This is a genomic window from Colwellia sp. MB02u-14, from assembly GCF_014076915.1.
Taxonomy (GTDB): domain Bacteria; phylum Pseudomonadota; class Gammaproteobacteria; order Enterobacterales; family Alteromonadaceae; genus Colwellia_A.
Genome location: NZ_JACGUX010000085.1, coordinates 115,344 through 173,014, shown reverse-complemented (window position 1 = coordinate 173,014; position 57,671 = coordinate 115,344). Strand labels below are relative to the sequence as shown.

The window sequence follows — 57,671 nt, the reverse complement described above, 5'->3', positions numbered from 1 at the left end:
ACTACTATAGTATACATTAATTTAACACCATATAAATGAATGAAAAACTTTCACTGGCTATTTATATCGCTGAGTAAATAGGCTAATTTTTTAATATTAGCATTCGACAATTGCCGATAATCAAAATAGGGACAGACAATTAAATTTTTAGCTTTATCAATAGCAAATTGCTCATCTAGCCAAGTGAAACTAGCGTTTAGTTGATTTGTCGCTAACAAATGTTTGGCGTAAGTTTTTCCACAAATAATATGCAGAGTTTGCTTAGTGGTTGATAACTGAGGCGGAGAAAATAATAAAGCCGTTTGAGAGCCTTGCTGCAGCAAAAATCGCTCTCGATATTTTTGCCAAGTTGGCGCAAGCGTTGAGTAAGCGAATTTTTCTTTATCGAGTGCGTAAAGCAACTTCGCATAAACATTGAAAACTTTCCGCCAACCATTGCCGCAAGCTTGATTAACCATCTCTATTTCGCCCAAGGTTAGCGGCGATAGACAAGATAATTGCTCATATTCAAGCATACTCGGTTTATTGCCAATATAAACGGCGATGCTAAAGTTTGAGCAACCTAAACCAATATTGCTCACGTGATATTACAGTACTGCTGTCTATTCATCAGGTAAGGCATTATCTAAGGTTTTTAAAGAACGTAAAAATAAACCTAGCCCACCGATGGCTAATATAAGTATTACGATTAAATCAAAAGAAATCATGGACTTAAAGGTAAACCTTATTGAAGATATGACCCCAAAGATTAATCCTGATATCGAGCCAATAGCTAACACCCAACCTAAAATATTTTTACTGTTATAAAAAATAAGCCCAACACCAAATATGAAAGGGATCATTATCATGCCACTAGTTACATTATAGTTGCCACCCATAGTTGAAAAAGCATACAGGCGAACGCCCATGCCAAAAGTAGATGTTACTGTGATCGAATTTAGTAGCATATAAAAACCACTACACATCATAATGATGCCAATAAAAAAGTGACTTAAGCCACCCGAAGTTCCACCTGCTCCTTTCATGGGTATTCCTTATTATCTTTGTTATTTCTCAGCTGAGTAGGGCTCTTCAGCAAGAAGATAAGCTCTTAAATCGGCTTTGTTTGGTTGCTGATATAGCCACTCTCTGAGGGCTTTAACTTTCGCATAATTTTCTTCACCAAATTTATCTTGGTATATTTCTGCAAAGTTTTCTTTCGTACTATTAATACGAATGTTGCGTTGCCAATGTGCGGTTAGTACCCTATTTAAGGAGCCCGCTAAATTTTCTTTTTTGAGTAATTCCCATTCACCTTTATCTAACCAAACACCACCGACATTGACACTGTAGTCAATACGGTGATTTGTTGAGGCAGATAGTCGAAATTTACGCATAATAGTGCCTGTTACTGGGCATAACATGGCTTGTTTCGTTTCAACAACTTCACATTGAATATTGTTATCAAAAGAAAACTGTGGATTACGTTCTTTGCAAGCGACATAATCTTCAATTAAGATCCAATGCCCACCACAATTCGAACAAGTATGTGCTCTAAAAAGCCCTTCGATAAAACTAGGGGTTAACTCACCCTGCTTACAACTAGTACATTTCATTATTATGTCCCTGTTAAATGTTATCTTTGTAAAATTTACGTAAACCATCATATAATCATTGATTGATATAAGTCACGAGTAAAATGAATAAAATCAGGATACTGTAGGCTTTTATTTTTATGATTTTATGTAAACAATATGCTAATTTGTTTTATTTGAATTTTATAAAAACTGTATTTATTGACATATTATGTCACGGGTGTATGGTACATATAAAGAATAAATACCACAATGATTAGCCGGTGTTCGCTATGTGCTTTAAGGATAAACAATGGAACAGCTACTAGAAGTCGCTTCAAAATTTCCCACCGTAATACATTCGACACTGCTAGGTGTCGTGGTTGTTTATTGGCTTATTGGCATGTTAGGTCTGGTCGATTTAGGATTAGCTGGAGATGCAGACCTTGACGTAGAGGTAGACACCGAACTTGATACTTCTGTTGGCGGCCTGACCGGTTTTATGCTGACTTTTGGTTTAACGGGGGTGCCGTTCACCTTAGTTTTTAGCATTATTATCCTTATTTGCTGGCTAATCAGCTTTTACCTGCAATTATATATTCTAGCTTGGCTACCTGATGGTTGGTTATATTATCTGTTTGGCGTTGTTAGTAGCTTTATTGTCTTTCTAATTTCCCTGCCATTAACTGCAATTGTTATTCGCCCCTTAAAAGGAATGTTTAAAAGTGTTGAAACCTCCAAGAGTATTCAGCTGGTCGGTAAAAGTGCGACGATTGCAACGCAAACGGTTAGTGAAACCTTTGGTCAAGTACGAATATATAATAAGGGCGCAGAAATTTTACTTGATGTACGCTGTGACCCAGAACACCGCTTAAAAAAGGGTGACAATGTGCTACTGATAGAATATTTAAAAGAAAAGCATATCTATATTGTCGCGCCGTATGACGAATAAATCATAATCACATTATAAGAGACTTGGTCACGCAGTTGTGACCATTGCATTTACATAAAAGGAAAAAAAACATGGTAATGGAACCACTTTATCTAGCGATTGGCATTGGCGTACTTTTAGTCTTTTCACTATTAATTATGATGGCTAAATTTTATCATAAAGTAGAGCAGGGCCAGGCATTAATCATTAATAAGCTCGGCGCTGAACCAGAAATAAGTACTAATGGCGGTATGGTTATTCCTATTATCCATAAAAAAGAAATTATGGATATTTCTACTAAGCGAATGATGTTAGAACGAAAAGGGCGATCTGGGCTTATTTGCCAAGATAACATTCGTGCTGATATTACTATTACCTTTTATATCCGGGTTAATGAAACCAAAGAAGATATTCTACGTGTGGCAAAACAAGTTGGTTGTGAGCGCTCTTCTTTCCCTGAAACCCTACAAGAACTTTTTGAAGCGAAGTTTTCTGAAGCACTTAAAACTGTTGGTAAACAATTAAACTTTACTGATCTTTTTACTCAACGAGATATTTTTCGTGACAAGATTAAAGAAGTTATTGGCCAAGATTTATCAGGTTACGTACTTGAAGATGTCGCGATTGATTTTCTTGAACAAACATCGATTAACGATTTAGATCCTAATAATATTATGGATGCTGAAGGTATTAGGCGCATTACCGAGTTAACCGCCCAACAAAGTGTTGAAACCAATGACTTGAAACGCCAAGAAGAAATACGCATTAAACGACAAGATATTGATGCTAAAGAAAAAGGTTTAGAACTTGATCGCCAATTAGCCGATGCCCAAGCTAAACAGACGCGAGAAATTTCTACTGTAGAAGCTCGAGAAGAAGCGGAAACAGCTAAAATTGTGCAAGAAGAGTTTTGTAAGTCTGAACAGGCAAGAATAGCGACTGAACAGACAGTCGCTGTAGCTGAAGAAAATAAGCAGCGTGAAGCTGATATCGCGCAACAAAATCGTTTTAGAGCCGTGGCTATCGAAGAAGAAAAAGTGAAACGTGCCCGTCAAGTCGAAGAAATAGATCGTGAAAAAGAAGTTGAAACACTACGAATCGATAAAGAAAAAGCCCTAGAAATAGAGCGTAAAAATATTGCTGAAGTACAGCGTGAACGCATCATGGTTGAAAAAGGCGTCGCTGAAGAAGAAGAGCTTATTAAAGATTTACGTGTGGTTTCAGAAGCGAACCGCCAAAAAGATGAATTGGTTATCAAAGCCAAAGGTGAGGCTGAGCAAGCATTGGTTAAAGATATTGAATCAGCTAAAGCGCAAGAACAAGCGGCTGAGCATATCGCAAGAAAAATGCAAACCATTGCCGATGCTGAATTGAAAGCGGCGAGTAAACAGGCAGAGTCGAAGAAGATATTGGCTGAGGGTAATCAAGCAGAAGCTGCATCGCAAGGGCTTGCTGAGGCTCAAATCACCTTGGCGCAAGCTGATGCACACGAAAGACAAGGCGAGGCTGAAGCTAAAACACTCGAACTTAAATTGACCGCTGAAGCTAAAGGTATACAAGAAAAAGCCTTAGCAGAAGCGACGGGTTTACGTGAAAAACAAGATGTACTTAACGCTATGTCTGAACAAGCCAGAGAGTTTGAAACCTTTGGTTTACGTTTAAATCAAGAGCGTGAATTAACCTTAGCGAAACTAGAAAATAGTGTTGCGTTAGCTGAGAAGCAAGCGGGTGTATTAGCAACGGCATTAAGTGAAGCCAATATTAATATTATGGGCGGCGATGGCGAGTTCTTGCGTCAGTTTATGAACTCTATCACGGTTGGTAAGTCTATCGATGGCTTAGTTAATGAAAGTGAAACAGTAAAAACCTTGTTTAAAGATCACTTAAATGGCGACCGTAATATTATGGACGATTTAGGTGGGGTGCTCGCTGGTGCTGCACAAACGAGTGAAACCATGAAAAATTTCAATATGTCTAAGTTATTATCAACATTAAATAATGCCGACGACACTCAAAAAGGCGCATTGGCTAGTTTGTTAAACTTAGCGAACAAAAACTCGTCAGACGAAAAATAGTCATCAAGTATTAATTAAGCAATGCACAGTGTTTCATTCAAGGATAACTGTGCATTAGCTCATGGAGTCTCATATGTCAGATAAGGATAGCGTCACTAATCAGGCTGTTGCGGAAGGGGGTTCATATGAACTTATTCAGCGCAGATTGTCAGCCTTAGGCAGTGATCTTAATGCACAAATTAAGCAGCTAAATGACAAGCGCATTGTTACGTTTGGCTCCACCGAGATGAAAGTTGATGCTCGTGTGCGGGTTAGAACTGAGCATAATTGTGTTGCTAGAGATATTGCCGCCATCGGAGATACCTTACTTTTTGGCTACAACGTCTTTCTCGGTTTAAAGCGCAATATTACCGTCTCAGATGTTTTTAGTTTGCATCAAATAAAAGGTGATAAAGATGACATTGAGATTATTGATCTTCCGGTACAAGATAGTTTTCTTGACGATGCTGAGTTTGTCCGTGATTTTGATGAGTTATACACCTATTACAAAAAAACATTTCTAGCTCATGTTTATCGACAAGGCAGTAAAGTATTTGCCATCTTTCGAATTGGTGAACGCCTTGATGATATTAGAGTCTTTCGTTGGGGTATCGACGCCGATCACCAAGTTAGCTATATCGATAATCGTGGTGAAAGAGATATAAAGCAGCCAGAAAATTTTGACTTTGAATGGCATAAAGTATCTCGAGAGCAACAAGAGCAAGGTAAACACCCACATTATAATTTATATGACATTTTGTTTGTCGAAGCTATTGGTGGCTCAATTACTTTAAAAGTTGAGAATAATACCACCGCAGGTCAAGGTATATATTCTGAGCCAGTCGAAGATGAACATCAGTCTATAGATGACGCTGAAATCCATTATGCCAGAGTTGGTGAGCTTATTTTATTGAAAATAAAGCCGTATCGTGAAACTGACACTCGCCATTTGATTTTTAATGCTAAAACTCAGCAAGTGATCAGGCAAGATGCTATTGCTCATGCTTGTATTCAGTTACCAGAAGACCACGGTATTATTTTTCCTGGTGGATACTATTTGCAAAATGGTGAACACAAAAGCTTTGAAGATAATGCCGAAGATTTACAGTTGCACCGAGTGGTAAAGTCGCCAAACGGTGAAGACTTTCTCTATATATTTTATGAACCAAATGAAGGGCAGTACGCTTTGTTTGGTTATAATTTAATTACGAGAACATTGCAAAACCCTATTTATGGTCATGGGCAAAGTTTATACAACAACGGCAGAGCCGTGGTTTTTAATGCCGAGTCCGAGCCATCACGTGTTCATGCCATGCAAATATGGCAAACGCCTTTTTGTAGTGAAGAGTTTGCTAGTAATCAACCGGTTGATAATAGCTTCTTTGGCAAAATAGGTAATCCTGAACTGGTCCGCGGTATTTCTGATTTATACAGTGTCGCTAAATTGATCTCGGTGCAAACACCAAGTGCGCAGCATTTTAATGACTTAGTGAAAGAGTCTAAGCAAATTTTTGATAAATATCATTGGCTCAATGATAAAGAGCTGGGGTTGCTGCATGATCTTATCAAGCAAATCGCGATCACTTCTGAATTGGTTATAGATGAATTTGAAAAAGTCACCAGCATTAAAGAAAACTCTGATCGGGCCTTAATTCAAGCAAAAGAAAAGCTAGCCGAGCTAGTAACACAAGTTCAAATTTCGGGTTTTGAGCAGGCCTCACAATTCGTTGATTGCTTATCGGCGTTAGCTCAATTTAAAGGTGAATTGATTTCTCATAAAGACTTACGTTATATCGATGTTGACGCAATTAATGCCATGGAAGCTCACTTAGATACGTTAACGAAAGAACTTAGCCAAGCAACCGCTGACTTTCTCCAACAAGACGATGCTTTAACGCCTTATCAAAAGACCATAGTTGCATTAGAAAAGGCGATAGAAAAAAGTGAATCGGTTAGCTCATTAAAGCCGATTCGCACCGAAATTGAAGAGCTTGTGCAAGGATTAGAATTACTTAACCGCACAATGTTGTCACTAAACATTGAAGATAGCCGACAAAGAACACGTATTCTGGAAGATATTTCAGCAGTTTTTAGTCAAATAAACCGCGTTAAAGCTAATGCTGATTTGGTGGCTAAAAGTGTCGGTAGTGAAGAGGCACGAGCAGAATTTGGTGCTCGATTTAAACTGTTAAGCCAAAGTGTTACCAGTGCTTTAAATGCGAGTGATTCACCGCAAGCATGTGATGAGCAACTTTCTCAAATTCTAATTCAGTTAGAAGACTTAGAAAGTCAGTTTAGTGATTATGATGAATTTTATAATGAAATCATCACTAAAAGAGATGAAATATACGATAACTTTGAACAACATAAACAGCAGCTGATGGATGCACAGCAGCGTCGTTGTTTGAATTTGATGACGGCAGCCGAGCGCATTATTGAAGGTGTGATCAGACGGAGTCAATCGTTTAGTGAGCAAGACAAATTAAACAGCTATTTTGCTGGCGATCCTATGGTTGCCAAGCTTAGGCAACTAATTTCACAGCTTAGAGAGCTTGATGACAATGTTAGAGCTGATGACATTGACGCTCAATTAAAAAATGCTAAAGAGCAAGGCATAAGAGCACTGAGAGATAAAACGGATATTTACTCTGCTGACGGTAGTTTAGTTAAAATAGGCGACCACCAATTTTCAGTGAATCGTCAAAAATTAGAACTGACCTTATTACCTCGTGATGGTGACATGGTCTTGCATATCAGTGGTAGTGAATACTTTGAAACGCTACCCGCTGAATTATTTGTTGGTACTAAATACCTCTGGCAGCAAGCGCTGGTCTCTGAATCTGACAAGGTCTACCGAGGAGAGTATTTAGCGGCAACACTATTATTTGAGGCTGAATTTGCTGGCCAAGCGCAACTTGAGTGTTTAAAAGCGGCGGTAAAAAACAATGAATTAGGTGAGGTGGTTAGAAAAGCGGCTGAGCCACGTTATCAAGAAGGTTATGATAAGGGCGTGCATGATGCCGATGCGGCATTAATTCTAAAGCAATTACTTGCTTTAAGAGAATCTATTGGCTTGTTAGCTTATCCGGTCTTGGAAAGAAGACTCGCGCTACTTTTTTTCACCACAGAATTAGCTGATAACAGTAGAAAAGATTTATTACAGCGCAGTCATAATCTCTATATCATGGAAGAAACTTTTGGTGATAGTCAATTACGTCATCAGCTTATTAAAGAATTGGCTACGCTATTAGATAGCTATATTGAAAGTCAGCCTTGGCTGAAATGTGACACGTTATTGTCAGCAACCTACCTATTAAAAGAGTTAGCTTTAGCCGAACAGAAATTTGTTATTAAAGAAAGTAGCGTTGAGTTAGCTAATCAACTGGAGAGTCAGTTAAAGCATAAGAGCTTAGAAAAACAACTCAATGGCGCATTATTGGGTTGTTCGACACTAGAGCAAAAATATCAACTTTACTGGGCGTGGTTGCAGGCTTTTTCTTCGCACCAGAGTATGAATATCCATCAAGATATTATTGATGAAGCCGCAATTTTTATGCTGATGCAAGAGCAATGTGAATTCTATACTTCATTGGCTGACACCGAAGGTGTTGTTGATGGTTTATTGGGGCAGCATGGGCAAATATCGGACAGAAAAATTGCGATAAATTATCAAGAATTTATCACTCGACTTCGCCAATTTAAAAATGAACATGAACCGGCATTCAAAGGTTTTCATATTCAAAAGCAAAAGGTATTAGCGGCACAACGTAAACGCTTACGCTTAGAAGAGTTTAAACCAAGAGCGCTGTCTTCGTTTGTACGTAATAAATTAATTAATGATGTTTATTTCCCGATTATTGGTATTAATTTAGCTAAACAAATTGGCGCAGCTGGTAATAATAAACGTTCTGATTTAATGGGATTATTACTGCTTATTTCTCCCCCAGGTTATGGTAAAACAACGCTTATTGAATACGTTGCCAGTAAGCTAGGTATGACCTTTGTTAAAATAAACTGTCCGTCGATAGGACACGAACAGTTGTCACTAGATCCCGCTCAGGCAAACAACTCAACAGCTAAAAATGAAGTTGAAAAGATTAACTTAGCCTTCGAAATGGGTAACAATGTTATGTTGTACCTTGATGATATTCAGCATACTAATCCTGAGTTTTTACAAAAGTTTATTTCCTTATGTGATGGCTCAAGAAAAGTGGAGGGTGTTTGGAATGGTGACAGTAAAACCTATGATATGCGCGGCAAAAAATTTGCAGTTGTCATGGCTGGTAATCCTTATACCGAATCAGGAGAAGCATTTAGCATTCCTGATATGTTGGCTAACCGAGCCGATATTTATAACTTAGGTGATACCTTAAGTGGTCGAGAAGAAGAGTTCTCTTTAAGCTTTATTGAAAATAGCTTAACCAGTAATCGCTATATCGCACCACTAGCGACCCGAGATATGGACGACCTCTATAACTTGGTTAAAATTGCCGATGGCCAACAAGTTGCCACAACTGAGCTAAAGCATAATTACTCGCAAGCAGAGGTCAATGAAATAGTTGCGGTTATTAAACGTATTCGTAAAATTCAAGCGACGGTATTAAAAGCCAATCAACAGTACATTGCCTCTGCCGCCCAAGACGATAAGTACCGCACTGAGCCTTCGTTCAAGTTACAAGGAAGCTATCGCAATATGAATAAGATGGCGGAAAAAGTAGTACCGGTTATGACCGAAGAGGAAGTCGAGCAGCTTATCGCCGATCATTATCGTGGTGAAGCGCAAACACTCACCATAGGCGCTGAAGAAAATTTACTTAAATTAGCCGAGCTGCGCAACAATCAAACCAGTGAAGAAAAAGTGCGTTGGCAACAAATTAAGGCAGATTTTGTTCGTTATCAAAGCTTGGGTGATAGTGATAACCCGATTGCGGCTGTTGCTAGCCAAATATCGTTATTGCAAAAAGGGCTCAATCAAATAGGAGAAGCTTTGTTAGAGCCTAAATCTGCAGCGTTAGATAGCTTGAATGAAACGCTTGCCAGTCTTAAACTGCAAGTGAATATTGAAAAACCAGATGATTCAGCATTAGCTGAAACTTTGGCGTTATTTAGTGAAAATATGGCGTCTTTTTTAACGCCGCTGGTTAACGCGTTACAAAGTAATAAAAATGTCGATTTGGCGATGATCGATACTTTAAAAACATTGAACCTGACTACTGAAAAATCAGTAAAAAGTTCTGAGACCCATATTCAAAAAATTAGTCGAGAACTCGCTTCAGGAAAACAAAATAGCGATGAGCTTTCTGCGGACGAGTACTAGCTAACATCGGCTATGCTAAACGAGAAAATAGTTGCCAGTAGTAAAGATAAACCAGGAAGATGCCTTGTTACCTTTAGACAAACCACAACATATTGGTTTGTTGTTAGCGATGCGTCTTTGGGAGTTACCTCAGTGTAAAGCACTGCGCAGAAATTAATATTTATTGCCAAACCGAGAACACATAACGTTATACTCCCTATAAACGTATAACTGCATGCTAATGGAAGATGTTTAAAGTTATTAGCCCTTTTAATATGATACTAAAATTGTGTTTTAAAAAATATTATCTCGCTTCTTTTCAGAAATGAATAAAGCGTCAATAATTAACGTTCAACATAAAAAATGATGGAGCGCAGCTATGAATGAAAAAATTGCAGCACTTAAGTCAGACCTAGCGCTACTTAAAGAACAATTTAGTAAAAAAATTACTGATGCAGAAATTCGTTTAAAAAATATGATTGAACAAGACAGCCTAGATACTTCGGTTGAACGTGGCTATAAAATTCAAGCTTCTTTTGAAGAGCCAGCAGATTCTTTAGCTAATGGTGAATGTGTAATTTTACTGCATGGGCTTGCACGTTCGGCTAACTCCATGAAAGCTATTGAAAAACGACTATTGACAGAAGGTTATTTTGTGATAAATATCAACTACCCTTCTAGAGATTATTCGATAGAAGAGTTGGCTGAAAAAGTGATTTCTAAAGCGCTATTAATTTGTGAAAGTCGTCAAGTTAACTTTGTTACCCATTCAATGGGCGGTATATTAGTTCGCCAATATTTAAGTATGCACAAAATACCTAATTTAAATAAAGTCGTGATGCTGGGTCCACCAAACAAAGGCAGTGAAGTTGTTGATAAACTAAAAAATACACCTGGTTTTAGTTTCATCAATGGTGATGCGGGTATGCAATTAGGTACCGGCGAATTTAGTATCCCTAGTAATCTTGGCAATGCTAATTTTGATTTGGGTGTTATTGCCGGTAATCAAAGTATTAATTGGATATTATCAACACTTATTCCTGATAAAGATGATGGTAAAGTTTCGGTTGCTAGTACCAAACTTGATGGTATGAATGATCACATTGAAATGGAAACAACCCATCCGTTTATGATGAAAAATGAAAAAGTGATTGAGCAAGTTATTCATTATTTAAAATCAGGTAGTTTTCAAAAATAATTATCCCAGAAAGCTTGCCTTTAATAACGACCTGTATATACTCACAGTAACAACTGTGTAAATTTACAGGCTCCCTATGCTAAATGAAATCAGCGAATTACGCCCTCTAACGAACCGACAACAACAAGTTTTTGATCTGATCAAAGACAAAATAAGCGATACGGGTATGCCACCAACACGTGCTGAAATAGCCAAGTTTTTTGGCTTTAAATCAGCAAATGCAGCAGAGGAACATTTAAAAGCTTTGGCTAAAAAAGGCTATATAGAAATGTTGCCAGGTACTTCTCGCGGCATTCGTTTGACTGAGAAGTTAATGGAAGAAGCCGGTTTACCTTTAATCGGCAGAGTGGCTGCAGGTGAACCTATTTTAGCTGCAGAGCATGTTGAAGATCATTACAAAGTTGATGGTAATTTGTTCCACCCAGCCGCTGATTACTTATTGAGAGTTAATGGCGAAAGCATGAAAAATATCGGCATACTTGATGGTGACTTGTTAGCTGTTCATCAAACGACCGATGTACAGAATGGCCAAGTAATTGTTGCTCGTGTCGAAGAAAATGTTACGGTTAAACGTTATAAACGAGAAGGTAACATCGTTTACTTACATGCTGAAAATGATGACTTCTCTCCTATAAAAGTCGATTTGTCTGATCAAGAGTTTAATATTGAAGGGTTGGCTGTTGGCGTTATTCGCTCGGCAGACTGGATGTAATTAAGTTAACCTATCCTATCCAATAAACTTGGTGGTAACTAAGTCAATTTATCTAACAAATATAGTATTAATTACGTCAAACTGCTCGGCAAACTTTAGTGTATAAAATAGGCTAAAGTTTGCTTTTCTAACCTTTCGTATTCTTTTCATGCAAACCTTTCTCTTTACTAAGAATAATTTTCATTCTAAAGCCCATTCAAACAACTTTATCTTTCTCTGATTAAAAAACAACCAAGATCAATTTTTGCAATATGCGTATTTATACTCAGCTGTTTATTTTTAATACTACGGCTACAGCCCTTTGTTATTAGGCTTTTATCTGTATTAGAGTTGATACTCTATTGTTTTTATTGGTTTTTATTTTAAAATAGCTCGATTTTTAAATTGACCCAGATCAACTTTTAAGTAATTCTAGTTTGGAATGTGTACAAATATAAATATAAGACGATGTTGTTGACGCTAACTGGTTGATAACAAAATTGCTAAGAAAATAATAAAAATCCGTACTAAAGGATGTGTTTTGTCCTAGGTATCAAGTTTTAAACTTTTATAGGGTGAAGGAGATGTCGTGTGAAAAGACGTAACCTAGGTTGGCTGTTGTTGGGGAGTGTTCTTTCCAGTTCAGCTTGGGCAGATATGCAATTAAATCTGACCAAGGGTGTAACAGAAGTAAGTAGAGATGTTTACGATCTACATATGCTCGCAATGTATATATGTGTAGCAATCGGTGTGGTTGTTTTTGGTGCTATGTTTTGGTCAATGGTTTTCCACCGAAAATCCAAAGGGGCTAAATCAGCAGATTTTCATGAAAGTACAAAAGTAGAGATTCTCTGGACAGCAATTCCCATTGTCATTCTTATCGCTATGGCTGTACCAGCAACGAAAACACTGATCGAAATGGAAAATAACGACGATTCTGACGTTACCATTCAGATCACAGGTTCTCAGTGGAAGTGGCATTATAAATATTTTGATCAAGATATTGAGTTCTACTCCGTTTTATCTACGCCAAGACCACAGTATGAAACACAAGAAGGTAAACACCTTAGTGTTGATGCCGGCGACAAAGTCAAAGGTGAAAATTATTTACTCGAGGTTGATAAACACCTTGTCATTCCAGTTAATAAGAAAGTACGATTTTTAATCACTTCTGACGATGTTATTCATGCTTGGTGGGTACCTGCTTTTGCAGTAAAGCAAGATGCTAACCCAGGATTTATTAATGAAGCATGGACAAAAGTTGACGAGCCTGGGATATACCGAGGTCAGTGTGCTGAGCTTTGTGGTAAAGATCACGGTTTTATGCCTATTGTTGTCGAAGTAAAGTCTGAAGCTGATTATGCTCTTTGGCTCGATGAGCAACACGAAATTAATGCGCAAGCTGCTGCTGCTGAGAAAGCGTCTCTTAACGCTTCCGCATCAATGGATGAACTGATGACTTTGGGTGAAACTACCTATGTTGCCTACTGTGCTGCCTGTCATCAAGTTTCTGGTGCTGGTCTACCTCCAGCATTTCCTGCACTTAAAGGAAGCTCTGTTGCTACGGGTAGTATTGCTGCGCATATTGATATTGTACTCAATGGTAAAGCGGGTTCAGGTATGCAAGCTTATGATAAGCAGTTAAGTATGAAGCAAATTGCTGCAGTTGTGACCTATGAGCGTAATGCTTGGGGTAACAATACCGGCGATGCCGTACAAGCCGCTGATGTTAAAAGTTTTGCTAATGATTCAGGCAATGACACAGAAACACCGGTAAAAGTCGCTGAAGTGGTTGTTGAAGAAGCCCCAGCAGAAGATCTCACTAGAGTGTATAGCGAAGATGAATTGATGGTTATGGGTGAGCAAGTTTACATGAAAGCTTGTGCTGCTTGTCATCAAGTTTCTGGTGTGGGTTTACCTCCGGCATTTCCTGCACTAAAAGATAGTGTAATTGCACTGGGTGACATTGCTGTGCATATAGACATGGTTATTAATGGCAGTAAGAAAAACCCTGCTATGGCTGCTTTTGGTAGCCAGTTAACTAAAACCGAAATAGCGGCTGTTGTTACTTATGAGCGTAATGCTTGGGGCAATAACACCGGTGATTTAGTACAACCTGCAGCCGTTGATGCTGCTAGTGCGAAGTAGGGGGATATAAAATGACTACAGACGTTATAGAACAAGAATCGCACGACGATCATCATGATGACCATAAAATGAAAGGCATCAAACGTTGGTTGTACACGACAAATCATAAAGATATAGGTACGTTATATCTATGGTTTGCTTTTATTATGCTATTAACCGGCGGTGCTTTAGCCATGGTTATTCGAGCCGAGTTATTCCAACCCGGTTTGCAAATAGTGGAGCCTGATTTTTTCAATCAGCTAACTACTGTACATGGTTTGATCATGGTGTTTGGTGCAATTATGCCGGCCTTTACGGGGTTTGCAAACTGGATGATACCTATGATGATTGGTGCTCCAGATATGGCTTTACCACGTATGAATAATTGGAGCTTCTGGATTCTACCTTTTGCTTTTGGGATTCTTTTGTCTACATTCTTTATGGAGTCAGGTGCGCCTAACTTTGGTTGGACATTCTACGCACCACTTTCTACAACCTATTCAAATGGTAGTACGGCATTTTTTGTTTTTGCTGTTCATATTATGGGTATCTCATCAATAATGGGCGCGATTAATATCGTTGTTACCATTATGAACATGCGTGCGCCGGGTATGACTTACATGAAAATGCCATTGTTTGTTTGGACATTTTTTATTACCGCCTATTTATTAATCGCCGTAATGCCTGTCCTCGCGGGTGTGGTAACCATGTTGTTAACTGATACGTATTTTGGCACAAGTTTCTTTGATGCTGCAGGTGGCGGTGACCCGGTATTATTCCAGCACCTTTTCTGGTTCTTCGGGCATCCTGAAGTTTACATCATGATATTGCCAGCTTTTGGTATTGTCTCTACTATTATTCCAGCTTTTGCTCGTAAGAAATTATTCGGCTACAGCTCAATGGTTTATGCAACGGCATCCATCGCCTTATTGTCATTTCTTGTCTGGGCACATCATATGTTCACAACAGGTATGCCGTTATTTGGTGAACTGTTCTTCATGTATTGCACAATGTTAATTGCCGTACCTACGGGTGTTAAAGTGTTCAACTGGGTCGCAACTATGTGGCGTGGTTCAATGAGCTTTGAAACACCGATGCTATTTTCTATCGCATTTGTCATCTTATTTACTATAGGCGGATTCTCTGGTTTGATGTTGGCATTAACACCTGTTGATTTCCAATACCATGATACCTACTTTGTTGTTGCCCATTTTCATTATGTGTTGGTCACAGGTTCATTATTCTCGATTTATGCGGGTGCATACTTCTGGTTGCCAAAATGGACAGGTCATATGTATAACGAGTCGTTAGCTAAATGGCATTTTTGGTGTTCGCTGATTTCAGTTAATTTACTATTCTTCCCTATGCACTTTTTAGGATTAGCGGGCATGCCTCGTCGTATCCCAGATTATGCGTTGCAGTTTGCTGATTTCAATAAGTGGGTCAGTATTGGTGGTTTTGCCTTTGGCCTTTCGCAACTAATATTCTTAGCGGTAGTCATTAAGTGTATTAGAGGTGGAGAGAAAGCAGCGGCTAAGCCTTGGGATGGCGCTGAAGGTTTAGAGTGGACTGTTGCAAGTCCTGCTCCGTACCATACATTTTCAACACCACCAAAAATTGATTAAGTTAATAAAATATGAATAAAGGTGACGAATTGCAAAATTTAAATAACAAAGATAGCGCTGCTATAACAAAAAACAATCAAGTGATAAAAAAGCTGGTTATGATTGTTTTTGGTATGTTTGCTTTTGGTTTTGCACTTGTCCCTTTATATGATGTGTTTTGTGATATTACTGGTTTGAATGGAAAAACGTCAACCACTGCCGCCGCTGTCTATAATGTTGATCAGATTGACACAAAAAGAATTGTAACGGTGCAGTTTATTAGTCGAACCGCCCAAGGTATACCTTGGCAGTTTGAACCTATGGTCCGTGAAATAAAAGTTCATCCCGGTGAAATGAAACTTGTTAAATTTTATGCAAAAAATGAATCCACCCGCGATATTATTGGCCAAGCAGTTCCGTCAGTATCGCCCGGTTTAGCGGCGGCGTATTTTCAAAAAATTGAATGTTTTTGTTTTACGCAGCAACCGCTACAAGCGAATGAAGAGGTAGAGATGGCGTTACAGTTTTATGTTGACCCAGAATTACCTGAAGATATTTCAACGCTAACGTTGTCGTACACTTTGTATGACGTGACTGGAAAAGTGGAATCGTAGCAATTTATACTGTTCACTTAGCGTGTAACAGTATTTGTTTAGGGGAATAATAATGACAACAAAAGAATATGAAAGTTATTACGTACCATCACAAAGTCATTGGCCAATTGTTGGCGCAGTGGCACTGTTTTTAATTGCTATTGGCGCCGGAAACTATGTTTCTACGTTAAAGAGTGGTGAAGGTGGCATTGGCGGTTATATATTGCTTGCCGGCGTTTGTTTAGTTATATACATGCTCTATGGTTGGTTCAGTAATGTTATAAACGAATCGATGGCGGGTAAGTATAGCCATCAAATGGATAACTCATTTCGTCAAGGGATGAGCTGGTTTATCTTTTCTGAAGTGATGTTTTTTGCAGCATTCTTTGGTGCCTTATTTTATGCCCGCACGTTATCGGTACCTTGGTTGGGCGGTGCAGATAATAATGCCATGACCGGTGCTGTTTTATGGCCTGAGTTTGTCGCAAGTTGGCCGTTATTAGTCACACCAGATGGAACCGAAACAACGCAAATGGGCTGGTATGGCCTACCATTAATTAATACTATTTTGTTATTAACTTCTTCAATTACTGCACATTTAGCACACTCAGCCTTAGAAAAAGATAATCGTAAAATGCTGAAAATATGGTTAGGTTTTACCATATTGTTAGGTGTTGTCTTTTTATTCTTGCAAGTTGTCGAGTACATGCACGGCTATTCAGAAGAAATGAAATTGTACTTAACCAGTGGTATCTATGGTTCAACTTTCTACTTACTGACCGGCTTTCATGGTATGCACGTTACCTTAGGTACCATCATGCTAATTGTGGTGTTTTTAAGAGTGTTGAAAGGCCACTTTACCCCAACCAATGCTTTTGCTTTTGAAGCGACAAGCTGGTATTGGCATTTTGTTGATGTGGTTTGGGTGATACTGTTTGTTTTTGTTTATATTGTATAAACAATTACTTATATAAAAGTTTAAAAAATAGTGTAGGTGGAGCTAGCTTCACCTACCTTTTATTTTTAAGCGAGTCGATTAGAACGGTCGTGGGTGTGGCGTAATAACGCCTGTTAAAATAGCGACTAACATAAGTATAATAATGAAGGCTGAAATCATCACGCGTCGGCCAATAAATTTTGACATTGACGGTTTACTCGGGTCATTTTTGTTTAAGACAAAAAGTGCCTGAAACAGGCTAAATACCATGAAGACTAAGCAGCCAATAATAATTATTTTTATCGCAAATGCCATTTAAAAATTTCCTATGTTGTTATGTTCGCTTTAAGCATATTTAAGGAATTAATTGTTTGAAAAATTTTATATCAAACATTCGCCTACCTTGGTTGATATTTACCCTACTTGTTTTTTCCGGATTAGTAAAACTCGGATTATGGCAAAGTGATCGTGCTTTACAAAAAGAGCAACGCATCGAAACCATTACACAATTGAGTCAAACACAAGCTTTGTCTCTTTCTCAAGTACTTTCAGAAAAAAATGAAATTAATGATCTACCGATCACTATGTTTGGGGAGTTTGATAATAATACTATTTTTTTATTAGACAACCAAACGAATAAAGGACAATTAGGTTATCGTGTTTATCAAGTGTTTAAGAGTGACGAGCAGGCGGTCTTAGTTAATTTAGGTTGGGTAGTAGGTTCTATAAATCGTCAAGAAATTCCCGATGTTCAGGCTATTATTGGAAAGTATCAATTATCAGGTCACGTACGCAAAATCGAGCAAGGCATAATGTTAATGGAACAAGTCTTGGTCAAAGGTAAGTGGCCATTGCGTGTTCAGCAGATAGAATTAGATAAATTTTCAACATTAATTTCACGTCAACTCTTGCCCTTTGTCGTCTACTTAGATAAAACAGAGAGTGTGGGTTATGAAAAAAATTGGCAACCAATTGTTATGCCGCCTGAAAAACATCGTGCTTATGCCTTTCAATGGTTTAGTTTAGCGATAGCATGGTTATTGTTGATGATATGGGCGTCAATTAAATTGGGTAGAAATAGTGAATAAGCGTTAAATCACTAATAAAAAAAATAATAAGGTGTAAGTGTATGAATGATGTATCACAGAAAAAATCTCGTCGTAGTATGGTCATGGTGCTGGGCGCTTTTATCCTCCCTATTGTGTTAGCAAAACTCGCCTTAACTCAAAATTGGCTTGATTATGGTGTAACGAACAAGGGCACTTTAGTTGAGAATGAACTGACTTTGGAAAAGTTAGGCTTGAGTCAAACCGCTTTACAAAAAACTTGGTCAATTATTTATAGCTTGCCACAGCATTGTGATGATCACTGTGAACAAACGTTACTCAGTGTTAATAACTCTTACATAGCCTTGGGTAGAGAAATGCCCAGAGTAAAGCGCGTCGCACTTTCTCCTAATCCACTCTCACCTCAGCAAACGCAAAGGTTAACTGAAAACAGTTGGGTGATTATTCCTACTCCAAGCCTAGTTGATGACTTTTTATCAGATACAAAAGTCTTAGTTGTTGACCCTTTAGGTAATGTGGTTTTATCTCATAAACCACCGACAAATGATGATGCTCAAGCAATGTTTGGTAAAGAAATTTTAGCAGATATGAAGAAATTACTTAAGTATTCAAGGGTGGGTTAAGATGAAAAATCGTGTAAATCATCGTGTTCGTACTTTAGTCTTAATTAGTATTCTATTAGCACTAATCGTGGTTAGCTTAGGTGCTTATACACGCTTAACGCATGCGGGTTTAGGCTGTCCAGATTGGCCAGGTTGTTATGGATTAATTGATGTACCAGCAACCGCAGAACAAATTATTAAAGCAGAGCAAGCATTCCCAGAAAGAAAAGTTGAAGCGCAAAAAGCATGGAATGAAATGATCCATCGCTATTTTGCAGGGGCACTAGGTTTATTAATTTTAGCCATTGCGTTTATGTCTTATAAAAGACGTGAGCAAGGTACGCCCTTAAGACTGCCGATATTAATACTGGTGGTAGTTATTTTTCAGGCGGCTTTAGGTATGTGGACAGTTACCATGAAACTTATGCCTATAGTCGTTATGGGGCATTTGTTGGGTGGTTTTACGACGCTGAGTTTACTGTTTTTATTATATTTACGTTTGTCTGACTTTCGAGTGCAGGGGGGCGATTTTGCGATTAAAAAATATGGAAGATATGGCTTAATTGGTATTGTCTTACTTACCGTTCAAATAGGTCTAGGTGGGTGGACATCGTCAAACTATGCTGCCTTGGTTTGTACTGAATTACCAATTTGTCAGTCAGGCTGGCAAGAGCAACTGACCTTCGAAGATTCATTTGATTTGATCCCACCAGAAAAAGACAGTTACGAATTTGGTCATTTATCTCATGCTTCACGTGTAACGATTCATGTTGTTCATCGATTGGGAGCCATTGTAGTTGGGCTTTATCTTTTTTGGTTAGCGTTAATGGTGTTTCGAAAATCTCAATCTGCATTTTTTAAGAATGCAGCTATTAGCTTAGCGTTTATTCTTACTTGCCAAATATTATTGGGTATTAGCAATATCTGGTTCTCATTACCGTTAGCAGTTGCGGTGAGTCATAACGTGGTAGCAGCATGTCTAATGTTGTCTTTGATCACGTTAACCTACAGTTTACGACGGAAATTATAAGGAATACTTATGAGTGAATCAGTATCAACACAAAGTCCCAACGGGCCAGTGACTACACCTGAAGTTATAGAGACTAAAACCGCTATTTGGCGAGATTATTATGAAATCACTAAACCTCGTGTAGTGGCACTCTTAGTGTTAACCGCTTTGGTGGGTATGTGTCTTTCTGTACCGGGTACCATTCCATGGCAAGTGCTTATTCCTTCAATGGTGGGTATTGGATTTTTATCATCAGCCGCCGCGGCAATAAATCACATCGTTGATGAACGAATTGACAGTATTATGGGGCGAACTTATAACCGCCCCGTCGCTACTGGACGTTTAACGCCAAGAAAAGCGACTTTGTTTGCTATGTTTTTAGCGGTCAGTGGTTTTGCCATTTTGTATAGCTTAGTTAATCCCTTAACGGCATGGCTTACTTTTGCAGGTTTGGTGGGTTACAGTTTTGTTTATACTATGTATTTGAAACGTGCTACACCTCAAAATATCACGATTGGTGGCTTAGCAGGTGCAATTCCTCCACTTTTGGGTTGGACAGCAATGACGAACGAAATACACCCTAATGCTTTACTATTAGTGTTATTGATTTTTACTTGGACACCTCCTCATTTTTGGGCATTAGCAATACACCGTAAAGACGAATATGCAAAAGTTAATATCCCAATGCTACCGGTGACCCACGGAGTAAACTTTACTAAGACACAAATTTTACTCTATACCGTATTACTTTTTGTTGTTGGCTTGTTACCTTATTTAGTGGGAATGAGTAATTGGTTATATTTAATTGGCGCGGTAACATTGAATCTGATGTTTTTTGCTTACGCTTGGAAACTTAAGTTTAATGCTAATGAAAATACTGCCATGGACACGTTTAAGTTTTCAATTGTTCATTTGATGGGGTTGTTTATTATTTTATTACTTGACCATTATTTATTACCAATAAGCTAATACTTACGGATACTCTTATTTATGAACAAGTTGTTGTATGTCATTGTTGCGATTGCCGCGGGTGCGGTAGGTTTTTTTGTCTTTCAAAAAGCGACAGTATTACCACAGCCCGAACATGCTTTATATTATCAGCAGGTTCGGGAAGTTAAGCCGTTTCAATTAACCGATCACCATAACCAAGCCTTTACCAAAGAACAATTAGCCAATAAATGGTCTTGGGTATTTCTGGGGTATACTTCTTGCCCTGATGTTTGTCCGACTACATTACAAGAACTAAACTTTGTTTATGACGATTTAAAAGCGATCAGTGAAGATACACAAATTTTATTGGTTTCGGTTGATCCTAGTCGAGATACGCCAGAAAAATTAGCTCAGTATATCGCTTACTTTAATGAGGAGTTTATTGCGCTTACGGCTGACCATGGTGTGTTATTTCCGTTTGCTCGTAACCTTGGCATGATGTACGCGATTAACGAGCCTAAAGCCAACAATAATGGTTACTTGGTCGATCACAGTGCTTCTTTAGTGTTAATTAATCCAAAGGGAGATATAGCGGCTATTTTCAAGCCAAGACAGGCTTTAGGCGTATTACCTACGATTGATGGTGAAAAATTAGTCAGTGATTTTGCAAAAATTGTAAAGTTAGCGGAATAAATGCAGCTTGTCACCATAACCATACTTCAGTGTGACAAGCTTACTTAACGATATTGTATTCGTTACAGCGGATACCACTCCATACCTTCTTTTAAGACAAACCAAGGCTTTGAATACCAATAATAACGCCCTGGCTCACTAATGCTTGGTGCAGTGCAATTACAGCGTACACGGCCTATGGGTAGCGGGGCACTATAATTAATGGTGAAGCTGTTTTCTTCTCGCCATTCTATTTCTTGTCGGCCTAAACCAGAAATATAACAGTTTAACTGGGCTGGAAGAAAATCATCAACAATAACATCAAACGTCACTGATTTTGATTGGTTATATTCTACAATTGTTTTTGCATTTTCATCACTTAACGTCATTGTGAATGGTAAAGATTTTAATTTATCACGTAGGCTGGTAATTTTATCATAAGGTTTTGATGCAGGAAAACGGGGTACGCTGGTTAAGTCTGTTGCTAGGCCAACCGCCCCAGACTGCTGTGAAAAGGCAATAAAATTGTTCTGCGTTATCCACTTTTGTACTGCGGGTGTATATTCACCGTAGGGATAAGCATAATAACGCCAGCTCTGGCCGGTTTTCTCTTTAATAATACTTTCAGCCGTTAATAAAAGATCGGTATGCTTAAGTAACCACTGTTGTTCAGTTAACCCAGCACTAATACGTGCCATAGAATCATGTTCCATACCATGGTTGGCAATAATAACCCCTTGGTCAGCCATCAACTTAAGTTGTGCCCAACTAAGGTAGTTATTCGAACCACGTTCAACGATTGCTGGGTTAATAAAAATAGTAAAAGGATAATTAAATTTGTCGAGAATGGGCTTACCATTGAGTAGAATATCAAGATAAGCATCATCAAATGTTATTGCCACTGTTTTGTCAGTAATAGGTTGCTGTTTCTTGATAGAATTCATTAAATCTGAAAGCGCGATAACGTTGAAGTTATTATCAGCTAAATACTGCATATGTATTTCAAATTGTTGGGGGGAAATACTGGTACTTGACGGTGTTTTGTCACTAACATGATGATACTGTAAAATTACAGCAGCAAAGCTAGAAAAGTGTAAGCAAGATAGCAATAGTGCAGGTAATAAAAATTTCATGAGTGAAGCCCTTGTTTAGTCAGTCATAAAAATAGCGCGTTTTGCTTTCTTTTTATAGTAAATTTTCAGGTAATTTTTATATGGAATACTTTTTTGAACGTTAATACTATCAACCACCATAAACAGCTATTCCTCATCGCCTTACCGATGATCTTTTCAAATATCACCATACCTCTTCTAGGCTTAGTTGATACTGCTGTTTTAGGACATTTAGACCAAGCCTATTACCTAGGTGGCAGTACAGTCGGGGCAATGATTATTACCTTTGTTACTTGGTTGTGTGGTTTTTTACGTATGTCGACTACAGGTCTTACCGCTCAGGCATTAGGTGAAGAAAACGCACAAAAAAGTTTATTGGTTCTGCTACGAGGTTTGTTAGTGGCTTGCTTAATTGGTGGTGCACTGATTTTGTTACAGTCTTTTTATCTTGATCTAAGCTTGGGTTTAGCCGGAGGATCTGAACAAATACAATTTTATGCTAAGCAATATTGTGATATCCGTATTTGGGGTTTACCTGCTGCGTTATCAAATCTTGTTATATTAGGATGGTTGTTGGGCAATCATAAAGCTAAGGCTGTAATGTGGATATTGATCGTCACTAACTTAATTAACTTGTCGCTAGATCTATTGTTTGTCTTAGTGTTTGATTGGCAAGTGCAAGGGGTGGCGTCAGCAACGTTAATCGCTGAATATTCAGGTGTTATTATAGGGTTGGCTTATATTATTTTTGCGAAACAAACAGGTAATCTACAACCCCTAAAAAGTATATTAATAGAAATGGTGGGAAAATTTACAGATATCAGAGATCATTTATTTGAGAAGTCAGCGCTGATCAATTACTTTCAACTTAATCGAGATATTCTTATTCGAACACTGTGCTTAGAGATTTGTTTTGTCTTTATTACTTTTCAAGGGGCTAGGTTAGGGGATGATGTTATTGCAACTAATGCCATTTTAATGAACTTTGTTTTGTTAATCTCATTTGGATTAGACGGCATTGCCAATGCAGCAGAAGTGTTAGTGGGTAAAGCACAAGGGCAAAAGAATCTTAAACAGCGTAATTTTGTCGTTAAAATCGCTTTATTTTGGACGGGACTCTTTGCGCTCACTTATAGTGCACTCTTTGCCATAGCAGGTGATTTCTTGATTGGTTTACTAACCGATATTCCAGAGGTTGTTTTCTCGACCGAACAATATGTACATTGGATGATTATCTTACCTGTATTAGGTTGTTGGTGTTATTTATTTGATGGTGTTTTTGTTGGTCTAATGAGAGCCAAAGTGATGCGAAATAGCATGATAATTGCGACCTTTGGTTGCTTTTTTCCAATGTGGTGGCTATTACAAGGATTTGGTAATCATGGGTTATGGGCTGCATTTAGTGTGTTTTTGCTAGTTCGAGGATTAAGTTTAGCTTGGCACTATTATCGCGTTATAGAAAAACAACCCATTAGCCTTTAATTTTTTATTTGTCTGACGATCAAAAATATTGAGTAAACGATTAGCAAAGATCCCACTGTAACCCCAAGCAGAGGTTAACAGACCAATAGCTAAAAAAACAATGCCGGCGATTTGCCAATAATAATGGTAATAGTAACCGATAAAAATTAAGCAAACGCCAATAGTAAAAAGACCAAGTCCGCGAGTAAAAAGCACTAAGCTTCTTTGCGGGTCTTGGCCTAATTTTTCAAGTATTGTTATCATTTTAAATTAATGAATAACTCAGCAGTCAGTATAGTGGTCGGGTTAACGAACCAATAACTTAATAGTAAGAATGATCACCACGTTCGTGTTCAGTCATATCACGAACACCTTTTATCTCACCTGCCATTGTTTCGAGAAGTTGTTTTTCGATACCATCTTTTACAGTGACATCAATTTGACTACAACCATTACAGCCACCACCAAATTGTAGAATAGCGAAACCGTCGTCAGTAATTTCCATTAACGTACACTCACCACCATGGCCAGCTAACTGTGGATTAACTTCTGCTTTTAAGAAGTAGTCAACACGTTCGAATAATGGCGCATCGTCATTTACTTTTCTTAATTTAGCATTTGGCGCTTTTAAGGTTAGTTGTGAACCCATTTGATCTGTGGTGAAATCTATTTCAGCATCTTCTAAGTACAGCTTACTGTCACCGTCAATATAAGCAGAGAAGTGTTCGAATTTCATTTCAATATCTTCAGGTTCTATCGCGTCAGCTGGGCAGTAAGACACGCCACACTCTGCACTAGCAGTACCTGGATTAACAACAAATACACGGATACTTGTGCCCTCTGCTTGTTGTTCTAATAATTTAGCGAAATGCGATTGTGCTGTTTCGGAAATATTGATCATCACGGTTATTACTCTCTTACACTTGTTACCAAAATTTCTCTAAAGTTTCTCACGGACCGTAGAGATTGAAAATATTAATACCTGACTAATTTAGTCAGGTATTAATATTTTACGCTGTTATCTACTCATACGCTAGTGAAATTACAGTTAATTAAAGTAAGAATGTGAGAAAAAAAGACAGTTATTCTGGTGTGTTTCTATAGACTTTGGTATTTTATCGCTATTGAATTCAAGGATATCACTTATGTTACCACGATTGTTTTTAGCCGTTTTGGTTGGCTTTTTTGCTTTATCTTCATCGAGTCAGGCGGCAAAAGTCACTGATTACTTGCCCACTGGTCACCCATACAACCAAGCGATTCCTAAACCTGAAAGCACATTAGGCTTCGGTATTGGTGAGCGACATGCCCGTCATGATCAACTGTTAAACTATATGAAAGCATTAGCAAGTAGTTCACAGCGGATAAAATTAACAGGTATTGGCCAAACTCAAGAGTTGCGCCAACAAGTATTACTGACGATTTCTTCTAAAAATAATTTAGCTAATTTGAATGAGATATTAGCGAAAAGATCACAAGATAATGACGCTGAAGATCCCACACTACCTTTGGTTATCTGGCTTGGGTACAGTGTGCACGGTGACGAAATTAGTGGAGCCAATGCCGCTATGGTGGTGGCGTATCATTTAGCCGCGAGTGAAAATACCGACATAATTAACATGTTAGAGAATACCTTAATCGTGCTTGAACCTAGTATTAATCCTGATGGCATGGACAGATTTGTACAATGGGTGAATATGCACCGTGGTAGTACACCCAATGCAGATCAAAACCATATTGAACACCATCAAGGTTGGCTCACAGGCCGTACTAATCACTTTGGTTTTGATCTTAATCGTGACTGGTTACTGTTGGCACAAAAAGAAAGTCAAAATAGATTAGCGTACTTTCATCAATATCAGCCAAATGTATTAGGTGACTTTCATGAGATGGGCGCCAATGGCAGTTATTTTTTTCAGCCAGGTATTCCAACGCGAACTCACCCGTTAACATCAACCGCTAATACTGAATTGACACAACTTTTGGCGACTTACCATGCCGCAGCCCTAGACAATGATAACCGACTTTATTATAGCCAAGAGAACTTTGATGATTTTTATTACGGTAAAGGTTCTACTTACCCTGACATTAACGGTGGTATAGGTATTTTGTTTGAACAAGCAAGTAGTCGAGGTATGCAACAAAATAGTGATAATGGTTTGTTAACGTTTGAGTTTGGTATTCAAAATCACGTGTTAACGTCTCTTTCTACTATTGAGGGAGCATGGAAAAATAAAGATAAATTATTTAATTATCGTGAAAATTTTTATAAAGAGTCAGAAGAGCTCGCAGATAAAGAAAACTTCAGTGGCTATTTATTACACGAGGCGCATGACTCTTATCGTTTAAATGTATTGCTTGATAAATTAAAACAACATCAAATCAAGGTCTATCCACTCACCGAAGATTTCCGTTTGGCGGGCGTTATTTATACAAAAGAGCATAGTTTTTATGTGCCCTTAGAGCAACGCCAATACCGAGTCATTAAAGCCCTTTTTTCTCAACAGACCCAGTTTGAAGATAATACTTTTTATGATGTTTCAGGCTGGACAATGCCGTTAGCAATGGACATAGATTTCTATCGGGTTGGCCGTACATGGGGACTAAAACTAGCAGATAATGCTTGGGACAGCCCTGCAAAAATTGCCGAAAAAAGTACGGTTGCACCTAAGGCGTATGCTTATGCTTATGCATTTGAATGGCATCATTTTTTAGCACCTAAATTACTTAATGAACTACTTAATAAAGGTATTAAGGCAAAAGTTGCGACAAAATCTTTTTCATCAAGATTAAAAATTAACGCCAAGGTAACTAATAAAGATTATGCTCGTGGCAGTATTATTATTCCTGCTGGCATACAAGTACAAAAAAACTGGCGTGATATTGTTAAGCAAAGTAGTCAAAAAATAGATATTCCTCTTGATAGTTTGCATACGGGGTTAACGGTTAAAGGGATAGATATAGGCAGTGGTTCGTTTCAATTGTTAGAACCGGTAAAACTTTTAATGGTTGGCGGTAAGGGCGTCTCACAGTACGAAAGTGCAGAAATCTTATTTTATCTTGACGATACGTTATCAATGCCTGTTACTGTGGTTGAACAACAACGGTTATCAAAAATTGATTTAAGTGTTTATAGCCATATGATTATGGTCGATGGAAAATATGATGCTTTAAGCAAAAGTGATGCAGATCAAATAGGTGTATGGATAAAGAACGGTGGTGTTATTTATGCGCAGAAGCGTGGCGCAAAATTTTTGTCAGAATATGAATTACTCACGATGAAATTTGTAGCTAAAGATGAAATTAATCAGTTGTTTGATATGGATAATTTACAATACCAAGATAAAGAAATACTGGCTGGACGCAAACGCATCGCCGGTGCTATTTTTGAATCAGGGCTCGATACGTCTCATCCGCTGGCTTATGGTTATACTGACAGCCGTTTGCCATTATTTCGCAATAGTACGTTAATAATGCAGCATAGTTCAAAACCTTTTATTGCCGTTGCTAATTATAGTGCACGGCCTTTAATCAGTGGTTATGCCGATAAAAATATGGTGAATCGGGTAGCCAACACTTCTGCTATTGTTGCCCATAATTATGGAAAAGGACGGGTAATTGCCAGTACCGATAATCTGGCATTTCGTGGCTATTGGTTAGGTAGTGCAAAAATCATAGCGAACAGTTTATTTTTTGCAAAAGCATTTAGTACTCCCGTTTCCTATTAATAAGAATTTATTGAGGTTGAATTTTATTTGCAGGTAATGATAGACAAAGGCTTATCACAGTAATTTTTTGAACACCATGAGCTTTAAGTAAACGGCAAATTTCATTACAGGTAGAGCCCGTTGTTACCACATCATCAAGCAGTAAAATGTGTTCAGGCAGATGGCGACGTTTATTATTATTGACTAAATAATCGCTTGAAAGCTCGAAGGCAAGGCGTAGATTTTTACGCCTTGTAACGCCTGTTTGGCCCGCTTGGCTTATGTTATTATTTATCCGTTTCAAGGCATTTGGAAAATATGCCATCTTAGCTTTACGAGCAAAATTTTCCGCGAGTAAATGTGCTTGATTAAAACCACGGTCTTGCCACTTTTTAATATGAATGGGCACAGATAATAATACAGTTGGAGGAATGAAACCTTCAGCGACTTCATTTTTATCCTCCAGCATACTTTTCCATTGTTTAAATAACAAAGAGCCTAGTAAATTAACCAATTCAAAACGCCCGTGATATTTCAGCTGTCTTACCCATAAATCAATAGGCCATTGATAAGGTGAAACAGTAATTAATTGATTGAACATTCTTTTGGGCAATAAACGATTGACCTCTGGCCATGTTAATAAATCTCCATGTAATTTTTTTAAGTCAAACAGTGGTAAATCAGCTAAACAAAAATCACAAATAATCGCTTGGCTTTGGCACTCTCCACCACATAAGTCACAACAACTTAATTGTGTTTTAATCGATTTAAATCTCGCAATAAAACACAGTGATTTTTGTTTTATTGCGCGTAAAAATTTTTCTTGGTTAAATTCCATTTATTAAATTCCATTTATTAAATCCATTGAGTAAACTGTCGCTAACTTTTGTTTACTAAAAATTAACGGTAACTCCATTGACTATGAGCATGGCAGAAACTTTAAAAATATCGAGCCAAGGAAGTGGGCTCCCACTCGTTTTTATTCATGGTTGGGGAGTAAACTCAGGGGTCTGGCAACCCAGTGTTGAAATATTAAAAAAAAAATTTGAAGTGATCACTGTTGATTTACCTGGTTTTGGCATGAATGTAGAGCATTCATTATCACCTTACACATTAGCGCAAGCCGCTACATTGATTCAGCAAGCTGTTGCAAAACCTGCCATCTATATCGGTTGGTCATTAGGTGGCTTAGTTGCAAGTGAAATAGCATTAAATTTTCCGGCTAAAGTGAAGGCGCTAGTGACTGTTGCAAGCTCACCGTGTTTTGTTGAACAAGAAAACTGGTTGGGAATTAAACCTAACGTACTAACGTTATTTCATAGCCAATTGGCGGAAGATACAGCCAAGACTATTAATAATTTTCTAAAAATTCAATCAATGGGCAGCCCACATTTGCGCGATGATATTAAGTTACTACGCACGCTTGTAATGCAATTTCCACTGCCAACAAAAATAACGTTAGATGAGTCATTAAAATTACTTAAAACAGTAGATCATCGCGACGAACTTATTAAAATATCAATGCCATTTCTGCGTTTATACGGCAAACTTGATGGTTTAGTGCCACGAAAAGCAATTGAACTCATTAGCACATTAGCACCTAAAAGTGATGTTGTTATTTTTGAAAAAGCGTCGCATGCTCCTTTTATTTCGCACCCTGAAGAATTTCATCAAACATTAATTTCTTGGCTATACCCTTTGTTTGATTGATTTTACAGAGAATTTCTTCCTTTACTTTTTAGTCGTTTTGTATGATAATTAAACAAATACATATCAAGATTCAACAGTGAAATTTAGTTATTCATTATCTGTTCATTGGTATTCTGTTTATTGATATAGAGGAGTCTGTTATGGAAATACAATCAGCATTTACAAGTGGTGTACAAGGTTTTCAAAAAGCGCAAGGCGATGCAACTCAAGCTTCTGCCGATATTGCGGCTAATTTAGCGGTTAGTCCTGAAGACTTTGGTATTGGGCAAGAAAATAACACTGATAGCAGTGAAAACGCTAATACAACAGAAAAAAAAGCCAGTTCAGCAGAAGCACCTGACCTTAACAAAGCGAGTGTCGATTTAAAAATTGCTGAGTTTCAAGCTAAAGCATCTGCTAATGTTATACAGACTGCCGATGAAACGTTAGGTACGTTATTAGACGTTCGAGTTTAAATTATGAATATCACGCCGCAAACACATACATTGTCTATCCCTACTGCAGTCAATCTGCAAACGGATAACTTGCGTCGTGAAAATAACATACGTGAAGTTATTGCAAAGCCAGCGGCTTCAAATCAGTCAGCCGCTGAGAAAGGTGTGGCATCTGATAAAGAAAGAGGCAGATCGTCTGCACAAAATAATGAAACGGTTAATTTTGAAAACATCCGTAAGCAAGCGGAACTAAAAGCCAAAACGATTAATAGTGGTGGTGAACGTCAAAATGATTCTTCTGACGAGCAATCAGCAGCGCAAAAGTATTTAACCAACGAGTTAGTGGCTGAAACAGAAAACGAAGATAATCAATCAACAGAAAAATCTCCTGACGTTAATGGCTCTCCCGCTCTTAATAGTTCTGAAGCTCTTGCAGAGCAGAAAGTGATAAATGAGCTTCAATTACGTGATCAAGAAGTGCGTTCTCATGAATTAGCGCATGCTTCTGTTGGTGGAGCATCAACAGGCGTTCCTTCATACAGTTTTGAAACCGGTCCTGATGGCAAAAAATATGCTGTTGGTGGTGAAGTTTCCGTCGATCTTTCTAGAATAGATGGTAACCCCCGTGCAACTATTGCCAAAATGCAAAAAGTACATGCGGCGGCTTTAGCACCAGCTAATCCTTCAACTCAAGATAATCGTGTGGCCGCATCAGCATCAAAAATAATATTACAAGCACAGTCAGAACTTGCCGCAGTTAGTTTAGATGATCCCGCAAAAGCTAAAGACTTAAATGTATTAATTAAAACAAAGGATGTTTTTGCTAAAGAAGAAAATAAAAAATCAGAAGACATTGATTTCGATACACTCGTTAATCGCACATTAGACGCTCAAGAACAAATAGTACCTAGTCGCGATGTTGCTGTTGATGAAAGGTCATTGCGGATCGAAAGTTTTTATTTGGGTATCAATCAAGCTTATGAAAAAGCACCAAGCTTTCATTTCCAGTTAACTGCATAACGTTTTAAGTTATTAACATACAAATAAAAACGCCTCATTATAATTAAATAATGAGGCGTTTTTTGTTCATCTGTATCTGTAAAACTAAATACCGTAACTTTCACGGTATTGATTAATATTCGCTAAACTTGTCACTAACTCTGGTTGCGAAGCAATGTTCTCTTCAAGGTAGGTTACAACATCAGCTAAGGTAACAATTGCAATAACTTGTGTGTCAAAATCACGTTCGACTTCTTGAATCGCAGATAATTCACCTTGACCTTTTTCTTGGCGGTCAAGAGCGATCAATACACCGGATAATTCAGCACCATGCGCTTTAATGATTTCCATTGATTCACGAATCGCTGTACCTGCAGTAATAACGTCGTCAACCAACATTATTTTACCTTGCAGGGGCGAACCGACAAGGCTACCACCTTCACCATGAGTTTTAGCCTCTTTACGGTTAAAGCAATAAGGTATATCCATATCGTGATGATCAGCTAATGCTACGGCAGTAGTGGTTGCAATGGGAATACCTTTATAAGCGGGGCCAAAAAGTAAATCAAAGGCGATGTTTGAATCAGCAAGTGCTTGTGCGTAGAAACGACCTAAGCGTGCTAAATCTCTCCCCGTGTTAAATAAACCGGCATTAAAAAAATAGGGGCTGGTACGGCCTGACTTTAAAGTGAATTCACCAAAGCGTAATACTTGTTTCGCTAGAGCAAATTCAATAAATTCACGTTGATAGTTTTTCATCTTTATTCCCACCTAAAATAAGAGTATTTAGTTAAGTGCTAACTTTTGTAAGTCAAACAACTCATTAATGCTGTCTTTTGCTAATGCCAGCATGCTGTGCATTTCATCGAAGCTAAAGGGGGCTTCCTCTGCCGTTCCTTGAATTTCTATCAATTTGCCAGTGTCTGTCATGACGACATTCATATCAGTATCAGCGGCAGAATCTTCAGGGTAATCAAGATCAGAAACGGGTTCACCTTTATAAATACCAACAGAAACAGCGGCTATCATATGTTTTAACGGATTAGTTTTTATAATATCTTTAGCACGCATATAGTTCAAAGCATCAACTAATGCGATACAAGCACCCGTAATTGAAGCAGTACGTGTACCGCCATCAGCTTGTATAACATCACAATCAACGCTAATAGTATTTTCACCTAGGGCTTTTAAATCAACAGCAGCGCGCAATGCACGAGCGATTAAACGCGAAATTTCTAAGGTACGACCACTTTGCTTGCCGTTAGCTGCTTCTCTGCGCATACGAGTATGAGTAGAGCGAGGTAACATGCCGTATTCTGCAGTGATCCAACCTTTACCTTGTCCTTTTAAAAAGCGCGGTACCCCGACTTCTACTGAGGCAGTACAAATAACTTTTGTGTCGCCAAATTCAATCAATACTGAACCTTCAGCGTGAGTCGTAAATTGACGAGTAATAGTTACAGGACGTATTTGACCTGGAGTTCTTCCGCTTGGGCGCATGTTAATATACCTGTGATAAAATAATTGTTGCGTATTATAATCGTTCAGCACCAAATTTGACATAATGACGTGAAAACAATTTGAAATATAGTTAATCTAACTAAGGTCTAATTAGAAGAGTTTTACACGATCCTATTTTTATTGAGTCTATTTATGAAATTTTCTTCTCGTTTACTCATGAGCTTTTGTCTCTCTTTTTTACTAATAACAACGGCTTCAGCCATCAGTACCAATGACTTACCTAAGTACAGTAAAGTCTATGATGAAAAAAGTGACCCTTTTAAAGACGCGAATGCTGCAATAACATTAGCTAAAGAAACTCAACGCAATGTGCTGATTGAAATTGGTGGCAACTGGTGTGGCTGGTGTAAAAAGATGGATGATTTTTTAGAGAATAATCCGGATGTTTACCAAAAACTTCATCGTGAATTTGTACTATTAAAAGTAAGTGTTAGCGATAGTAATGAAAATGAAGGGTTTATGAAGTCTCTTCCCCCAGTTTTAGGTTATCCTCATATGTATGTTTCAACGAGTAGCGGTAAAATGATCTTGTCAAAAGATACCGCTGAGTTACTCGATGGCGAACAGTATTCTAAAGAACAGTGGTTAGCATTTCTGAATAAATGGCAAAGCAATGCGATAAAGGATAAATAAATGTCAGAGTCAGCATTAAATAAAGTGAGCAGTTTTTTTGATAAAAACTATCAAACACCTACTTGGTTGTCACATAAGTTTTCCCGCCGTAAATTATTGAAATCAGCGGCTGGAGCCACCGCAATATCTGCGCTTCCTGCTTTAGCATTTAGTCAAAATGAAAAAGAAAAATTGTTTGAAACTTTGCAGGCAGAACCTTGGTTAACCTTAAATGCTGTGCTTGATCATCTCTTGCCAGAATCGAGTAATGGTCCAAGTGCGAAAGAGTTACAAGTCGTTATTTATTTATATAATGTTGTCTATCAGCAACCGACTGAAAAAAATGAAATTGACTTTATTTTTAAAGGTGTCGGTTGGTTAAATGGCTACACGCAAAACCAATTACAAAAAACGTTTACTGAATTAGGCAAAGCCGAAAAAGAAACTATGTTACGAGGTATTAGCGGCTCGAGAGCGGGAGAAAACTGGCTCAATAACTTACTGGGTTATATTTTTGAAGCAATGTTATCGCCACCTACTTATGGCGGCAATCCAAAAGGGATCGGTTGGCAATGGTTAGAACACCAAGCGGGCTTCCCATTACCTAATGCAGGCGGTCGTTACTTTGAATTACCTAAACGTTCAGTCGTTAGCGACAACAGTGATAGCAACATTATTCAATCAAAAGATCTGTTAGCAAATAAAAAGTTGCCGACAGTTAAAGGAAGTAACAAGGCATGAGTTTTGATATTTGCATAGTTGGTAGTGGGGCCGGAGCTTCGCCTGTTGCTTATACATTAGCCAAAGCAGGCGCTAAGGTATTAATACTGGAAAAAGGGCCATGGTTAACAGAGAAAGAATTTTTCAAAGATGAATTAGCGATCAGTTTACGTGATTCATATAATCCGAAACTTATCGATGAACAGCACGTTATCGAAGAAGAATACGAAACTGATAGCGGAGAAGGTTACTGGCAGGGCGAGCCAACAAGTGAATCGGGTTGGAGCTTCTGGAACGGAAATGTTGTGGGTGGTTCATCTAACTTTATGAGTGGCTATTTTCATCGTTTAAAACCAGTAGATTTTAAATTAAAATCTACTTTTGGTGAAATTGAAGGTGCTAACATTGTTGACTGGCCTATTAGTTATGATGATTTGGAACCTTTTTATGCTCAAGTAGAGCGGGAAGTTGGCGTTTCTGGGAGGACTGTTGCACATCCTCACCAAGAACCACGCTCAACGGTATTTCCTTACCCGCCATTAGTTGACCATCAAGTGTCAGGGTGGATAGACAAAGCGGCAAAAAATATTGGCTATCATTCGATGCCCGTACCTCGTGCAATATTATCAACACCTGCGATGGGCCGCAAAAGCTGTGAATATTCAGGTTATTGCAGTAGTTATGGCTGCTCAACAGGCGCAAAAGGCAGTGGTCGAGCGGCTTTGCTAAACCATGCAGTGACCACTGGAAACTTGACTATTAAAGCGAATGCTAAGGTTTATCATATAGCGAGTGATGACAAAGGTGAAATTTCTGCTATTCATTACTACGACTCACAAGGTCGCGAGAAAAAAGCAACGGCAAAAATTTATGTTGTTGCTTGCCAAGCGGTAGAAACGTCACGTTTATTACTGGCTTCTACAGGGAAGAAATTTCCACAAGGTTTAGCGAACAATAGCGGACAAGTTGGTAAGAACTTAGTGTTTAGTGGCGGAGGTACAGGGAAGGGAGACTTTTTGTTCGCTGATTTAACAACTGAAAAGCAAGCACAATTAAAGCAAGTAGGCCCTTTTATCAATCGTGCCTTGCAAGACTGGTATCAAATTGACGATAAAAGTTTTTCTGGAGCGAACTCGCAAGGTAAAGCGAAAGGCGGCACTATTGATTTTCTCTTCTATCAAAACCCTATTGCCCGTGCACAAGGGCAACAATTCAATGACGAAAGTGAGTTAGTGTGGGGCGAACAATTACAGAAAAATTTAAAAGAAGAATTTACCACCTATAAAACGTTACGTTTTGAAGTGTTTAATGACTGGTTACCTACCGACGATTGTTTTGTCAGTTTAGACACGGAAGTCACCGATAAATGGGGGCAAGCGGTTGCTAAGGTAAGGATCGGCGCGCATCAACATGACATGGTGGTTGGAGAATACTTAGCCGATAAGGGCGAGAAGTTACTTGCAAGTATGGGGGCAAAAAATGTGACTAGCTCAGTAAGCAGCTACCCACCAACAAACTTAATGGCTGGAGGTTGCCGGTTCGGTCATGACCCTAAGACATCTGTATTGAATAAATACTGTCAAGCTCATGAAGTTGATAATTTATATGTAACGGATGGTTCATTTATGCCAACAGGCGGTAGCGTACCCTATACGTTTACTATTTATGCCAATGCCTTTCGCGTAGCCGAGCATATTAAAGAACGTTGGCAAGCATCTGTTACTTAATGATACGCGCAGTGAAAAAATATGGCCGGCATTAGCCCATAACCGTGTGTGTTTTTTGATGCTAACTAGTAAGGAGCTTTTCAACTTCTAATCGATGAATTTGATCTGAATGCGCTATTTTCACGTATTAGTTGTCAGGTATAATAAATTGCTAATCACAGTGAATCTTATAATTTTACTTTATTAGTGTGTCAGATAAATAGGAGTAATACAGTATTGTTAGCACATAAACTTATGGGGGTTATATTTGATCTCGACAATACCTTGGTATCTTCATCTTTAGATTTTGACAGCATAAGAGCATCTTTAGGTTGTCCAAAAAATATTGATTTATTAGATTTTGTTGCTGCCTTACCCGGAAGTCAACAAGTTGATGCTAATGAACTATTAGTTGAGTATGAAATCAACGATGCGGTGGGGGCAAAAAAGCTGGCGGGCACCGAGCAAATTTTAACCTTATTGGCTGAATTGTCTTTGCCATGTGCTATTGTTACGCGAAATTGTCGTCAAGCAGCGACTATAAAAATTGAAAATAATAATATTGATATTGAGATATTATTAACCCGAGAAGATCACAAAGCTAAACCTGCACCTGATGCATTATTACATTTAGCCGAGTTGTGGCAGTTAGCCCCTGAAAACTTATTATACGTTGGTGATTATTTATATGATCTGCAAGCAGCAAAAAATGCTAACACCATGTCTTGTCTTATCAATTATGGTAAAACAGCGAGTTATCAGAAGTTAGCAGATGTTGTTGTGCGTGATCTCAATGAATTAAGCGCGACAATTAAGCATGTATCTATGGTTGAACGTGTATAGTGGAATTATCTGCCCTGTATATTTTAGTACTGCTTGGGTATTAAATCGATAATTACTTATTTTCAAGTAAATCTGTTAAGTGGGATAGTTGTTCGCTCAACACAGCCACTTGTTTTTCTAATGTTACAACTCTTTGCGCAAGTGATGACTTGTTATTAGGCGAAGACTCACCAGTTTGCACCGTATTAACAGTCATTAAATCGAATTCACTGGTGCCTGAGAATAAATGAACATAGCGGGCTTCTCGCTTCCCTGGTTCTCGTCCTAACTTTTTAATTAAGGTTTGATTACTGAAGTCTTGTAACTGCTGTAAAGCCGTTTCAATTTCACTAACATCTGTAAATTCAGCCAAGCGATTTGTACGGGTTCTTAACTCTCCAGGGGTTTGAGGGCCTCTTAGCAATAACACGCAAATAATGGCTCTTTGCTGTGGTGTAAACTTTAAATTACCAAACTCAGTATCACAGAAACGATGAAAATATTTATTTACTCGCGCAGAAGCTTTGTGATCTAACATTAATAGATTCATTTCAACCAGTTCATCGACTAAGTTTTGCACATCACTTTCAGAAAATGATGTTACTGGTTCACGGTTACTTTTTTGATTACAGCCTATGGTTATAGCGTTTAAAGAGAGTGGATACTGCTCAGGTGTTGTTGTTTCTTTTTCAAGCATTACGCCAATAACACGGCATTGGTCGGCGGATAGAGTGATCATTTTAAAGCTCTCTGATTAAGTTTCTACTGAAGTTATATCAAGCAAGCTCTGCTTTTACCATATTAAGCTATTTAACTGCCGATAAAAAAGCCATCGTTAAGTGGCTTTTGAAATGATGAAGTTGCTTTAAAGGCTATTCAATGTTCGCGATCTGTTCACGCATCTGTTCAATAAGTACTTTTAATTCTACGGCTGAGTTGGTGATATCAACATTAATCGATTTAGATCCTAAAGTATTAGCTTCACGATTAAATTCTTGCATCATGAAATCTAGACGACGACCTTGAGCGCCACCTTTTTTAAGAATACTCTTTGTTTCTTTTACATGACTAAAGAGGCGATCAATTTCTTCATCAACATCCATCTTTTGCGCAAGTAAGACGAGTTCTTGCTCAACTCTGCTTGAATCAAGCTCAATTTTCGCATCGGTGAACTTATCGGTGATCCGCTTACGTTGCCATGCAATAATTTCTGGCATAAACGCTTTAACTTTTTCAGATTGCTCAACAATACCTTCAAGGCGTTGTTCTATTAGTACTTTTAAGTTTTCTCCTTCACTTGCGCGTGCATCTATAAAGTCTTTCAGCGCTTGTTCAAAACCCACCAAAATCTCTTTTTGAATAATAGTCATGTCCGCTTCTTCAGCTTCCATAACTCCGGGCCAGCGCATTATTTCTAAAGGGTTTAACTGACTATTAAGTGTCTGTTCGTTGATCCAACTTGCGTGCTGAAGCAGTTGTTCAGCTAAGCCTTTATTAAGTGATAAATTGTTTTTTGCTGACGGGTTAGCACTGAAGCGCAAGCTACACTCTACCTTTCCACGGTTCAACTGTTTGCGAAAACGTTCACGCAATGTGGGTTCAATACTGCGAAATTGCTCGGGTAAACGGAAGTAAGTTTCCAAAAATCGTTGGTTTACAGAGCGGATCTCCCAAACTGCATTACCCCAATCACCCTTTACTTCAAAGCGAGAAAAAGCCGTCATACTATGGATCATATTGTTGTCCGTTTGCTTAATGTAGAAATTAAAGTAATTATGCCAAACGCGTGATCAGGTAGCTACTTTATTTTCAAAGGGATAATAATTGAGGTTTATTTATCTCAAAGTGAAAGAGTTAATATAACTTCCACTTTTTTTTAATTTTTGCAAGTTGGCCACTGGTGACTAATTGTTTAAATGCCGCTTTATATTTTTTTATCAATACGGGTGAGGTATTAAGACTAAAGGCAATACTGAGTCTGTTATTTAAAGCAGCCACTTCGTTCAACCTTTGTAGTTCATTAAAGTTATAGCCAAGATTTTTAGCTCTGGTTTCTATGGTTATTTTTGTCGCCAGAATTAGGTCTACTCGGTCAATAAACAACATATCCATATTTTGTCGTTCGTTAGCAAGCAGGTATATATTTGAAAAACCTTGAGCAATTAAATATTGTGCGGAGTTTGAATTTCTTGAGGCAGCGATCTTTAAGTTCTTTAAGGCAGATACTTGGTAATCGGTTTTTGTGTAATGCTTTTTTAATCCCCAAAAGTATAATCGCTCTTTTTTTAGTGCCCCGATCCAATGAAATTTTTTATTTCTCATTTGCGTATGAGCAATAGAGTAAATTAAAGTATTTGGTTGATAAAGCGCAACTTCGTATGCTCTAGCCCAAGGCATTATTTGAATGCTAGCCTGGTCTTTTGTTATTTTAAATAAAGCTTCAACTACCTCTGTAGAAAAACCACCTAAGCTGCCATCTGCTTTTTCAATTTGATAAGGCTCTAGCAGCTCAGTAACCACATCGATTTCTTGGGCTTTAGCATCGAATGTGACTAATAAAGCGATAAGGAGGACGGTAATCATCGTTAAAAATTTTTTATAAAATTGCATCATATATTTTTTAGTATCGCGACCTTACTGGGTAACAACACTCCATTTTTTATAGACGGTTAACCACAAAATAATCAAGGAGATCTTTGAAAAAAGTTAACACTCTACAATGAATAATATTTTATTTTACCTTTAAATAATAGCGCACTTTATTTCAATGAGTGATTATTTTGTGTAAATGTAGACATAAAAAAAGCAGCCTAAGCTGCTTTTAAAAGAAATTAAGCTATTTTTTAACTGAGGACGAAGTCTAAAATACCAATGGCTGCTTTACGACCTTGATCAACAGCCGTAACCACAAGATCTGAGCCTAGTACCATATCGCCACCGGCAAAAATATTTTGTTTAGTGGTTTGTAAAGCAAATTCACTATTATCTGCAGCTAAAACGAGTCCGCGTTTATCTATCTCAACCCCTGCATCTTTCATCCACTGTGGTGGACTGGGTAAAAAACCAAAAGCAATCACTACCGCGTCAGCTTCCATTATAAATTCACTACCCGCTATCGGTTCAGGGCTTCTTCTGCCTTTTGCATCTGCAGCACCTAGTTGAGTTTTTACAAATTTAACACCACAAGCGTTACCATCTTTATCAACAGCAATATCAAGAGGTTGTAAGTTGAATTGAAAGTTTACGCCTTCTTCTTTCGCATTTTGAACTTCACGGGGTGAACCTGGCATGTTGGCTTCGTCACGACGATAGGCACACGTGACTTCGGTAGCATTTTGACGAATAGAGGTACGTACACAATCCATTGCCGTATCGCCCCCACCGAGAACAATCACTTTTTTGTTTTCAAAACTGACATATGGCTTGGCATTTTCAGTAATTTTCATCAAGTTTTGCGTGTTACCAACTAAGAAATCAAGTGCAGTGTAAACACCTGCCGCACCTTCTTGCTCGAAACCACCTGTCATATCGGTGTAAGTGCCAAGTGCTAAAAATACAGCGTCGTAGTCTTCGCTCAATGACTCAATGGTTACATCAACACCTACGTTGATATTTAAACGAAATTCAATGCCCATACCTTCAAAAATTTCACGACGTGTTTGAATAACATCTTTTTCTAATTTGAACGAGGGAATACCAAAAGTTAGCAAGCCACCTATTTGGGCATGTTTGTCGTAAACAACCGCGTCGATACCATTACGTGTTAGTACGTCAGCACAAGATAAACCAGCAGGGCCTGCACCAATAACTGCGACACGTTTGTTCACTTTTACTACGTTCGATAAATCAGGTTTCCACCCTTGTGCAAATGCAGTGTCGGTAATGTACTTCTCAATATTACCGATAGTAACAGCGCCAAAATCTTCGTCTAACGTACAGGCCGATTCACAGAGTCTGTCTTGTGGGCAAACACGGCCACACATTTCGGGTAAGCTATTCGTTTGATGGCACAAGTCAGCAGCTTCAAAAATCTTCCCCTCGGTAACCAACTCTAACCATTGTGGAATATAATTGTGAACAGGGCATTGCCACTCACAATAAGGGTTACCACAATCTAAACATCGGTCTGCTTGGCCAGCACTTTGGTCAGTACTTAATGGCTGATATATTTCAACAAAATTTATTTTACGCTGTTCAATTGCTTTTTTAGGCGGATCGATGCGCTTAACATCGATAAATTGATAAACATTTTTACTCATACTGTTTTCCCTTAATTCGCATTCTTGACACGACTACTGTGCTTGAACGCGAAGTTCAGCAGATGAACGGCTACGATGACCTAATAAGGTTTTAACATCAGTTGCCGTAGGTTTAACTAATTTAAATCGCGGTGCGTAGGCATCAAAGTCAGCTAAGATTTCTTGAGCACGCGCACTGCCGGTTTCATCAAAATGTTGGTTAATAATACCGCGTAAATGTTCTTGATGAATTGTCAGGTTGCTTATCGGTAATAACTCGATTGACTCACCATTTAAACGAACATCTAAATCGCCAGACTCATCAAATACATAAGCAAAACCACCGGTCATTCCTGCACCAAAGTTTACCCCAACTTGACCTAGAATAGTTACTATGCCGCCGGTCATGTATTCACAAGCGTGATCACCAGTACCTTCAATTACCGCATGAGCCCCTGAGTTACGCACTGCAAAGCGTTCACCTGCACGCCCACAACCATAAAGTCTGCCGCCAGTTGCGCCATATAAACAAGTATTACCCATGATCATCGTTTGATGACTTAAATACTCAACACCTTTTGGTGGTTTAATTGTCAACTTGCCGCCAGTCATCCCTTTACCAACATAATCATTAGCATCACCTGTGAGGGTCATTTCTAAGCCACCAGCATTCCAGACACCAAAGCTTTGGCCTGCCGTGCCATTAAGATGGATTTTAATTGGAGAAGACGCCATACCTTGGTCGCCATGATGACGAGCAATTTCACCTGATAATGAAGCACCCACAGAGCGATCGGTATTTTGTATTGTAAAACGGAATTCGCCACCTTTACGATGTGATACAGCATCAGTACACGTGGCCAGAATCTCTTTATTCAAAACGCCCTTATCAAACGGGTTATTATTTTCTGTTTGATAAAGAGCCGTATCAGCACCCGCAACAACCGGGGCAATAATGGGTGACAAGTCTAATTTTTGTTGCTTAGCTGTTAAGCCCGTAAGCTGCACTAATAAGTCGGTTCGACCAATTACTGCGGTTAAGCTTTCAACCCCTAATCGCGCTAAAATTTCACGAACATCATGAGCAATAAACTTAAAGTAGTTCATGACTTGCTCAGGGAGACCTTTGAAGAATTTTTCACGCAATACATCGTCTTGCGTCGCAACACCTGTCGCACAATTGTTTAAATGGCAGATACGGAGGAATTTACAACCCAGTGTCACCATTGGTGCAGTACCAAAGCCAAAGCTTTCTGCGCCTAAAATGGCTGCTTTAACAATATCGATACCGGTTTTTAATCCGCCATCAACCTGTAAACGTACTTTATGGCGTAAACCGTTAGTCACTAATGACTGATGGGCTTCAGCTAAACCTAACTCCCAAGGACAACCCGCATATTTTACTGAACTTAGTGGGCTAGCAGCTGTACCACCGTCGTAACCTGAAATGGTAATAAAATCAGCGTAAGCTTTAGCAACACCAGAAGCAATTGTTCCAACACCTGGTCCTGAAACGAGTTTCACTGAAATAACCGCTTTAGGGTTTACTTGTTTCAAATCGAAAATAAGCTGAGCTAAATCTTCAATTGAATAGATGTCGTGATGTGGAGGTGGAGAAATTAGCGTAACACCCGGTACTGAAAAGCGTAACTTAGCAATTAAGGGTGACACTTTATCACCGGGTAATTGACCACCTTCACCGGGTTTTGCGCCTTGTGCAACTTTAATTTGTAGTACATCAGCATTCACTAAATAGTGTGGTGTGACGCCAAAGCGACCAGAAGCGATTTGTTTAATACGTGAATTTTTTACTGTACCAAAACGACGTTCATCTTCACCCCCTTCACCAGAATTTGAATAACCGCCTAAACGGTTCATGGCGATAGCCAAGGCTTCATGAGCTTCGGGGCTCAATGCACCAATTGACATAGCTGCACTGTCGAAGCGTTTGAACATTTCAGTTTCAGGTTCTACCTTACTGATATCAATTGACTGGGCATCTTCTTTAAAACCCAATAAGTCACGTAACGTCGCCACTGGGCGGTTATTTACGTGATCAGCAAACAGGCGATAATCAGCGTAATCGCCTGACTTAACTGCTTTTTGTAAGTAGGTCACAACATCAGGATTAAAAGCGTGATATTCACCCCCGTGTACATATTTGAGTAACCCGCCGTGATTGACTTTCTGATGCGCTAAAAAGGCTTTGCGCGAAAGGTTGATGTTGTCTTGTTCTATATCTGAAAAATCAGCACCCTGAATACGACTTGGTAAATCAGGGAAACACAACTGCATAATATTTTGATGCAAACCAATCACTTCAAATAAACCCGCACAACGATAGCTGGCAATAGTTGAAATGCCCATTTTAGATAATATTTTTAATAAGCCTTTATTGATGCCATCGCGATAGTTCATTACGGCTTGGCGAGCGGTTAACTCAATTTGTCCTTGGTCAACTAATTGTTCAATGGTTTCAAAAGCAAGGTAAGGGTAAACAGCAGTTGCGCCAAGCCCCAGCAGCACTGCAAAATGATGAGAGTCCCTTGCTGCTGCTGTTTCAACAATAATATTAGAGTCACAACGCAGTTGTGTTTCAACTAAACGTTGTTGCACGGCACCCACTGCCATAGCGGCGGGTATAGGTAACATACCCTTATGAATTTGACGATCTGAAAGTACCAAAATAACGGTGTTCATATCACGAACCAATGTCTCCGCTTCATCACATAATCGAATAATTGCCGCTTCTAAACCTTCTTCTTTATCGTAATTTAATGTCAGCGTGTCGCTGCGATAATGTTCAGGGTCAAGGTTTCGTAGTTGCTTTAAACCTGTATACATAAGTATAGGGGTTTCAAATAAGATGCGGTTAGCATGACCGGTGGTTTCGTTAAAAACATTATGCTCGCGGCCGATACAGGTACCCAGTGACATAACGTAGCGTTCACGTAATGGGTCAATAGGCGGGTTTGTTACCTGTGCAAACTGTTGACGGAAATAGTCAAAAATTGTGCGAGGCTGGCTTGAAAGTACAGCCATTGGAGTATCGTCACCCATAGAACCTGTTGCTTCCATGCCATTTTCAGCTAATGTTTTAACAATCTGATGGATCTCTTCATAGCTGTAATTGAACATTTTATGGTATTGCGAAATAGCTTGATCGTCAAAAACACGCTTACCAATGAGCTCAGCATCTAGTTGATGAAAAGGTATCAAGCGTTGTGTGTTTTTATCTAACCATTCACGGTAAGGATGACGAACTTTTAATTCTTCATCAATATCGCTAGAGGTAAATATTTTTCCAGTGTAAGTATCAATAGCAAGCATTTCGCCGGGGCCAACACGCCCTTTTTCAACCACTTCATCTTCACCGTAATCCCAAATACCAACTTCAGAGGCTAAGGTAATGAAGCCATCACGAGTAATAACATAACGAGCAGGGCGTAAGCCATTTCTATCTAAATTACAGGCAACATGGCGACCATTGGTCACCACAACACCTGCAGGGCCATCCCATGGTTCCATATGCATAGAGTTAAATTCGTAAAATGCTTTTAAATTTTCATCCATTAACGGGCTATTTTGCCAAGCTGGGGGCATTAATAAACGCATACCACGGTATAAGTCCATGCCACCAGCAATGAATAATTCCAACATGTTATCTAAGGATGATGAATCAGAGCCACTTTCGTTAACAAACGGGGCAGCGTCTTGTAAGTCAGGTAATAAAGGTGATTTGAATATGTGTGTACGTGCTCGACTCCACTGGCGATTACCTTTAATTGTGTTAATTTCACCATTATGTGCTAGGTAACGAAAAGGTTGCGCTAAGTACCATTGGGGTGATGTGTTGGTTGAAAAGCGTTGATGAAATACACAAATTGCGGTTTGCATGCGGATATCAGCAAGATCTAAATAAAAATTCGGTAAATCTACAGGCATCATTAAGCCTTTATAGATAGTGACCAAACACGATAAACTTGCCACATAAAAAACGCTATCATCAATACGTTTTTCTGCTCGACGACGTGCCATATATAAACGGCGCTCTAAATCTCGATTTCTCCAACCAGGAGGAGCGTCAACAAAGACCTGCTCTATTTGTGGCATATTATTTACTGCCGTTTCACCTAATATTGAGGTATCAGTTGGCACTATGCGCCAACCAATTAAGGTCAGCGTTTCACGCGCTAACTCTTCTTCAAGAATTTTTTTACTTAAAGCCGCTTGAATCGGATCAGGATTGAGGAAAATCATTCCTACAGCGTATTTTCTGCCAAGCTTCCAGTTGTTCTCTTCAGCAATAGCTCGAAAGAAAGTATCGGGTTTTTGCATTAACAAACCACAACCGTCGCCCGTTTTACCATCGGCAGCAATACCACCACGATGTTGCATACGGTCAAGGGCATGAATGGCCGTTTTTACAAGTTTATGGCTGGCCTCACCTTGTTGGTGAGCAATTAAGCCAAATCCGCAGTTGTCTTTCTGAACGCTGTGATCGTAAAGCATGATGTTATTTTCTCCTCAAGAAATAACCACTTAAGCACAGAGAATATAAAGAAAGAATAAAGTTATACAAAAATTGCATAAATACTCTGTTTTCACTTAAGTGGAACCTTTCACATTAAACACTTATCGCTAAAAGGTCAATCAAAATAGAGTATTTGCTCGTAGTTTTTTTACATGACTCTAGACCTATGTTTTAAATCAATATTATGTGATTATGTTAAATTTATTGACTTTTTGTAGAATTTTAAGCGCTAATCTCAATTGTTATAAGCGAGTTGAGAATGATTTATGTTTACTTTGTTGTAATTTAATTACATTTTTGTTTTTGTTAATAATAAATATGAGCAAACTACGTGGTGAATATTATTCATTTTTTATTCAGTAGTGTGTGTGGGGCGTAACGACAGGATTAAATATCAGACATAAAAAAGCCAGCATTAATTACTGGCTTTAAAGTTATATTGCAATTTTTTTCAAAAACAATGGCTTATGGTTGGTAGCCACCTTCAACACCTTTTGTCGTAATACTTACCGCGTCGTGGGCATGTAAAGATTCAAGGTGATTAATGCGAAGCCAAAAGTCGTCATATTCAGGCGTGTTATTCATTGCGTGCTGTAAACGGCGAGCGGCGTCCTCACAAAACATTAAATTTTGACCATTCAAACGGGCAAATTCTTGCTCATCTTCTCGTTTAACTGCCGCTTGAACAGGCGTTTTTAAGCAGTCTTCAATGATATCGACTAAAGCGGTAATCGGAAATTCATTAGTATTGGTATTTAGCTTAACTTTTAATTCAGCCACTGAACGTTGGCTATGAGGTGTGGCAACAATCCCTTCGGTCGTTCCAAGCCACTCGTGAATAGCATCTAAATCAGCTTGTTGATCGTTAAACTTTTCTTTAAAAGCTTTTTGAATTAATTGTCGAGCAAGAGCTGCAGAGCAAGGACAAGTAGACGAATATCTAACATCAACAGCAAGCTCAATATCAAGCTTTCCTTTATTTAAGCGGCCCGTTAATGTAACAGGGTATGCTTTCCAGCCTTGTTTACCACTTATTAGTGATTTTCTTCTTAGGTGATAATCGAAACGAAACTGTACTTTTGCATTATCACTCAGGTCATTATGACTGCTGATGAAAGCGTCAAGTAAAGTAACTAAGCTTTGAAAGTCTAAAGTATTACTGGTAGAAAGTTCGTCAAGTAACAAATACAAACGAGACATATGAATGCCTTTTGCTTGTGGTTCTTTTAAGTTTACAAACGCGTCAACAAAAGCAGAAACCATCCGCTCATTCTCACCTTGCGAAGCAACCATTATGGGCATTTCTATATTACTCATTCCAACCCAATCGAGCGTTCCTTCGGTTTGAGCGGTGGTGTGGTTGGCGATATCAGGCATTAATGTGGACATTTCTACTCCAGAGTTTCTAACACGCTATGTAAAGGGCTTTTTGAAACTTCAGTACATAACAAACTTATTAAGGGCGCGTATTCTAACGTATATTTGGTTGCAGATATAGCGGCAGTTCTTTTTTAAGTACCTTAGGTACATAAGTTACTGAAAGACTGTGTATTCATGAGGTTTTCTGTTTGTTAAGAATTTTTAAATCAATGTAAATGAAAGACATTTGTTTAATGACATCGCTGTTCATCTTGTTACAATGAATGATATTACGCCGCTATAAATATAATTAAAGGTAGGATTTGTGAATAATATCGAACCGTTAGATGTTAATTTATTAGAGGGATATTTAGATAGTTTAGGCCAAGATATCCTTCAACAAATGTTGGATTTATATATCCAGCAATCAAAGACCTATATTGAAGAAATAACTGATGCTTTTGAAAAAAAGTCACAAGATTTATGGCAAGCACGATGTCATAAAATGAAGGGTGCTACAGGCAGTGTTGGTTTGTTGGCCACTCATGCGAAGCTTGTTGCGGTAGAAAAAATTTCAGGGCAATGGTCAGAAAAGTCAATACATATTTCTGAGTTAATTGACCTTAATAAACAAGCGATTACCGCTTTTAAAACATGGTTAGCATCAAAGTAAATTATTGTCTTAAACAACTAAAAAGGGGAAGCAATTATTGCTTCCCCTTTTTAGTTGTTTATTATTTAATTGCTTAATCTACAGAGCCAATAAAGCGATATCCTTCACCGTGAATGGTGTTAATTAATTCAGGCGCATCAGGTATTGACTCAAAATGTTTGCGTAGGCGTCTAATCGTTACATCAACAGTGCGATCATTTGAACGAAGGTCACGACCTGTCATTTCTTTAATGAGTTGCTGGCGAGTGACAATCTGGCCTGTATTTTCAATTAACAAGCGTAATGCACGATACTCGCCACGCGGTATCGCTAAAACCTGTCCGTCAGGAGCGGTCATTTTTCTTGAATTGCCATCAAGTGACCATTCGTTAAAAGTGATCACTGCTTTTTCAACTTCATTCTTTGTTTGACCAATACGATTAAGAATATTTCGCGCGCGTATCGTTAGTTCACGGGGATTAAACGGTTTCGTTAAATAGTCATCAGCACCAATTTCTAACCCCAGTATCTTATCTATATCACTGTCACGACCAGTTAGGAATATTAAACCTAGTTCATTGTTGCTGGTGAGTTCCCTCGCCAATAACAAACCATTTTTACCTGGAAGATTAATATCCATAATGACTAGATTAATTGTGTTTTTTTGTAGCTGAGTATCCATGCTCTCACCGTCGGTAGCCTCAGAGACTTGATAGCCTTCGGCTTCAAATAAGTTACGTAGGTTAAAGCGTGTAACATCTTCGTCTTCTACGATAAGTATGTGAGGTTTTTGCATGTTTTTTTTCCACTCTTTATGTATTTGGCAATAATGTTTACTGTATGTTAGTTATAGCTGAGAATTATATTAACGCTATGTTACTAATGCTGATTTTGTTAATTATTTATACAATTAATTGTATGGTATAGAACCACTAACTAAAAAACAATCAAGATTATGAGTTTCTTCATTTTCAACAATAATTTATATGACTACCTTTAGTCTTTTTACATGACTTGTATTGGGATAATTATTTTGAAATTGACACCACTTTCAACATCACTAATAAAGGATATCTTTCCACCTAAAGCCTGTGTCACTAAATTATAAACCAGGTGTAAACCTAAACCACTGCCACCAGAACCCCGTTTTGTTGTGGTGAAGGGCTCAAAAATTTTATTCATTATAGAAGGCTCAATACCTCTGCCGTCATCTTGGTAGTTAATTGTTAGCATATTGCTATCAATACTGACTTGTATATATATCGAACCATATTTTCGTTGATCAAATCCATGGGTAATAGAATTTTGTATTAAATTAATAATAATTTGATTAATTGGACCAGGTTTACTTTTAATCATAAGTTCGCTTGGACAGTCGACATTTATAATAAAAGGTAATTTTTTAATTTGTGGAGCTAAAGTCAATAAAATTTCGTCAAGCAAATTTTTGATGTTAAACGAACGAGCTTCTTCACTTGATTGGTCAACCGCAACTTTTTTGAAACTAGATATTAATGTTGCTGCACGTTTTAAATTGCGATAAATAATGGCAGTATTCTCTTCGCCCTCAATGAGAAACTTTTTCAATTGACTAGATTTTAAGGTTTTATCATCAAAAGCTTTTTTGATTTCTAATAGGCGATCCGATAATAATGTTGAAGCGGTAACACCTAAACCTATTGGGGTATTTACTTCATGCGCTACACCCGCAACCATATCTCCTAATGAAGCCATTTTTTCACTTTCAACAAGTTGCCCTTGAAACTGGTGCAGTTTTTCTAATGTAGACAGCAATTCATGGTTTGAATCTTTTAAGGCTTGGGTGCGTTTATTTACTTTATCTTCAAGATCTTTATTTTGTTGATAAGTAAGCTGTTTGGCATCTGATAAATTCGCTAATTGTGTCTCAGCTCTGTTAAGTAAAATGTTTATATTGAGTGCAAGAATATCAAGTTCTTTAAAAGGCATTTGCCCAATACGTAAATTGAATCTTTTATGTTTTGAAATATCTTGTATCTTATTTGCCATATCTGACATAGGAATAGTGATAAAGCGGTTAAGTATTATTGTCAATAAAAGTGTCACGATAATAAGCATGAAAATAATGACGCTATAGCGTAAGAACATATTGTTTTTTATGCGTTTAATATAGTCAGTACTGACTTGTATATAAACGTAGCCAACTTTTTTATCTTGCTGGGTGACCGGGACCATAAGCTCTATAATATGAGCACTTATCTTTGCGGAAGATAACTCCACTATTTTATCTGTTTTTTTGAGTATAGGAGAGCTCATACTTTTATTATAGTTCGCAAAAAAAACTATGCCTTCAGGCTCAGGGGATAGTTTATAAATATGAATGTGGCTAATATAAGGGACAGATTTGAGCATTGACAAATAATGATTAATCAATCGGGTTTCATTATTAACAAGATTGGTACTGTTAGCATTTGCGATAAGCTCAGCCCAATATTTTGTGTTAGTTGCCGCGTCTTTTTTTGTATCTTCAATAAATAAATTAGCGATGATAAAAGAAGAAAGAGTAACAAACAATACAATGAAACCGATGTTCATAATCATCAGTTTTCTCTTTAATGAGTGAATGTGTTTCATTTTTTCCATACTTTTATAGTAACTTAAATTTTATATTGAGCAATTAAATTGAACAATGATAAAGCGAGAAACCTTTTTGCTTAGCTAAAATTTGTGTTCTGCCAATCGCTTCTTCCATTATTGGTTGATAACGTAAAAAACTATTAGCAACAACAATTACTTGTCCTTTGGGCTTTAAATGAGGTTTTATTTTTGATAGAAATGTTTCAGTTGCTTGATAATTTGTTTTTAGCCCTTGATGAAAGGGAGGATTTGAAATAACGAAGTCGTACTTGTCTTTAACTTCAGATAGACTGTTTGATGGAAAAATGTGACCCGTTAAATTATTTAATTTTAAGGTTGCCTGGGCTGAATATAAAGCTAACGCATTAACATCAAGTAAATGTAAATCGATACCGGGGAATAGTTTGCCAAAGTAACTTGCGATAACACCGGCACCACATCCAAAATCGAGCAGTTTACCTGTTACCTTTTTAGGTATATTTTCTAATAAAACTTGTGTTCCGATATCAAGACCGTTTTGACTGAATACACCCGGTAATGCGACCACGTCTATAAGGGTATTTTTAATCGTAAATGAGTATGGTTTTAACCAGTTTTCTAAAATAAACGTTTCTTGTGTCGCCAGTAAATTGGCCGCAAATAATAAGCAATGGCGAGCAGCATCAATTTTTGCACAATCTCCAAGCTGTTCGCGAGTTAGTTTTTCTAAAGATTTAATGCCACTTTTATTTTCGCCGATAACTAATATTAAGCAATCTTTCGATACGACACTTGCAATCATCGCTAGGGTAAAGGTTAACTCCGCCTTACTTTTAGGGAATTGAACAATAACTAAATCGTGTTCAATATCACTTTGATAACAGGCACTAAATACAGCGTTCATTTGAGATAGTTGCAGCTGTTTAGCTTGTAAATGAAATTGATAATTAGTGTTGTAACATGTCATCAACGCGTTGGGGTGAAGTGAGTGGTATTCTTCAAAAAAATCGTCAACAGGTAAATTAATAAATAAAGGGGCTTTTGCCGGCAGTAAGTCGGTATTACGTAGCAGTAATTGATTGATGTTATCTAACAAAGTGATTCTCAAATGATTTGATTATGACGTTAATAATAATACGGTTTAAATGATAAATTAATTAACGGTATTTTATACGCTTAACGACAAGATATGTTTATAATGTCGCCATTCTACGTGAATATTATAATCATGTCAGAAACGGCAATAATAAATTTGAAAAACACCATATAATATTGAGGGAGAGGAGTATTTTTACTAAAATTTTTACTTGGTTTAAAGTGAGATTGATACGCAGTGACAAGCGAGCATGGGTGTTAAAACTTCGTTATTTTACTGTACCTAACTGGTTTAGAAAAACGCCTGTTGCCGAAGTTTATTTAGCACTTAACGACCCTTATAGCTTTATGCTTATTCAAGTGCTGCCTGAGTTAGAACAACGCTTTAATATTCAATTTAAACTGTTTTTAGTTTACGAAAGTGTGCCAGGGGTGACAATAGATCCAAAATTAATGCGTACTTGGGCGATTAAAGACGCTAACTTTATTGCTGATCAATATCAACTCAAAAAAATAACGCAAAAACCTACACAAGAATCACTCTTTACTGGTCAGCAAATGTGGCAATTGCGACCTAAAACATTAGATAATGCATGGCAGCTTTTCCAGGAAACGTGGTTTAATGAATTTGATTATTATTATCACGCTTCTACGCCGGTAATTAATTATCAAATTAAAAATTTAATGCGTTTGGTTAAAAAAGGTCATTATTTACCTTCTTCGATTTTCATTGCAGGCCAATGGTTTGTTGGTATCGATAGACTTGAGCATTTAGAAAAACGTTTGGCTGATTTTGGCTTAGCAAAAGATAACAGTACTGCTGTTTATCAAAAAAACAAACTCGTATTTGCCGAGCAGTCAACGAAAGAAATTATTACAGATAACGCTGGCAACCATACGCTAGAGGTTTTTATTTCATTGCGAAGCCCTTATTCTTATATTGGGTTATTACAAGCAGAGAAGTTAAGTCAGCATTATAATATACCGTTAAAAATAAAGCCTTTATTACCGTTGGTTATGCGCGGATTAACGATTACAGAAAACAAAGAGCGTTATGCTGTTTTTGACGCCAGTCGTGAAGCCAAGAAGCTTAATATTCCTTTTACAGGAATCACCGATCCTTTAGGGCAAGGTATTTTTAATGCTTTTCAAATTTTTTCCTATGCAGAGCAACAAAATAAAGATCTCGCTTTCATTAAGTCTGCGTTTAACGCTATATATGTTAACGGCTTAGACTTATCGCATAAATCGGTGATCGAATCTTTGTGTCAACAGCATGCATTAAATTATGATGAAGCATTAGCATACAATAATGCACATGATTGGCAACAATGGTCTGACTTTAACCAAAGCACAATAGACAGTATGGGATTATGGGGCGCTCCATGTTTTCGTTTTCAAAATGTGACTTGTTGGGGGCAGGACCGTTTGGCACAAATAGAGCAAGCGATTATTGCCTCATAAGATATAATATATCAGTATGACACCTATTTATACGCCTGTTGACTCAACATTAGAATAAATGTTCTAATGTTGTTGTCCTGAATTCAATAACGTCGTTGCTTGGTTTTTTACACAAGCAAGGCTGAATGATAAAGGGTCAGAAGAGGAGCATTAACCAGGTAGTTATCATAAAGAGATCAAACTCTGACGATTGATAATGAGGGGGATTAATGCCGAGGTAAATGAATTTTTGATAATTTATTTATCGGTTGTTTGGGTTGAATCCTAGCAATTGTCACCAATTTGGTGGAGAGCTTCTGGCCTTTGTAAAGCCAATGCTCACCAATGAAGTGATTATTATTTTGGCTGCTACAAACGCCTAAAAGTTCTCCGAACGAACAGAGTTCGAGAGAAATGAATCAAATAAAACATTCAAAAAATATTAGCTTAAACGCTACCCCAACACTCCATCATTCTATTTTATGGACCGCTTTAATGACGCCATTACTTGATGGCGTTGAAATCGCCCCTACTCGCCTAAAAAAAATAGCCATTAGCCCGTCTGATGTTGCTAATAGCATTTTGCTACTTGCATGTAACGTTTGGCAACATACAAGGCTTGAATACCTCCAACCTTTACTTGCTGGCAATAGCCACGGGTTACTTCAACATCAGAAAAACTTACTTGCCAAGCTTTTTCAAGTCGCAAGGGCAACCTCAATTAAAAAAGGTATACCACCAAAGATAATGATCTTAATGCGCTGTTAGCGTTAAAAAATTATTAATCAACAACATAAGCATCAAGCTAAATATTCCCTTTAAAAATTTAATTAAGAGTAATTCAAAATGAATTGGCAAGAAACGTTAATACAGTTAGAAGCAGGTACGGTACGAGCAGCAAATCAAGACGAGCATGGTCACTGGCAGGCTAATGTCGCGGTAAAAGAAGCGATATTATCAGCATTTAAAGCGGGAGAAAATATTGCTTTTGAAGGTGTTTATAAAGGCTTTGTTGATAAACATAACTTGCCTGCACGTGAATTTACTACTGATGATAAAGTACGATTAGTGCCCGGTGGTTCATCAGTTCGCCGGGGTGCTCATGTTGCAGCTGGTGTGATTATTATGCCACCAGCTTATATTAATGTGGGGGCTTTTGTTGATACCGGAACTATGATTGACAGTCATGCATTAATTGGTTCGTGTGCTCAAATTGGTAAAAATGTACACGTGTCAGCTGCGGTTCAAATTGGCGGTGTTTTAGAGCCTGTCGGAGCTAGCCCTGTGATCATTGAAGACGGCGCTTTTTTAAGTGCTGGTGTGGTAATTGTTGAAGGCCTAGTCGTGAAAAAAGGGGCAGTTTTAGCGCCAGGTGTTTCACTTTCAGCGTCAGTGCCTGTTTACGATTGTGTCAATCAGGTCATGCTTGAAAAAGGTGCTGACATTCCTGAGCGAGCTGTTGTCGTTCCGGGTACGCGACCAGTTTCCGGCGAATGGGCTAAATCACAGGGGTTGAATATGGCTTGTGCATTAATCGTTAAATACCGTGATGAAAAAAGTAATGCATCGTTAGAACTTGAATCAATTTTACGTTAAGCAATAGCAGATAAAATAGGAATATCATGGCTGAATTAGTGAATAGTGCCCATTGTTTTGATTCTCCCGCAGCGATTGAATTAATTGCTGCGTTAAAAGAACAACACCCTGAAAGTGCCGAACAGGCTGGTTACTTTGTTTATCATCTGGATGCGCTAAAAGCTCATTTGGCAGAACTGCAACGCCAAGATGTGATCAAACTATGGTTTGCGGTAAAAGCGAACCCGTTATCTACCATCATTCAAACCTTAGACGGTGCTGGTTTTAATTTTGATGTGGCGAGCACTGGCGAATTAAGCCAAGTGTTAAAACAGGGAGTTGCACCTGAACGTATCTTAAATACCGGCCCCGCAAAATCTAAAGCTCAAATAACGTCATTTATTGATCAAGGTGTTAATGTTTTTGTGGCTGAAAGTTTGAATCAATTAATTTGGTTAAATGAAGCGGCCATTGAAAGTAAGGTTAAGCCACAAGTTTTACTGCGCGTGCAGTTGCAATGGCCAGAGGGTGACAAAAATCCTTTAGGGGGGAATAGCCTAACGCCTTTCGGTTTATCGGTAGCGCAATGGCAAAGTATTCGCGTGACTGATTTTCCTGATATTGAAATTTGTGGTCTTCATATTTTTCAATGGGGCAATATGCTCAGCAATGAAAAAATGTTTTCATTGTGGTCACAAATGGTACCGCCATTAAAGCAATTAGCTGATGATATTGGTATGGCACTGAAAATATTAGATTTAGGGGGAGGTTTAGGCATCGATTATTTGCAGCAAGGCGCTACGCTGTCTTGGCCGCAAATATTGATTGATCTCGCTATAATAAAACAACAAGCAGGTGTTGAAGAGTTATGGTTAGAGTTGGGACGCTTTGCGGTAGCTGAATGTGGTTATTACGTAGCACCGGTTGTTGATAGAAAGGTAAATTATGGCCAAGAGCAATTAGTATTGGCGGCAGGCATTAATCATTTATTGCGCCCAGCAATTACTGAACAGCCTTTTCCGGTAGATTTACTCCGAACGTCTTCACATGAAAAGCAGTTGTTCGACATTCATGGTCCGTTATGTACGAGCATGGACAAACTGGGCAAACACGCTTTACCTGCTGACGTCTCTGTTCACGATCCACTTATTTTTGGTTATTGTGGAGCATACGGTTTTACTGAAAGCATGCCGTTCTTTCTTTGTCATCATATCGCGGCGGAATATGTTTTTAGTCAAGGGAAGTTAATTGAAATAAGAGCGTCACAACCTGCTGATTGGTATTTACGGTAGCGTTAAACCAATGAGTTTAAGACTTAAGATAAAGTGAAAATTATGAACGAAATAAAAAAAGAAGTTATGCATGTCGGTGAAATGGCCAGTGGCGCTGCGCTCACCGTTCCAGTTTATCGCATAAAAGGGCATTGTGATGCACCCAGTGTCTATATTCAAGCGAATATGCACGGCGCAGAAGTGCAAGGCAATGCGGTTATTTTTCAATTATTAGAATTATTACATAACACTCAAATTAACGGCGATATTACGTTAGTACCATATGCGAACCCTGTTGCGTGTAACCATAAAAATGGCGAATACACACTAGGTAGGTTTGATCCCATCACGGGTGTGAATTGGAATAGAATGTATCATTTTGATGAAAGTATTATTAAACCATTCGTGCGTGAGTGTATCGGTAAATCAAACCAAGTTATTGAAGCTAATTTCAAAAAATTGATGATCGAAAGTATTGAAGAAAAACTTAACCATAATATTTATGGGCTAACGACCGGACAACGCATTGCTTATCAATTACAGCGTTTAGCACATCAAGCTGACTACGTTTTAGACTTACATACCGGCCCTATTTCAAGTAAACATTTATACTGCCCTGAATATGCACAAGACAGTGCCAAATACTTTGATATTCCACATACATTATTAATTCCTAATGACTTTGATGGTGCCTTAGATGAAGCAACATTCTGCCCATGGTGGTCATTACAAGATGCTTTTGCTGAATTAGGTATCGAATTTTCGATTAGTTCAGCGTCTATTAATAAAGAAAGCTTTACCGTTGAATTAGGCTCTCAAGAACAGATAGATCTTGATGTTGCGTTAGAAGATGCCAAAAGCATCATGAATTATTTACAGTATAAAGGGGTGATTATTACGACAGAATATCAGCCCAAAACGATGACGCGTTACGGCTGCTATTTAAAAGACTACAACGCTTTTTATTCGCCAATGGGCGGAATGGTCGATTATTTAGCTGAATTTGGCGAGCCTTTAGCTGCTGGTGAGCCGCTTGCGAGAATTCTTCGTATGGATAATTATGGTGATGGAGACCCGCTGCATTATATTTCACTTGATAAAGAAGTGATTCCAATCTTACATTTTGCCTCAGCGAGTGTGAACCAAGGCACAGAGTTATATAAAGTTTTTAGTGAGTATTTTAAATTAACAGTTTAAAAATAATGGCTGGTAGAATTTGATAACGAATTAAGTACTTTGAACCTAGATCTCATTTTTATAATTGCTATGTCAGTACTCTTAGTCGAACCAATATACTTATCGAAAGATCAGCCTAGTTTCTAACAGTAGGCACTAATAGTTACGTTATACAGGTGTAACTATTAGTGCTTTATCATTTAACGTAAACTTTATTTTTTATAGTTTTGTCCAAACATTGGCCGCACCAGGTGTGTTTCCTTTTGTCCACCATTGAGCTTGATATTTGTTATTGTTATAAATAACTTGGTCTCCTGCGTTATAAATAGTCGTTGCTTTCCAATCACGAACTTGACCGTTATCAGGAATGACTTCTTCCCATGGTCCAACATCATCAGGCTGGTCATTTCTGGTCCACCACTTAGCTCGGTATTCGACACCGTTGTATTTAACTTTGTCACCCGTGTTGTAAATGGTATTAGAATCCCATGTTGTAACACCGCCACTGTCGGTGTTTTTTACGGTTACTTTGAAACTTTTATTCGCTATTGATTTGCTATCAGAAACGTCAACCGTGACGGTATATTGAGTATCCTGAGTAACATCATTGGCTAAAAGCGTGACATTAGCACCATTGCCTTGTTGTGTTAGTCCCGCAGGTACAGACCAGCTGTAGGTCAAATTGTCGTTATCAGCATCAGTTGCAATAACATTTACCGCTGCGCTTTTGTTTTCATCAAGGGTAATATCAGCTAATGCTTCAATAACAGGAGGATTATTAGGAATATCATCAGCTAGTACGGTCACTGTCGTTGATTTTGTAACAGTTGCTTTACCATCAGAAACACTGAGAGATAGTACATACTCAGTGTTTTGCGTAACGTTAGGTGCGGTAATAGTTACCGTATTTGTATTGCTACCCGAAGCAGCTAAAACAGGGGGAATAATCCAACTGTACGATAAAGGGTCGTTATCACTATCGGTTGCTGTTGCTTCAATGGCTAACGCATCGCCAGCATTAATCGCATATGTTGGCGTTAGATTTACAATAGGTTTGTTATTTGGCAGAGTTCCTCCGGCTAAACCCTCATGCATCGCGTTAAGAATGTCACCATTATCGGCATCTATTTCCCACGCAAATAGTCCAGCTAAGCCTAAACTCCGTACATATTGTCCTTTAGCATTCACAGAACGAGGGCTGTCATAAGTGACTAACGTACCTGATGTTTTATTCCAAACATAAGCAGCCTCAGCTTGTTCATCATAAAAGGTTTCAAAACCATTAATGCCTTCGCCAGATGCGCCAATCATCACCTTTTTAAGTCCTTTATAATCTTGGATGCCAGGTTCCCAAACTCCATTGGCTGTAGTTCCCGTTAGTTTGCCGGTTCCTTCTGCCGTCATGGGATTACCACCTTGGGTATTCGTTTCTTTAACGCCTTCCCAGCCACGACCATACATTGCCGTACCCACAACAAGTTGTGAGGCTGGCACACCTTGAGCTAATAATTGCTGAATACCATGGTCAGTAGTGTAGGCAGGGCCTTTACGTGGTTCGCCTGCATCGTCTACACCTGAACCGTCACATGCTCCTGCAGATAAATGCTCGCCACAATAAATGCCGGTTTGATGGCCCGTTACATTACTCCAGCCACCAAAAAAGTC

At 38.3% G+C, this 57,671-nt stretch carries 50 protein-coding genes and 1 riboswitch (1 of these 51 only partly in view); of the genes, 30 read left to right on the top strand and 20 right to left on the bottom strand.

The features are described 5' to 3' along the window. Nucleotides 1-50 precede the first annotated feature (50 nt). The 3 genes from H4J52_RS15970 to H4J52_RS15960 are packed head-to-tail and all read right to left on the bottom strand — an operon-like array spanning nt 51 to nt 1,595. Nucleotides 51-581, bottom strand: a complete 531-nt coding sequence (locus H4J52_RS15970; protein WP_182182253.1) for a DUF6942 family protein — start codon at nt 579-581, stop codon at nt 51-53. A gap of 21 nt (nt 582-602) precedes the next feature. Continuing rightward, the gene (locus H4J52_RS15965; protein WP_182225149.1) at nt 603-1,025 is read right to left on the bottom strand and encodes a hypothetical protein; all 423 of its coding nucleotides are present in this window, start codon (nt 1,023-1,025) and stop codon (nt 603-605) included. 21 nt (nt 1,026-1,046) lie between these two features. After that, nucleotides 1,047-1,595, bottom strand: coding sequence for a zf-TFIIB domain-containing protein (locus H4J52_RS15960; RefSeq protein ID WP_182225147.1), 549 nt, complete (start codon nt 1,593-1,595; stop codon nt 1,047-1,049). A gap of 271 nt (nt 1,596-1,866) precedes the next feature. Between H4J52_RS15960 and H4J52_RS15955 the strand changes: the two genes are divergently transcribed. The 10 genes from H4J52_RS15955 (at nt 1,867) to H4J52_RS15915 (ending at nt 17,005) form a co-directional block, all read left to right on the top strand. After that, nucleotides 1,867-2,505: an OB-fold-containig protein gene (locus tag H4J52_RS15955; protein WP_182182250.1), complete on the top strand. Its 639-nt coding sequence runs from the start codon at nt 1,867-1,869 to the stop codon at nt 2,503-2,505. Nucleotides 2,506-2,576: 71 nt separating this feature from the next. Continuing rightward, the gene (locus H4J52_RS15950) at nt 2,577-4,559 is read left to right on the top strand and encodes a flotillin family protein (protein ID WP_197517579.1); all 1,983 of its coding nucleotides are present in this window, start codon (nt 2,577-2,579) and stop codon (nt 4,557-4,559) included. Between the two features lie 73 nt (nt 4,560-4,632). After that, entirely contained in the window at nt 4,633-9,855 is a 5,223-nt protein-coding gene (locus H4J52_RS15945) for a DNA repair ATPase (protein WP_182182249.1), read from the top strand. A 31-nt stretch (nt 9,856-9,886) separates the two neighbouring features. After that, nucleotides 9,887-10,012, top strand: a complete 126-nt coding sequence (locus H4J52_RS20130) for a hypothetical protein (RefSeq protein WP_259366527.1) — start codon at nt 9,887-9,889, stop codon at nt 10,010-10,012. A 201-nt stretch (nt 10,013-10,213) separates the two neighbouring features. Further along, a complete protein-coding gene (locus H4J52_RS15940; RefSeq protein WP_310649605.1) occupies nt 10,214-11,032 on the top strand; it encodes an alpha/beta fold hydrolase in 819 nt (272 codons plus the stop codon). A 76-nt stretch (nt 11,033-11,108) separates the two neighbouring features. After that, the gene (gene lexA / locus H4J52_RS15935; RefSeq protein ID WP_182175283.1) at nt 11,109-11,744 is read left to right on the top strand and encodes a transcriptional repressor LexA; all 636 of its coding nucleotides are present in this window, start codon (nt 11,109-11,111) and stop codon (nt 11,742-11,744) included. 570 nt (nt 11,745-12,314) lie between these two features. Continuing rightward, on the top strand, nt 12,315-13,871 hold the full coding sequence (gene coxB, locus H4J52_RS15930; protein WP_404851988.1) for a cytochrome c oxidase subunit II: 1,557 nt from the start codon (nt 12,315-12,317) through the stop codon (nt 13,869-13,871). A gap of 11 nt (nt 13,872-13,882) precedes the next feature. Next, nucleotides 13,883-15,475, top strand: coding sequence for a cytochrome c oxidase subunit I (ctaD, locus tag H4J52_RS15925; RefSeq protein WP_182182248.1), 1,593 nt, complete (start codon nt 13,883-13,885; stop codon nt 15,473-15,475). An 11-nt stretch (nt 15,476-15,486) separates the two neighbouring features. Next, complete coding sequence (locus H4J52_RS15920; RefSeq protein WP_182182247.1) at nt 15,487-16,068, top strand: cytochrome c oxidase assembly protein; 582 nt, start codon at nt 15,487-15,489, stop codon at nt 16,066-16,068. 52 nt (nt 16,069-16,120) lie between these two features. Then, on the top strand, nt 16,121-17,005 hold the full coding sequence (locus H4J52_RS15915) for a cytochrome c oxidase subunit 3 (RefSeq protein WP_182182246.1): 885 nt from the start codon (nt 16,121-16,123) through the stop codon (nt 17,003-17,005). A 78-nt stretch (nt 17,006-17,083) separates the two neighbouring features. Here the strand turns inward: H4J52_RS15915 and H4J52_RS15910 are convergent, their stop codons facing one another. Next, on the bottom strand, nt 17,084-17,299 hold the full coding sequence (locus H4J52_RS15910; RefSeq protein WP_070375487.1) for a DUF2909 domain-containing protein: 216 nt from the start codon (nt 17,297-17,299) through the stop codon (nt 17,084-17,086). A gap of 56 nt (nt 17,300-17,355) precedes the next feature. Between H4J52_RS15910 and H4J52_RS15905 the strand changes: the two genes are divergently transcribed. From H4J52_RS15905 to H4J52_RS15885, 5 genes are read left to right on the top strand one after another with little or no spacing between them, the layout of a single operon-like run. Further along, complete coding sequence (locus H4J52_RS15905; RefSeq protein ID WP_182182245.1) at nt 17,356-18,072, top strand: SURF1 family protein; 717 nt, start codon at nt 17,356-17,358, stop codon at nt 18,070-18,072. A gap of 41 nt (nt 18,073-18,113) precedes the next feature. Further along, a complete protein-coding gene (locus H4J52_RS15900) occupies nt 18,114-18,674 on the top strand; it encodes a hypothetical protein (RefSeq protein ID WP_182182244.1) in 561 nt (186 codons plus the stop codon). A 1-nt stretch (nt 18,675) separates the two neighbouring features. Further along, entirely contained in the window at nt 18,676-19,683 is a 1,008-nt protein-coding gene (locus H4J52_RS15895) for a heme A synthase (RefSeq protein WP_182182243.1), read from the top strand. 9 nt (nt 19,684-19,692) lie between these two features. Next, entirely contained in the window at nt 19,693-20,631 is a 939-nt protein-coding gene (gene cyoE / locus H4J52_RS15890; protein ID WP_182182242.1) for a heme o synthase, read from the top strand. 21 nt (nt 20,632-20,652) lie between these two features. Then, the gene (locus H4J52_RS15885; RefSeq protein ID WP_182182241.1) at nt 20,653-21,285 is read left to right on the top strand and encodes an SCO family protein; all 633 of its coding nucleotides are present in this window, start codon (nt 20,653-20,655) and stop codon (nt 21,283-21,285) included. A gap of 62 nt (nt 21,286-21,347) precedes the next feature. Here the strand turns inward: H4J52_RS15885 and H4J52_RS15880 are convergent, their stop codons facing one another. Then, a complete protein-coding gene (locus H4J52_RS15880; protein WP_182182240.1) occupies nt 21,348-22,397 on the bottom strand; it encodes a polysaccharide deacetylase family protein in 1,050 nt (349 codons plus the stop codon). Between the two features lie 93 nt (nt 22,398-22,490). Here H4J52_RS15880 and H4J52_RS15875 point away from each other — a divergent pair, with 93 nt between their 5' ends. Then, nucleotides 22,491-23,858, top strand: a complete 1,368-nt coding sequence (locus tag H4J52_RS15875; protein WP_259366528.1) for an MATE family efflux transporter — start codon at nt 22,491-22,493, stop codon at nt 23,856-23,858. Here the strand turns inward: H4J52_RS15875 and H4J52_RS15870 are convergent. Then, nucleotides 23,808-24,101, bottom strand: a complete 294-nt coding sequence (locus H4J52_RS15870) for a hypothetical protein (protein ID WP_182182239.1) — start codon at nt 24,099-24,101, stop codon at nt 23,808-23,810. The two genes, H4J52_RS15875 and H4J52_RS15870, sit on opposite strands and share 51 nt — an antisense overlap. A gap of 58 nt (nt 24,102-24,159) precedes the next feature. Continuing rightward, complete coding sequence (nfuA, locus tag H4J52_RS15865; RefSeq protein ID WP_070375496.1) at nt 24,160-24,738, bottom strand: Fe-S biogenesis protein NfuA; 579 nt, start codon at nt 24,736-24,738, stop codon at nt 24,160-24,162. Nucleotides 24,739-24,982: 244 nt separating this feature from the next. Here nfuA and H4J52_RS15860 point away from each other — a divergent pair, with 244 nt between their 5' ends. Next, nucleotides 24,983-27,565: a M14 family zinc carboxypeptidase gene (locus tag H4J52_RS15860; protein WP_182225145.1), complete on the top strand. Its 2,583-nt coding sequence runs from the start codon at nt 24,983-24,985 to the stop codon at nt 27,563-27,565. A 7-nt stretch (nt 27,566-27,572) separates the two neighbouring features. On the opposite strand, the gene H4J52_RS15855 is transcribed toward H4J52_RS15860, so the two are convergent. Continuing rightward, on the bottom strand, nt 27,573-28,382 hold the full coding sequence (locus tag H4J52_RS15855) for a ComF family protein (protein ID WP_182182237.1): 810 nt from the start codon (nt 28,380-28,382) through the stop codon (nt 27,573-27,575). Nucleotides 28,383-28,471: 89 nt separating this feature from the next. Here H4J52_RS15855 and bioH point away from each other — a divergent pair, with 89 nt between their 5' ends. From bioH to H4J52_RS15840, 3 genes are all read left to right on the top strand, one after another. After that, on the top strand, nt 28,472-29,254 hold the full coding sequence (gene bioH / locus H4J52_RS15850; protein ID WP_182182236.1) for a pimeloyl-ACP methyl ester esterase BioH: 783 nt from the start codon (nt 28,472-28,474) through the stop codon (nt 29,252-29,254). 140 nt (nt 29,255-29,394) lie between these two features. Continuing rightward, on the top strand, nt 29,395-29,709 hold the full coding sequence (locus H4J52_RS15845; RefSeq protein ID WP_182182235.1) for a hypothetical protein: 315 nt from the start codon (nt 29,395-29,397) through the stop codon (nt 29,707-29,709). 3 nt (nt 29,710-29,712) lie between these two features. After that, nucleotides 29,713-30,708 (top strand): putative metalloprotease CJM1_0395 family protein, encoded by a 996-nt coding sequence (locus H4J52_RS15840; protein WP_182182234.1) that lies wholly within the window; start codon nt 29,713-29,715, stop codon nt 30,706-30,708. Between the two features lie 84 nt (nt 30,709-30,792). Here the strand turns inward: H4J52_RS15840 and pyrE are convergent, their stop codons facing one another. Then, nucleotides 30,793-31,446 carry an orotate phosphoribosyltransferase gene (pyrE, locus tag H4J52_RS15835; protein ID WP_182182233.1) on the bottom strand — a complete coding sequence of 218 codons (654 nt, stop codon included), beginning with the start codon at nt 31,444-31,446 and terminating at the stop codon, nt 30,793-30,795. Between the two features lie 27 nt (nt 31,447-31,473). Further along, nucleotides 31,474-32,187, bottom strand: coding sequence for a ribonuclease PH (gene rph / locus H4J52_RS15830; RefSeq protein WP_182182232.1), 714 nt, complete (start codon nt 32,185-32,187; stop codon nt 31,474-31,476). 153 nt (nt 32,188-32,340) lie between these two features. On the opposite strand from rph, the gene H4J52_RS15825 reads away from it, so the two are divergent. The 4 genes from H4J52_RS15825 to H4J52_RS15810 all read left to right on the top strand — a co-directional run bounded on the left by H4J52_RS15825 (nt 32,341) and on the right by H4J52_RS15810 (nt 36,089). Further along, complete coding sequence (locus H4J52_RS15825; protein ID WP_182182231.1) at nt 32,341-32,841, top strand: thioredoxin family protein; 501 nt, start codon at nt 32,341-32,343, stop codon at nt 32,839-32,841. Beyond that, complete coding sequence (locus H4J52_RS15820; RefSeq protein ID WP_182182230.1) at nt 32,842-33,561, top strand: gluconate 2-dehydrogenase subunit 3 family protein; 720 nt, start codon at nt 32,842-32,844, stop codon at nt 33,559-33,561. After that, nucleotides 33,558-35,267, top strand: coding sequence for a GMC family oxidoreductase (locus H4J52_RS15815; RefSeq protein WP_182225143.1), 1,710 nt, complete (start codon nt 33,558-33,560; stop codon nt 35,265-35,267). Before H4J52_RS15820 ends, H4J52_RS15815 begins: the two co-directional genes overlap by 4 nt. Nucleotides 35,268-35,483: 216 nt before the next feature. Further along, nucleotides 35,484-36,089: an HAD family hydrolase gene (locus H4J52_RS15810; protein WP_259366529.1), complete on the top strand. Its 606-nt coding sequence runs from the start codon at nt 35,484-35,486 to the stop codon at nt 36,087-36,089. 52 nt (nt 36,090-36,141) lie between these two features. Here the strand turns inward: H4J52_RS15810 and H4J52_RS15805 are convergent, their stop codons facing one another. The 6 genes from H4J52_RS15805 to folE2 form a co-directional block, all read right to left on the bottom strand. Continuing rightward, on the bottom strand, nt 36,142-36,807 hold the full coding sequence (locus tag H4J52_RS15805) for a YceH family protein (RefSeq protein ID WP_182182228.1): 666 nt from the start codon (nt 36,805-36,807) through the stop codon (nt 36,142-36,144). 133 nt (nt 36,808-36,940) lie between these two features. Then, entirely contained in the window at nt 36,941-37,804 is an 864-nt protein-coding gene (locus tag H4J52_RS15800) for a YicC/YloC family endoribonuclease (RefSeq protein WP_182182203.1), read from the bottom strand. A 118-nt stretch (nt 37,805-37,922) separates the two neighbouring features. Continuing rightward, nucleotides 37,923-38,678 carry an ABC transporter substrate-binding protein gene (locus tag H4J52_RS15795; RefSeq protein ID WP_182223729.1) on the bottom strand — a complete coding sequence of 252 codons (756 nt, stop codon included), beginning with the start codon at nt 38,676-38,678 and terminating at the stop codon, nt 37,923-37,925. 233 nt (nt 38,679-38,911) lie between these two features. Then, complete coding sequence (locus H4J52_RS15790) at nt 38,912-40,327, bottom strand: FAD-dependent oxidoreductase (protein WP_182182201.1); 1,416 nt, start codon at nt 40,325-40,327, stop codon at nt 38,912-38,914. A gap of 33 nt (nt 40,328-40,360) precedes the next feature. Beyond that, nucleotides 40,361-44,821 carry a glutamate synthase large subunit gene (gene gltB / locus H4J52_RS15785; protein ID WP_182225170.1) on the bottom strand — a complete coding sequence of 1,487 codons (4,461 nt, stop codon included), beginning with the start codon at nt 44,819-44,821 and terminating at the stop codon, nt 40,361-40,363. A gap of 484 nt (nt 44,822-45,305) precedes the next feature. Next, nucleotides 45,306-46,229, bottom strand: a complete 924-nt coding sequence (gene folE2 / locus H4J52_RS15780) for a GTP cyclohydrolase FolE2 (RefSeq protein ID WP_182182200.1) — start codon at nt 46,227-46,229, stop codon at nt 45,306-45,308. A 295-nt stretch (nt 46,230-46,524) separates the two neighbouring features. Between folE2 and H4J52_RS15775 the strand changes: the two genes are divergently transcribed. Next, nucleotides 46,525-46,872 carry an Hpt domain-containing protein gene (locus H4J52_RS15775; RefSeq protein WP_182182199.1) on the top strand — a complete coding sequence of 116 codons (348 nt, stop codon included), beginning with the start codon at nt 46,525-46,527 and terminating at the stop codon, nt 46,870-46,872. Between the two features lie 73 nt (nt 46,873-46,945). Here the strand turns inward: H4J52_RS15775 and arcA are convergent, their stop codons facing one another. From arcA to H4J52_RS15760, 3 genes are all read right to left on the bottom strand, one after another. Beyond that, complete coding sequence (gene arcA, locus H4J52_RS15770) at nt 46,946-47,647, bottom strand: two-component system response regulator ArcA (RefSeq protein ID WP_182225141.1); 702 nt, start codon at nt 47,645-47,647, stop codon at nt 46,946-46,948. Nucleotides 47,648-47,856: 209 nt separating this feature from the next. Then, a complete protein-coding gene (locus H4J52_RS15765) occupies nt 47,857-49,431 on the bottom strand; it encodes a sensor histidine kinase (RefSeq protein ID WP_259367871.1) in 1,575 nt (524 codons plus the stop codon). 76 nt (nt 49,432-49,507) lie between these two features. Continuing rightward, a complete protein-coding gene (locus H4J52_RS15760) occupies nt 49,508-50,542 on the bottom strand; it encodes a methyltransferase (RefSeq protein WP_259366667.1) in 1,035 nt (344 codons plus the stop codon). A 221-nt stretch (nt 50,543-50,763) separates the two neighbouring features. Here H4J52_RS15760 and H4J52_RS15755 point away from each other — a divergent pair, with 221 nt between their 5' ends. From H4J52_RS15755 to H4J52_RS15735, 5 genes are all read left to right on the top strand, one after another. After that, the gene (locus H4J52_RS15755) at nt 50,764-52,005 is read left to right on the top strand and encodes a DsbA family protein (RefSeq protein WP_182182196.1); all 1,242 of its coding nucleotides are present in this window, start codon (nt 50,764-50,766) and stop codon (nt 52,003-52,005) included. Nucleotides 52,006-52,137: 132 nt separating this feature from the next. Continuing rightward, a riboswitch (Lysine riboswitch) is annotated at nt 52,138-52,309 on the top strand. Nucleotides 52,310-52,398: 89 nt separating this feature from the next. Then, nucleotides 52,399-52,752 (top strand): hypothetical protein, encoded by a 354-nt coding sequence (locus H4J52_RS15750; protein ID WP_182225140.1) that lies wholly within the window; start codon nt 52,399-52,401, stop codon nt 52,750-52,752. 78 nt (nt 52,753-52,830) lie between these two features. Beyond that, nucleotides 52,831-53,580, top strand: coding sequence for a 2,3,4,5-tetrahydropyridine-2,6-dicarboxylate N-succinyltransferase (locus tag H4J52_RS15745; protein WP_182182194.1), 750 nt, complete (start codon nt 52,831-52,833; stop codon nt 53,578-53,580). A gap of 26 nt (nt 53,581-53,606) precedes the next feature. Beyond that, nucleotides 53,607-54,851 carry a PLP-dependent decarboxylase gene (locus H4J52_RS15740; RefSeq protein WP_182182193.1) on the top strand — a complete coding sequence of 415 codons (1,245 nt, stop codon included), beginning with the start codon at nt 53,607-53,609 and terminating at the stop codon, nt 54,849-54,851. A 42-nt stretch (nt 54,852-54,893) separates the two neighbouring features. Continuing rightward, nucleotides 54,894-56,027, top strand: coding sequence for a succinylglutamate desuccinylase/aspartoacylase family protein (locus tag H4J52_RS15735; protein WP_182182192.1), 1,134 nt, complete (start codon nt 54,894-54,896; stop codon nt 56,025-56,027). A gap of 198 nt (nt 56,028-56,225) precedes the next feature. On the opposite strand, the gene H4J52_RS15730 is transcribed toward H4J52_RS15735, so the two are convergent. Continuing rightward, nucleotides 56,226-57,671, bottom strand: the 3' portion of a protein-coding gene (locus H4J52_RS15730) for a glycosyl hydrolase family 18 protein (RefSeq protein WP_182182191.1). Its footprint extends 1,170 nt past the window's final position; 1,446 of the gene's 2,616 nt are visible here — the last part of the coding sequence; its start codon lies off the right edge, out of view; it ends in the stop codon at nt 56,226-56,228.

What these genes read in the sequence shown, in the direction of transcription:
- H4J52_RS15965 (WP_182225149.1), bottom strand. Translation starts at nt 1,025, where the DNA reads ATGAAAGGAGCAGGTGGAACTTCGGGTGGCTTAAGTCACTTTTTTATT.
- H4J52_RS15960 (WP_182225147.1), bottom strand. Translation starts at nt 1,595, where the DNA reads ATGAAATGTACTAGTTGTAAGCAGGGTGAGTTAACCCCTAGTTTTATC.
- H4J52_RS15955 (WP_182182250.1), top strand. Translation starts at nt 1,867, where the DNA reads ATGGAACAGCTACTAGAAGTCGCTTCAAAATTTCCCACCGTAATACAT.
- H4J52_RS15950 (WP_197517579.1), top strand. Translation starts at nt 2,577, where the DNA reads ATGGTAATGGAACCACTTTATCTAGCGATTGGCATTGGCGTACTTTTA.
- H4J52_RS15945 (WP_182182249.1), top strand. Translation starts at nt 4,633, where the DNA reads ATGTCAGATAAGGATAGCGTCACTAATCAGGCTGTTGCGGAAGGGGGT.
- H4J52_RS15940 (WP_310649605.1), top strand. Translation starts at nt 10,214, where the DNA reads ATGAATGAAAAAATTGCAGCACTTAAGTCAGACCTAGCGCTACTTAAA.
- lexA (WP_182175283.1), top strand. Translation starts at nt 11,109, where the DNA reads ATGCTAAATGAAATCAGCGAATTACGCCCTCTAACGAACCGACAACAA.
- ctaD (WP_182182248.1), top strand. Translation starts at nt 13,883, where the DNA reads ATGACTACAGACGTTATAGAACAAGAATCGCACGACGATCATCATGAT.
- H4J52_RS15920 (WP_182182247.1), top strand. Translation starts at nt 15,487, where the DNA reads ATGAATAAAGGTGACGAATTGCAAAATTTAAATAACAAAGATAGCGCT.
- H4J52_RS15915 (WP_182182246.1), top strand. Translation starts at nt 16,121, where the DNA reads ATGACAACAAAAGAATATGAAAGTTATTACGTACCATCACAAAGTCAT.
- H4J52_RS15910 (WP_070375487.1), bottom strand. Translation starts at nt 17,299, where the DNA reads ATGGCATTTGCGATAAAAATAATTATTATTGGCTGCTTAGTCTTCATG.
- H4J52_RS15900 (WP_182182244.1), top strand. Translation starts at nt 18,114, where the DNA reads ATGAATGATGTATCACAGAAAAAATCTCGTCGTAGTATGGTCATGGTG.
- H4J52_RS15895 (WP_182182243.1), top strand. Translation starts at nt 18,676, where the DNA reads ATGAAAAATCGTGTAAATCATCGTGTTCGTACTTTAGTCTTAATTAGT.
- cyoE (WP_182182242.1), top strand. Translation starts at nt 19,693, where the DNA reads ATGAGTGAATCAGTATCAACACAAAGTCCCAACGGGCCAGTGACTACA.
- H4J52_RS15885 (WP_182182241.1), top strand. Translation starts at nt 20,653, where the DNA reads ATGAACAAGTTGTTGTATGTCATTGTTGCGATTGCCGCGGGTGCGGTA.
- H4J52_RS15880 (WP_182182240.1), bottom strand. Translation starts at nt 22,397, where the DNA reads ATGAAATTTTTATTACCTGCACTATTGCTATCTTGCTTACACTTTTCT.
- H4J52_RS15870 (WP_182182239.1), bottom strand. Translation starts at nt 24,101, where the DNA reads ATGATAACAATACTTGAAAAATTAGGCCAAGACCCGCAAAGAAGCTTA.
- nfuA (WP_070375496.1), bottom strand. Translation starts at nt 24,738, where the DNA reads ATGATCAATATTTCCGAAACAGCACAATCGCATTTCGCTAAATTATTA.
- H4J52_RS15860 (WP_182225145.1), top strand. Translation starts at nt 24,983, where the DNA reads ATGTTACCACGATTGTTTTTAGCCGTTTTGGTTGGCTTTTTTGCTTTA.
- H4J52_RS15855 (WP_182182237.1), bottom strand. Translation starts at nt 28,382, where the DNA reads ATGGAATTTAACCAAGAAAAATTTTTACGCGCAATAAAACAAAAATCA.
- bioH (WP_182182236.1), top strand. Translation starts at nt 28,472, where the DNA reads ATGGCAGAAACTTTAAAAATATCGAGCCAAGGAAGTGGGCTCCCACTC.
- H4J52_RS15845 (WP_182182235.1), top strand. Translation starts at nt 29,395, where the DNA reads ATGGAAATACAATCAGCATTTACAAGTGGTGTACAAGGTTTTCAAAAA.
- H4J52_RS15840 (WP_182182234.1), top strand. Translation starts at nt 29,713, where the DNA reads ATGAATATCACGCCGCAAACACATACATTGTCTATCCCTACTGCAGTC.
- pyrE (WP_182182233.1), bottom strand. Translation starts at nt 31,446, where the DNA reads ATGAAAAACTATCAACGTGAATTTATTGAATTTGCTCTAGCGAAACAA.
- rph (WP_182182232.1), bottom strand. Translation starts at nt 32,187, where the DNA reads ATGCGCCCAAGCGGAAGAACTCCAGGTCAAATACGTCCTGTAACTATT.
- H4J52_RS15825 (WP_182182231.1), top strand. Translation starts at nt 32,341, where the DNA reads ATGAAATTTTCTTCTCGTTTACTCATGAGCTTTTGTCTCTCTTTTTTA.
- H4J52_RS15820 (WP_182182230.1), top strand. Translation starts at nt 32,842, where the DNA reads ATGTCAGAGTCAGCATTAAATAAAGTGAGCAGTTTTTTTGATAAAAAC.
- H4J52_RS15815 (WP_182225143.1), top strand. Translation starts at nt 33,558, where the DNA reads ATGAGTTTTGATATTTGCATAGTTGGTAGTGGGGCCGGAGCTTCGCCT.
- H4J52_RS15805 (WP_182182228.1), bottom strand. Translation starts at nt 36,807, where the DNA reads ATGATCACTCTATCCGCCGACCAATGCCGTGTTATTGGCGTAATGCTT.
- H4J52_RS15800 (WP_182182203.1), bottom strand. Translation starts at nt 37,804, where the DNA reads ATGATCCATAGTATGACGGCTTTTTCTCGCTTTGAAGTAAAGGGTGAT.
- H4J52_RS15795 (WP_182223729.1), bottom strand. Translation starts at nt 38,678, where the DNA reads ATGCAATTTTATAAAAAATTTTTAACGATGATTACCGTCCTCCTTATC.
- H4J52_RS15790 (WP_182182201.1), bottom strand. Translation starts at nt 40,327, where the DNA reads ATGAGTAAAAATGTTTATCAATTTATCGATGTTAAGCGCATCGATCCG.
- folE2 (WP_182182200.1), bottom strand. Translation starts at nt 46,229, where the DNA reads ATGTCCACATTAATGCCTGATATCGCCAACCACACCACCGCTCAAACC.
- arcA (WP_182225141.1), bottom strand. Translation starts at nt 47,647, where the DNA reads ATGCAAAAACCTCACATACTTATCGTAGAAGACGAAGATGTTACACGC.
- H4J52_RS15765 (WP_259367871.1), bottom strand. Translation starts at nt 49,431, where the DNA reads ATGATTATGAACATCGGTTTCATTGTATTGTTTGTTACTCTTTCTTCT.
- H4J52_RS15750 (WP_182225140.1), top strand. Translation starts at nt 52,399, where the DNA reads ATGAATCAAATAAAACATTCAAAAAATATTAGCTTAAACGCTACCCCA.
- H4J52_RS15745 (WP_182182194.1), top strand. Translation starts at nt 52,831, where the DNA reads ATGAATTGGCAAGAAACGTTAATACAGTTAGAAGCAGGTACGGTACGA.
- H4J52_RS15740 (WP_182182193.1), top strand. Translation starts at nt 53,607, where the DNA reads ATGGCTGAATTAGTGAATAGTGCCCATTGTTTTGATTCTCCCGCAGCG.
- H4J52_RS15735 (WP_182182192.1), top strand. Translation starts at nt 54,894, where the DNA reads ATGAACGAAATAAAAAAAGAAGTTATGCATGTCGGTGAAATGGCCAGT.